This window comes from Leptolyngbya sp. AS-A5 (assembly GCF_039962495.1).
Lineage (GTDB): Bacteria > Cyanobacteriota > Cyanobacteriia > Leptolyngbyales > Leptolyngbyaceae > Leptolyngbya.
The window spans coordinates 57,672-115,342 of sequence record NZ_JAMPLL010000012.1 but is presented as its reverse complement, the minus strand read 5'-3'; the positions used below and the strand labels follow the sequence as shown (position 1 = coordinate 115,342).

At 49.6% G+C, this 57,671-nt stretch carries 46 protein-coding genes and 1 pseudogene (2 of these 47 cut by a window edge); 31 read left to right on the top strand and 16 right to left on the bottom strand.

Going from position 1 to position 57,671, the window contains the following annotated elements:
• Together crtO and NC980_RS15285 are read left to right on the top strand one after the other, a co-directional pair.
• On the top strand, positions 1 to 1,692 hold the 3' portion of the coding sequence (crtO, locus tag NC980_RS15290) for a beta-carotene ketolase CrtO (protein WP_190379467.1). The gene continues 6 nt to the left of window position 1, outside the view; 1,692 of the gene's 1,698 nt are visible here — the last part of the coding sequence; its start codon lies off the left edge, out of view; it ends in the stop codon at positions 1,690 to 1,692.
• A 407-nt stretch (positions 1,693 to 2,099) separates the two neighbouring features.
• Positions 2,100 to 3,293, top strand: a complete 1,194-nt coding sequence (locus tag NC980_RS15285; protein WP_190379466.1) for a SpoIID/LytB domain-containing protein — start codon at positions 2,100 to 2,102, stop codon at positions 3,291 to 3,293.
• A 19-nt stretch (positions 3,294 to 3,312) separates the two neighbouring features.
• Here the strand turns inward: NC980_RS15285 and NC980_RS15280 are convergent, their stop codons facing one another.
• Complete coding sequence (locus NC980_RS15280; protein ID WP_190379465.1) at positions 3,313 to 4,569, bottom strand: hypothetical protein; 1,257 nt, start codon at positions 4,567 to 4,569, stop codon at positions 3,313 to 3,315.
• A gap of 141 nt (positions 4,570 to 4,710) precedes the next feature.
• Here NC980_RS15280 and NC980_RS15275 point away from each other — a divergent pair, with 141 nt between their 5' ends.
• Together NC980_RS15275 and gatC are read left to right on the top strand one after the other, a co-directional pair.
• A complete protein-coding gene (locus NC980_RS15275) occupies positions 4,711 to 5,232 on the top strand; it encodes a photosystem I assembly protein Ycf3 (RefSeq protein WP_190379464.1) in 522 nt (173 codons plus the stop codon).
• A 21-nt stretch (positions 5,233 to 5,253) separates the two neighbouring features.
• The gene (gene gatC / locus NC980_RS15270) at positions 5,254 to 5,541 is read left to right on the top strand and encodes an Asp-tRNA(Asn)/Glu-tRNA(Gln) amidotransferase subunit GatC (RefSeq protein ID WP_190379463.1); all 288 of its coding nucleotides are present in this window, start codon (positions 5,254 to 5,256) and stop codon (positions 5,539 to 5,541) included.
• Here the strand turns inward: gatC and NC980_RS15265 are convergent.
• Positions 5,538 to 6,236, bottom strand: coding sequence for a DUF559 domain-containing protein (locus NC980_RS15265; protein WP_190379462.1), 699 nt, complete (start codon positions 6,234 to 6,236; stop codon positions 5,538 to 5,540). The genes gatC and NC980_RS15265 overlap by 4 nt on opposite strands.
• A gap of 41 nt (positions 6,237 to 6,277) precedes the next feature.
• Here NC980_RS15265 and uraH point away from each other — a divergent pair, with 41 nt between their 5' ends.
• The 7 genes from uraH (at position 6,278) to NC980_RS15230 (ending at position 12,319) form a co-directional block, all read left to right on the top strand.
• Positions 6,278 to 6,637, top strand: coding sequence for a hydroxyisourate hydrolase (uraH, locus tag NC980_RS15260; RefSeq protein ID WP_190379461.1), 360 nt, complete (start codon positions 6,278 to 6,280; stop codon positions 6,635 to 6,637).
• Between the two features lie 326 nt (positions 6,638 to 6,963).
• Positions 6,964 to 8,196: a glycoside hydrolase family 10 protein gene (locus NC980_RS15255; RefSeq protein ID WP_242027211.1), complete on the top strand. Its 1,233-nt coding sequence runs from the start codon at positions 6,964 to 6,966 to the stop codon at positions 8,194 to 8,196.
• A 60-nt stretch (positions 8,197 to 8,256) separates the two neighbouring features.
• Positions 8,257 to 9,174, top strand: a complete 918-nt coding sequence (locus NC980_RS15250) for a bifunctional riboflavin kinase/FAD synthetase (protein ID WP_190379460.1) — start codon at positions 8,257 to 8,259, stop codon at positions 9,172 to 9,174.
• A gap of 64 nt (positions 9,175 to 9,238) precedes the next feature.
• The gene (locus tag NC980_RS15245) at positions 9,239 to 10,147 is read left to right on the top strand and encodes a MoxR family ATPase (RefSeq protein WP_190379459.1); all 909 of its coding nucleotides are present in this window, start codon (positions 9,239 to 9,241) and stop codon (positions 10,145 to 10,147) included.
• 24 nt (positions 10,148 to 10,171) lie between these two features.
• A complete protein-coding gene (locus tag NC980_RS15240; RefSeq protein ID WP_242027210.1) occupies positions 10,172 to 10,390 on the top strand; it encodes a DUF2281 domain-containing protein in 219 nt (72 codons plus the stop codon).
• Between the two features lie 6 nt (positions 10,391 to 10,396).
• Positions 10,397 to 10,654 carry a type II toxin-antitoxin system RelE/ParE family toxin gene (locus NC980_RS15235; RefSeq protein WP_190379458.1) on the top strand — a complete coding sequence of 86 codons (258 nt, stop codon included), beginning with the start codon at positions 10,397 to 10,399 and terminating at the stop codon, positions 10,652 to 10,654.
• Positions 10,655 to 10,846: 192 nt separating this feature from the next.
• The gene (locus NC980_RS15230) at positions 10,847 to 12,319 is read left to right on the top strand and encodes a hypothetical protein (RefSeq protein WP_190379457.1); all 1,473 of its coding nucleotides are present in this window, start codon (positions 10,847 to 10,849) and stop codon (positions 12,317 to 12,319) included.
• Positions 12,320 to 12,385: 66 nt separating this feature from the next.
• Here the strand turns inward: NC980_RS15230 and NC980_RS15225 are convergent, their stop codons facing one another.
• The gene (locus NC980_RS15225; RefSeq protein ID WP_190379456.1) at positions 12,386 to 13,207 is read right to left on the bottom strand and encodes a phytoene/squalene synthase family protein; all 822 of its coding nucleotides are present in this window, start codon (positions 13,205 to 13,207) and stop codon (positions 12,386 to 12,388) included.
• Between the two features lie 162 nt (positions 13,208 to 13,369).
• Here NC980_RS15225 and NC980_RS15220 point away from each other — a divergent pair, with 162 nt between their 5' ends.
• Both NC980_RS15220 and typA read left to right on the top strand, forming a co-directional pair.
• A complete protein-coding gene (locus NC980_RS15220) occupies positions 13,370 to 13,849 on the top strand; it encodes an EVE domain-containing protein (RefSeq protein ID WP_190379517.1) in 480 nt (159 codons plus the stop codon).
• Between the two features lie 52 nt (positions 13,850 to 13,901).
• Positions 13,902 to 15,698 carry a translational GTPase TypA gene (typA, locus tag NC980_RS15215; RefSeq protein WP_190379455.1) on the top strand — a complete coding sequence of 599 codons (1,797 nt, stop codon included), beginning with the start codon at positions 13,902 to 13,904 and terminating at the stop codon, positions 15,696 to 15,698.
• A gap of 201 nt (positions 15,699 to 15,899) precedes the next feature.
• On the opposite strand, the gene NC980_RS15210 is transcribed toward typA, so the two are convergent.
• The 4 genes from NC980_RS15210 to NC980_RS15195 form a co-directional block, all read right to left on the bottom strand.
• Positions 15,900 to 17,081 carry an ATP phosphoribosyltransferase regulatory subunit gene (locus tag NC980_RS15210; RefSeq protein WP_190379454.1) on the bottom strand — a complete coding sequence of 394 codons (1,182 nt, stop codon included), beginning with the start codon at positions 17,079 to 17,081 and terminating at the stop codon, positions 15,900 to 15,902.
• 21 nt (positions 17,082 to 17,102) lie between these two features.
• Positions 17,103 to 18,014, bottom strand: coding sequence for a tetratricopeptide repeat protein (locus tag NC980_RS15205; RefSeq protein ID WP_190379453.1), 912 nt, complete (start codon positions 18,012 to 18,014; stop codon positions 17,103 to 17,105).
• A gap of 99 nt (positions 18,015 to 18,113) precedes the next feature.
• Positions 18,114 to 19,337: a glycosyltransferase family 2 protein gene (locus NC980_RS15200; protein ID WP_190379452.1), complete on the bottom strand. Its 1,224-nt coding sequence runs from the start codon at positions 19,335 to 19,337 to the stop codon at positions 18,114 to 18,116.
• Positions 19,338 to 19,364: 27 nt separating this feature from the next.
• On the bottom strand, positions 19,365 to 20,987 hold the full coding sequence (locus NC980_RS15195) for a glycosyltransferase family 39 protein (RefSeq protein ID WP_190379451.1): 1,623 nt from the start codon (positions 20,985 to 20,987) through the stop codon (positions 19,365 to 19,367).
• A gap of 104 nt (positions 20,988 to 21,091) precedes the next feature.
• On the opposite strand from NC980_RS15195, the gene hpsL reads away from it, so the two are divergent.
• The 5 genes from hpsL (at position 21,092) to hpsP (ending at position 27,926) form a co-directional block, all read left to right on the top strand.
• Positions 21,092 to 22,687: a hormogonium polysaccharide biosynthesis protein HpsL gene (gene hpsL / locus NC980_RS15190; RefSeq protein ID WP_190379450.1), complete on the top strand. Its 1,596-nt coding sequence runs from the start codon at positions 21,092 to 21,094 to the stop codon at positions 22,685 to 22,687.
• A gap of 294 nt (positions 22,688 to 22,981) precedes the next feature.
• On the top strand, positions 22,982 to 24,565 hold the full coding sequence (locus NC980_RS15185) for an ATP-binding protein (RefSeq protein WP_190379449.1): 1,584 nt from the start codon (positions 22,982 to 22,984) through the stop codon (positions 24,563 to 24,565).
• A 46-nt stretch (positions 24,566 to 24,611) separates the two neighbouring features.
• Complete coding sequence (gene hpsN, locus NC980_RS15180) at positions 24,612 to 25,589, top strand: hormogonium polysaccharide biosynthesis glycosyltransferase HpsN (protein ID WP_190379448.1); 978 nt, start codon at positions 24,612 to 24,614, stop codon at positions 25,587 to 25,589.
• On the top strand, positions 25,586 to 26,749 hold the full coding sequence (gene hpsO, locus NC980_RS15175; protein WP_190379447.1) for a hormogonium polysaccharide biosynthesis glycosyltransferase HpsO: 1,164 nt from the start codon (positions 25,586 to 25,588) through the stop codon (positions 26,747 to 26,749). The genes hpsN and hpsO overlap by 4 nt, the downstream gene beginning before the upstream one ends.
• 4 nt (positions 26,750 to 26,753) lie before the next feature.
• Entirely contained in the window at positions 26,754 to 27,926 is a 1,173-nt protein-coding gene (hpsP, locus tag NC980_RS15170) for a hormogonium polysaccharide biosynthesis glycosyltransferase HpsP (RefSeq protein WP_190379446.1), read from the top strand.
• Here hpsP and NC980_RS15165 read toward each other — a convergent pair.
• The 3 genes from NC980_RS15165 to hisD form a co-directional block, all read right to left on the bottom strand.
• Positions 27,890 to 28,234: a hypothetical protein gene (locus NC980_RS15165; protein ID WP_242027208.1), complete on the bottom strand. Its 345-nt coding sequence runs from the start codon at positions 28,232 to 28,234 to the stop codon at positions 27,890 to 27,892. The genes hpsP and NC980_RS15165 overlap by 37 nt on opposite strands.
• A 13-nt stretch (positions 28,235 to 28,247) precedes the next feature.
• A complete protein-coding gene (locus NC980_RS15160) occupies positions 28,248 to 28,904 on the bottom strand; it encodes a phosphoribosyltransferase family protein (RefSeq protein WP_190379445.1) in 657 nt (218 codons plus the stop codon).
• Positions 28,905 to 28,981: 77 nt separating this feature from the next.
• Positions 28,982 to 30,292 carry a histidinol dehydrogenase gene (hisD, locus tag NC980_RS15155; RefSeq protein ID WP_190379444.1) on the bottom strand — a complete coding sequence of 437 codons (1,311 nt, stop codon included), beginning with the start codon at positions 30,290 to 30,292 and terminating at the stop codon, positions 28,982 to 28,984.
• Positions 30,293 to 30,503: 211 nt separating this feature from the next.
• Here hisD and rpsT point away from each other — a divergent pair, with 211 nt between their 5' ends.
• From rpsT to folE, 9 genes and pseudogenes are all read left to right on the top strand, one after another.
• Positions 30,504 to 30,800, top strand: coding sequence for a 30S ribosomal protein S20 (rpsT, locus tag NC980_RS15150; protein ID WP_190379443.1), 297 nt, complete (start codon positions 30,504 to 30,506; stop codon positions 30,798 to 30,800).
• 18 nt (positions 30,801 to 30,818) lie between these two features.
• Positions 30,819 to 31,622 (top strand): TatD family hydrolase, encoded by an 804-nt coding sequence (locus tag NC980_RS15145; RefSeq protein WP_190379442.1) that lies wholly within the window; start codon positions 30,819 to 30,821, stop codon positions 31,620 to 31,622.
• A 383-nt stretch (positions 31,623 to 32,005) separates the two neighbouring features.
• On the top strand, positions 32,006 to 35,326 hold the full coding sequence (gene rpoB / locus NC980_RS15140; RefSeq protein WP_190379441.1) for a DNA-directed RNA polymerase subunit beta: 3,321 nt from the start codon (positions 32,006 to 32,008) through the stop codon (positions 35,324 to 35,326).
• Positions 35,327 to 35,399: 73 nt separating this feature from the next.
• A pseudogene (locus NC980_RS15135) lies at positions 35,400 to 41,312 on the top strand (DNA-directed RNA polymerase subunit beta').
• Positions 41,313 to 41,434: 122 nt separating this feature from the next.
• A complete protein-coding gene (locus NC980_RS15130; RefSeq protein ID WP_190379439.1) occupies positions 41,435 to 42,160 on the top strand; it encodes a glycosyltransferase family 2 protein in 726 nt (241 codons plus the stop codon).
• A 32-nt stretch (positions 42,161 to 42,192) separates the two neighbouring features.
• The gene (locus tag NC980_RS15125) at positions 42,193 to 44,055 is read left to right on the top strand and encodes a glycosyltransferase family 39 protein (RefSeq protein ID WP_190379438.1); all 1,863 of its coding nucleotides are present in this window, start codon (positions 42,193 to 42,195) and stop codon (positions 44,053 to 44,055) included.
• 177 nt (positions 44,056 to 44,232) lie between these two features.
• On the top strand, positions 44,233 to 45,228 hold the full coding sequence (locus NC980_RS15120; RefSeq protein WP_190379437.1) for an acetyl-CoA carboxylase carboxyltransferase subunit alpha: 996 nt from the start codon (positions 44,233 to 44,235) through the stop codon (positions 45,226 to 45,228).
• A 230-nt stretch (positions 45,229 to 45,458) separates the two neighbouring features.
• On the top strand, positions 45,459 to 46,181 hold the full coding sequence (locus NC980_RS15115; protein ID WP_190379436.1) for an SDR family oxidoreductase: 723 nt from the start codon (positions 45,459 to 45,461) through the stop codon (positions 46,179 to 46,181).
• A gap of 54 nt (positions 46,182 to 46,235) precedes the next feature.
• On the top strand, positions 46,236 to 46,916 hold the full coding sequence (gene folE, locus NC980_RS15110) for a GTP cyclohydrolase I FolE (protein WP_190379435.1): 681 nt from the start codon (positions 46,236 to 46,238) through the stop codon (positions 46,914 to 46,916).
• On the opposite strand, the gene NC980_RS15105 is transcribed toward folE, so the two are convergent.
• Positions 46,898 to 47,533, bottom strand: coding sequence for a phosphoribosylanthranilate isomerase (locus NC980_RS15105; protein ID WP_190379434.1), 636 nt, complete (start codon positions 47,531 to 47,533; stop codon positions 46,898 to 46,900). The two genes, folE and NC980_RS15105, sit on opposite strands and share 19 nt — an antisense overlap.
• Positions 47,534 to 47,768: 235 nt before the next feature.
• On the opposite strand from NC980_RS15105, the gene NC980_RS15100 reads away from it, so the two are divergent.
• Both NC980_RS15100 and NC980_RS15095 read left to right on the top strand, forming a co-directional pair.
• Positions 47,769 to 48,050, top strand: coding sequence for a hypothetical protein (locus tag NC980_RS15100; RefSeq protein WP_190379433.1), 282 nt, complete (start codon positions 47,769 to 47,771; stop codon positions 48,048 to 48,050).
• Entirely contained in the window at positions 48,023 to 48,475 is a 453-nt protein-coding gene (locus tag NC980_RS15095) for a type II toxin-antitoxin system VapC family toxin (protein WP_190379514.1), read from the top strand. Before NC980_RS15100 ends, NC980_RS15095 begins: the two co-directional genes overlap by 28 nt.
• Before the next feature lie 198 nt (positions 48,476 to 48,673).
• Here the strand turns inward: NC980_RS15095 and NC980_RS15090 are convergent, their stop codons facing one another.
• Genes NC980_RS15090 through pilM form a run of 4 tightly spaced genes read right to left on the bottom strand, consistent with a single transcriptional unit; the run spans position 48,674 to position 53,818 of the window.
• Positions 48,674 to 50,950: an AMIN domain-containing protein gene (locus NC980_RS15090; RefSeq protein WP_190379432.1), complete on the bottom strand. Its 2,277-nt coding sequence runs from the start codon at positions 50,948 to 50,950 to the stop codon at positions 48,674 to 48,676.
• Between the two features lie 37 nt (positions 50,951 to 50,987).
• Entirely contained in the window at positions 50,988 to 51,863 is an 876-nt protein-coding gene (locus NC980_RS15085; RefSeq protein WP_190379431.1) for a pilus assembly protein PilO, read from the bottom strand.
• Complete coding sequence (locus NC980_RS15080; RefSeq protein ID WP_190379430.1) at positions 51,860 to 52,729, bottom strand: PilN domain-containing protein; 870 nt, start codon at positions 52,727 to 52,729, stop codon at positions 51,860 to 51,862. Before NC980_RS15080 ends, NC980_RS15085 begins: the two co-directional genes overlap by 4 nt.
• Complete coding sequence (gene pilM / locus NC980_RS15075) at positions 52,730 to 53,818, bottom strand: type IV pilus assembly protein PilM (RefSeq protein ID WP_190379429.1); 1,089 nt, start codon at positions 53,816 to 53,818, stop codon at positions 52,730 to 52,732.
• Between the two features lie 528 nt (positions 53,819 to 54,346).
• Here pilM and NC980_RS15070 point away from each other — a divergent pair.
• Together NC980_RS15070 and NC980_RS15065 are read left to right on the top strand one after the other, a co-directional pair.
• A complete protein-coding gene (locus tag NC980_RS15070) occupies positions 54,347 to 55,855 on the top strand; it encodes an NAD(P)/FAD-dependent oxidoreductase (protein WP_190379428.1) in 1,509 nt (502 codons plus the stop codon).
• Between the two features lie 264 nt (positions 55,856 to 56,119).
• Positions 56,120 to 57,559 (top strand): PP2C family protein-serine/threonine phosphatase, encoded by a 1,440-nt coding sequence (locus NC980_RS15065; protein WP_190379427.1) that lies wholly within the window; start codon positions 56,120 to 56,122, stop codon positions 57,557 to 57,559.
• Positions 57,560 to 57,621: 62 nt separating this feature from the next.
• On the opposite strand, the gene NC980_RS15060 is transcribed toward NC980_RS15065, so the two are convergent.
• Positions 57,622 to 57,671: the 3' portion of a hypothetical protein gene (locus tag NC980_RS15060; protein WP_190379426.1), read on the bottom strand. Its footprint extends 547 nt past the window's final position; 50 of the gene's 597 nt are visible here — the last part of the coding sequence; its start codon lies beyond the right edge, outside the window — the gene reads right to left on this strand; it ends in the stop codon at positions 57,622 to 57,624.

Genomic DNA, 57,671 nt, shown 5'->3' with positions numbered 1-57,671 from the left:
ACGTATGACTTCATCCTGATTGGTGCAGGACACAATAGCTTGACCTGTGCTGCTTATCTCCTCAAAGCAGGCTATAAAGTCTTAATCCTCGAAAAAAACCCCATTCCGGGTGGAGCCGCAACGACCGAGCCATTCATGCCAGAGGTAGTATCTGGATTCAAGTTCAGCCCTTGCGCGATCGACCATCTTTTCATCCATTTAGGCCCAGTAGTGCGGGATTTAGAACTCGAAAAATATGGCTTAGAGTATCTTTTCTGCGATCACGTGGCGTTCTGTCCGCATCCTGACGGCAAGTATTTCTTTGCTCATCGATCGGTGGAAAAAACCTGTCAAGAAATCGCCCGCTACAGTCCTCGCGATGCTGAGAAATATGCTGAATTTAATGATTTCTGGCAGCGAGTGATCGGATTTTTGACTCCGATGTTTAACGCACCGCCAAAGTCGATCGTAGACATGGCAGGTAACTATGATCTTGAAAAGATTAAAGATCTCTTTTCATTGATAGGCGGAGGGGATCAAACACTCGACTTCATTCGATCGATGTTCACTAGCCCCATGGACATCATTGATGAGTATTTCGATTCAGAATTTCTCAAAGCTCCCCTAGCACGACTGGCAGCCGAACTGAGTACGCCACCTTCACAGAAAAATATGGCAGTCGGTTCGATTATGATGTCGCTGCGCCACAATCCTGGAATGGCACGTCCAAGAGGTGGAACCGGAGCCGTTACCGATGCACTGGTTCGCTGCGTCAACGATTTAGGTGGGGACATTCTCGTCGATCGACCCGTCAAATCCGTTCTGATCGGAAACAATCGCGCAGAAGGTGTGCGGTTAATGAATGGGCAAGAATACCGCGCAAACATTGGCGTTATCTCCAGTCTGGATGCCCAACGATTGTTCTTGAATTTAGTTGATCCAAGAGATGTGGATGCGGCTGATTCGAAGTTACGAGAGCGTGTAGCTCGAAGAATCACAAACCACAACGAGGCAATTCTAAAAATTGATTGCGCCTTGTCGGAAGCACCCAAATTTGTGAATCACAATCACCGTGATGAATATCTGATCGGATCAGTTCTGATTGCAGATTCAGTTGCTCAAGTTGAACTCGCACACACCGATCCGAACATTGGCAGAATTCCCCTTGAAGATCCTTCAATGTATGCCGTTGTTCCCAGTATGCGCGATCCATCTTTAGCGCCAGACGGCCAGCACGTTTTATGGATCGAATACTTTGTGCCCTATCAGATTGCGGGAGCCAACGGAACTGGACTTAAAGGCACAGGGTGGACAGAAGAACTAAAAAATCAAGTTGCCGATCGTGTTCTCGACAAACTGGCAGACTACGCACCAAACGTGAAATCCTCGATTTTGGCACGTCGAATCGAAAGCCCACCCGAACTCGAAGAACGCATCGGAGTGCTGAAAGGCAACTATTACCACTTGGATATGACCTTCGATCAAATGATGTTTTTCCGACCGCTGCCAGAATTAGCAAACTATAAAACACCGATCGACGGATTATTTCTCACCGGAGCTGGAACGCATCCCGGCGGCTCAATTTCAGGATTGCCAGGACGCAACTGTGCGCGAGTGATTCTGCAATCACAGCGATCGCTTTCTCAGACGCTCTCTGAAGTAGGCGACACCGTGAAATCAGCAGCACAATCCCTGTTTCGCGTAAATGAATGAGATCTCAATCTATTTAGCAATATTGCTGTTCTGTGAGCGACGAGTGATGGCTGGTCGCTCTTCTCTGTGTTGAGGGTTGCGATCGTCAATCGCTTGCGGAACTATTCTGAACCGAGAACCGACATCGAAAAGGATTCGCAATTTAATCCGAGTTCGACAGGAACAGTTCGCTTCGATGAATTTGGGTAACCCCCTAAATCACAGCGACACCCTCCTCAACTCAAGGGTTCATTCCCAGAAAACTATGTAAAGAACCTCCACAATGGTATTTAAAGATTTAGTGTCTTCTTAAAACTCAACGCTTTTCATCACAAAGTAACGAATGTTATAACTTCTGCAAATCGAGGCAAATTGATCCTGACCGCTTGGCATGACCGCTGTTCGTTATTAATGAAACCCCTGTTGCAATGGTTAATCAAATGAATGCTCGATCGCTCCTCTCGCTGTTCACCTTTTTCCCGAAATCCTTCGGCTTGGCGCTGTTGATTTGGGCAGCCACGATGATGCCTGTTCGCGCTCAGAAATCCGTCGAGTTGCGCGTTGCGATCGAAAAGGACGTACCCCAAGTCAATGTCGGTAGCTCGGTCAACGCTCAAGTTCTCGATGGCGCTCAGCGCGTGGTCGGTGAAATTCAAGGTATGAACGGCTTTGCCGCCCAAGTCAAAAACGGGGGAGTCGCGCTTGATCGTTGGCAGTCCGGTGCATTGTGGATTGTTCCCAAAGACAAAAACGGGGTTGTGTGGATTGGCAATCGCTGGTATCGCGGTCGAGTCTATCTCGTTCCAACAGGGAAAGGACTGACCGCCGTGAACTACGTAGACCTAGAGCAATATTTATTTAGCGTTCTGGGTGCAGAAATGAACGGCAACTGGCCCCAAGAAGCGTTGAAAGCTCAAGCCGTTGCAGCCCGCAGCTATGCCCTGCACGAACGCCAAAACGCCAGAAACGGCATTTTCGACCTTGGTGATACTCAGGGTTGGCAGGTCTACAACGGACTGCAATCCGAATCTACCGGAACCCAGCAAGCCGTTCTAGCGACAACTGGACAAGTTTTAACCCATAACAATCGGGTCATCAACGCGGTGTTCCATTCGTCAGCAGGAGGCTGCACCGAGAATGTTGAAGATGTCTGGGTGCAAGCGCTACCCTACCTGCGAACGGTGCGAAATAATTTTGATCAAGGCTCACCCGTGAATGAATGGTCGAAAACCTTCACTACGGCTGAGATTGGCACTCGATTCGGCGTAGGGAATTTGCAGCGTATGGAGCCTGTGAAAACGACTCCAGTTTGCGGACGAGTTCAATCGATGCGGATCGTTGGCGATCGCGGCTCAAAAGTTGTGGACGGCGATGCTGTGCGATCGGCGTTGGGCTTGAGAAGTACGCTCTTCACCGTCGCACCGCAGTTTCAACCTGTTGCCAGTAAAGGCGGACAAAAACAAGCCGTCGCTGGGTTTGTCATCAACGGTCGCGGTTTTGGTCACGGATTGGGCATGAGTCAGTGGGGAGCCTATAACATGGCACGCCAAAACTACAATTACCAGCAGATCTTGCAGCAGTATTATCTCAATACTGCACTGGCTCAAATTCAGGTGCAGTAACGGCACAGCGCCGAGTGGCTTACTGCTTGCCTTCTAAGCGGTGCTGCCACTCGGCATCGATTTGTGCTGAACGATCGATATCTTGTTCGATTAGGTCGCGATCGGTTGAGTAAATCAAATCGGATTGTTGAATCACCGTCTCAGCCGCAAATTGTTGAGCATAAGCGAGTTTGTGCTGAACGATCAGATCACTCTGCGCCAATTGCTTCGCCCGCAGTTCTCGGTTTCGGTTGCGGTCTAGAATTCTCTGATTACGTCCTTTAATCGAGAAGTAGCGAACCCCTGGAATCAGAAGATACGCCGCACTATAACCGAGTCCAATAAACGCAAGCACTCTCAAAGCAGCAATTCCAATTCCAGCCGTCATTCCCGTGAGAACGATCGCCAGAATCAACAGTGCAACTCCCAGACCTGCGGCTAAGGTAATTTGTCCAGAACTTGCTTGACTAAATTGGTAAAGTGATTCGCGCAAGAAGGCAGGGAGCCACTGCCGTTCCTGCTGAGACACGGTAGTTTGCAGTGAGGGGAAATGATAAACGAATTGCCCATCGGGGCTTACTTCGGGTCGTCCGTCAAATTTGGTCAAGACGGGGAGCATATACTGTTCAGATTCTTGCTCCGAAACTGTACCAACCGAGTCTAAAAACGGTGCAATTTGTTCTGCGATCACGGCTCCGCGATTGCTGCGGATCACGGCTGCAATCGATTGCCAGCGCCGCTCTTCTAGATCTGCATTAGGATTGCCATCTCCAAATAAAAACGAGTAAATCGACTCCAGAAAGTTCAGGTTGCTATGTTGGCGATCGACCCGACGGCGATCGTAATCGGGCGTAAAAATCCAGAAAAAGTCGGGACTAAACCAAACCGTCGGCATCGAGAAATCGCCACCGTGATCGTCATCGCGATTGGAACTCATGGCGATCGTCAGCGCCAGAATCGCTAGAAACGATGCCACGATTAGCAGCACCAGCACGACCCCAAACGACATCCGAATCAGGTAGAACAAAACGCGCCAAATTTTTTCCCAGGTTTCTTTCAGGCGGAGTCGAAAATCTTTATCGCGCAGAATGTCGCGAAAATTGCGCGGAAACTGATAAACAACTTCGCCAGATTCCGCCACCTGCAATTCTCCGTTTGCTTGGGAAGCGAGAGCAAGGAGTCCTTTTTCAGCAAAATTTACATTTAAGCCAGCTTGAGTAGCGACATCTCCGACCGTAGCGCGGTAGTTCAGAGATTCGATCGCTCTCAAAATGGCGGGATCAGGGGATGCGGTCATAAGAGGGTTCCTGAGCAGAATTTACTCTTTCTTTAGTTTAGCTTTCATGAAATTGTGTCGTCTTATGGATTGCCGAAGAAGCACGATCAATTGAGCGCTACACTAAAAAATGTCTTGCTGTATAACAAACACCTTTGCCTTATGTCTAGATCTCAACGCAACGACAACTTCATCGATAAAAGCTTCACCGTCATGGCGGATATCATTCTGAAAGTCTTTCCCGCCTCCCGTAAGGAAAAAGAAGCGTTTGCCTATTATCGTGATGGGATGTCGGCGCAAGCAGATGGTGAATACGCAGAAGCGCTCGAAAACTACGAAGAAGCGCTCAAACTTGAAGAAGACCCAAACGATCGCAGCTACGTTCTGTACAACATGGGTCTAATCTACGCCAGCAACGGCAATCACGAAAAAGCTTTGAGCTTGTATCATGAGGCGCTAGAAGAAAATCCCCGTCTGCCCCAAGCTTTGAATAACATCGCTGTGATCTATCACTATATGGGAGAAAGAGCGAAAGAAGACGGTAGGGAAGACGAAGGCGAAAAGCTATTTGATCAAGCAGCAGACTACTGGAAACAAGCGATTCTGCAAGCGCCGAACAACTACATTGAAGCGCAAAACTGGCTGAAAACGACGGGTCGATCGGACATCGATGTATACTTCTAAGCGGTTTTATTGGAGCGTCTCATGATCGATCGCGAACAAGTGCAAAAAGTGGCGCATCTTGCCCGACTGCAACTCACGCCTGAAGAAGAAGAAAAGTTCACCACGCAGTTGAACAATATTCTCGACTACTTTGAGCAGTTGAGCGAGTTAGATGTAAGTAATGTCCAACCCACAACACGGGCGATCGATGTCAGCAACGTCGTGCGCGTCGATCGACATCAACCTTATGAAAATCGAGAAGCGATTTTAGAAGGGGCACCCGATCGAGACGGCGAATTCTTCAAAGTGCCAAAGATCGTGACGGGCTAGAGTACAAATTTGTCGTACCCGCAATTCGCACATTTGATGTAGTGCCCCTGCCAGCGAACCAATTCGCCGCAGGTTGGGCAATGGAAGCTCAGATCGCCATTCATCAAGTTGGATTGTTGGGTACGTCGCTGTTTGAGCGATTCTTCTGCAGGTTGGTGCTGCAGTCGTTCCCGATAATTCTGTGCGGCGAGTTGTTGGGCTTGCTCTGCTGTCCAACGTCGATCGGGCTTCAGAGTCGGAACCTGGCGAAATGCAGACATAATTGAATTATCGTGACTTATTAGCGCGATCGTTGATGCAATAGCCTTACAGCAACTTGCAGGAGATTTGATCACTTGCGCTTCACTAAAGCGAATCACAATCCAACCGTGATCGGTGAAAAATTGATTGCGCGAGCGATCTTTCGGGCAGTCGAGAAAATGGATCGGCTGGCGCGTGTCGTATGTGTAAGGCTCGTCAACTTCAATATCAATGGCAAGAGCGCGATCGAGATAAGCAAAATCCGGCACATAAGGCTGCACTAATTCTGGGCGTTTGACTAATAAACCCGTGTGAATCTTGCCGGGAAAGTAGCGCCATAGATCGCGCTCAAATTGGCTTTCCGATCGTCCGCGTGGTGGCTTATGATGAGTTCCGACTGGTGGCAACGGAGCGCGATCGACTTCCGGGAATAGAACTATGGGCAACTTCTCCATGCTTCTATTGTGCCGCTGAAATTCAAGCGTGTGGAATTCACATGGGTAAGCTAACCACTCACGTTCTCGATACGGCTCACGGCTGTCCGGCTGCGAATTTAACGATTGAACTTTGGGCGATCGAGCCGCAAACAGAGCAGAAAACGCATCTCAAAACAGTGACAACAAACACTGACGGACGCACCGATAGCCCGATGTTGAATGAGTCAGAGATTAAAGTCGGAACCTATGAGTTAGTGTTTGTGATTGGAAACTACTTCGCAGCAAAATCCGTTAAAACCCCGGAACCCGCCTTTCTCGATCGTATTCCTATTCGGTTTGGAATTGCAGATGCGGACGCTCACTATCATGTGCCACTGCTGGCATCTCCTTGGTCATATAGCACCTACCGAGGCAGTTAACGCGACTTACTGCCGAATCTCCCACAAATTCAGCAAAACCTGACGAGGGAGAAGTGCCCCTATCCCCCAATGCCATGAATGATTTAGGACTGCGTCACACAACCTGACAATCTCCGAGGCAACCGGGAGTGATCGGGCACCTCAAAGAGAATATTACGTCAGCGATGATGTCGATCCAATTGCGTCGATATGTTAGTCCAATGTCCTTCGCTAGCGATAAAAAGTTTTGACGAGCCGATCGCGTCTACCCTGATGCGCTCCCGCAATGCTTGTAAACTATGGCTGGTGCATTGGGTTTGTCCGTTTTGATGTTGATAGAGTTTCTCATGGCTATTCAGTTTCGCACCTTGTTACAGCATTGGAGAAAAGCGGTTCTCATTCCGTTGTTTTTGGTGTCCTTGCTCGCAGTGATTCTGACTGAAACGCCTGGAATCGCTCAAACACCTGCAGTCTTGCCGATTGGAACACCAACAGTCCCGATCGTTCGTCCTGAAATTCGGGGCGTTTGGCTGACGCTGAACGATCTTGATGTGATGAAAGACCGCACAAAAGTTCAAGAGGCGATGAATCAACTGGGGCGCTTGAACTTCAATACTATTTACCCCGTGATTTGGAATTCTGGTTATGTGACCTATCCGAGTGCAGTCGCGCAGCGTCAAGGCATTCAGCCGTTTGTGTATCGGGGATCAGATGGTCATGACATTCTGGCGGATGTGGTCGATCGTGCTCACCGTCAAGGGCTGCTGGTTGTTCCCTGGTTTGAGTTTGGCTTTATGACTCCCCTAACTTCGGAACTGGCAGTCAATCACCCCGATTGGCTCACCGAACAGCGCAACGGCGTTCAAACTTCGATCAGTGGTGCAGGTGAAGTTGCTTGGCTCAATCCCTTTCATCCTGAAGTGCAACAGTTCATTACCTCGCTCGTGGTGGAGGTCATGACGCAGTACAACGTTGATGGGATTCAGTTTGACGACAATATGAGCCTACCGCGTGAGTTCGGCTACGATGCGTACACGCGATCGCTCTACAAGAAAGAAACCAAAAAAGACGTACCCGCAAATCCAGCCGATCAAGCTTGGATGCGCTGGAGAGCGAACAAAATTACAGCTTTCATGGCGCAATTGGAAAAAGCCGTCAAAGATCGCAAATCAAACGCGATCGTCTCGATTTCTCCGAACTACTATGACTTTGCCTATAAATTCCATCTGCAAGACTGGCTCGCTTGGGTACGACAAGGGATTGCAGACGAACTGATTGTGCAAGTGTATCGTCCGAATTTGCAGAGCTTTATCGAAAAGATTTCGCGTCCAGAAATTCAATTTGCCCAGCAGAGAATCCCGACTGGCGTAGGCGTGTTTACAGGACAGCGAACGAATCCCGTTTCGATCTACCAAATTCAGGAGCAGACGAGAGCGGCACGCGATCGCGGCTTAGGAGTAGCGTACTTCTATTACGAAAGCCTTTGGGACGTTGCACCGGAGCCGGCAAATTACCGTCAGGCTGGGTTTGAAGCGTTGTTTCCGGCTCCAGCTTATCGCTCAGGCGTTTCGATGAGGTAGTTCATTTTCTTCGCCCCATCGACTGAATCAATTCAGTCGATGTATGTCAAAATGTAAAGTGTGTGGATCACCTCTTCGCCGACTACTGCTTTAACTCCAACTGCCGTTGCTCTAGGAAATTTCGACGGCATTCATCTAGGGCATCGACAAGTAATTACGCCTGTCTTAAGTAACGATGGAATCTTGCATTCTACTGTTGTTACATTTAACCCTCATCCAAAAGAATTTTTTACCGGAGAGCGTCGATCTCTCCTCACGCCGCACGAAGAAAAGGTACTGACGCTTGAGGAAATGGGCGTAGAGCAGCTCGTTTTACTGCCGTTTAATCGAGAATTAGCAAGCTTGTCTCCGCAGCGGTTTGTTGAAGAAATTGTGGTTAATCAGCTTCAGGCGCGTCGGGTTAGCGTTGGGGCTGATTTTTGCTTTGGATATAAGCGATCGGGAACCGCAGCAGATTTGCAAGCGATCGCGGCAACTTTTGGAGTTGAAGTATCGATCGTGCCACTCCTGCGAACTCATGGAGCGCGAATTAGCAGTTCTGCCATTCGAGAAGCATTGCTGTCTGGAGACTTGCACAATGCAAACCGAATGTTGGGACGATCGTATCGCTTGACCGGACAAGTCGTAACCGGACAGCATCTTGGGCGAACGATCGGCTTTCCGACTGCGAATTTACAACTTCTACCGCACAAACTCGTACCACGACAAGGCGTTTATGCCGTCAGAGTTTTGGGTGTGGGTGCAACGGCAATCCTGGGCGTAATGAATATCGGCAATCGACCGACTGTAAACGGTATGAGTCAAACGATCGAGGTACATCTACTCGATTGGTCGGGCGATTTGTATGGCAAAACGCTGATTGTGAAACTCGAAGAATTCATCCGTTCAGAGCAGAAGTTTGCTTCGCTCGACGATCTCAAAGCGCAAATCAAAGCCGACTGCGACACTGCAAGAACCGCTCTCACAGCGATTCCCTAGAATTGTCGCCAGTCCTGGTAACCGTGGGTATGATCAACAGGACTTACCCGGTAGGAGTGCCCCAATGAGAGCGCGAATTGAGCAGTTAACGCAGCATTTGAGTTTAGCGATCGTCGGCAAGCAAGAAGCAATTCAATTGGTTCTCGTCGCGCTACTCTCTGGAGGTCACGCGCTATTAGAAGATGTTCCAGGTGTGGGCAAAACACTGCTGGCAAAATCATTAGCGCGATCAATTAACGGCAAGTTTCAGCGGCTTCAGTGCACACCGGACTTACTGCCAACCGATGTCACCGGGACAAATATTTGGAACCCCCGCACCGGCGAGTTTGAATTCATGGCGGGACCAATTTTCACCAATGTCCTCTTGGCTGATGAAATTAACCGCGCTACTCCAAGAACTCAATCGGCACTGCTTGAAGTGATGGAAGAACAGCAAGTGACGATCGACGGCGTTTCGCGCAAAGTTCCCACTCCGTTTTTCGTTATCGCCACTCAGAACCCGGCGGAATATCAAGGGACGTTTCCCCTTCCAGAAGCGCAGATGGATCGGTTTGCCTTATCGCTGTCGCTGGGATATCCGACCGAATCCGAAGAACTGCAAATGTTAGAGCGATTGCAGTCGGGTCAACGGGTGCAAGATCTGCCGCCTTGCATCAGTGTCGAAGAGATTCGCGAGTTACAAGTCCTGTGTTCTCAGGTTCGGGTGGAATCCTCGCTTCAGCACTACATTTTGAATTTAGTCCGATCGACCCGCCAAGACGAAGAGATTCTTTTAGGAGTCAGCCCACGCGGAACCGTGGCACTCCAAAAAACGGTACAAGCCTTCGCATTTCTCGAAGGTCGCGACTATGTGATCCCGGATGATGTTAAAGCGATCGCGCCCCACGTTCTCTCGCACCGAATCATTGCAGCCAGTGGTATTCGATCGCGAATCATTGTTGATCGATTGCTGTGGTCGATCGCGATTCCATAAAATAGCAGTATTGCTTTTGAACAGATGATGAATACAAAAGAACTGCTACTTCGAGAGATCGAACAAGCACCTGACCCAATCTTGGACGAAGTATTGGACTTTCTTAGATTTTTGAGGGCGAAACAGCAGCAAGAAGCACTAGAAAATCAGGAAGACCTAGAAGAGGCTCGTGCTGTACTTGAAGAAGTTGAGCGAGAAGGAACAGTTTCTTGGGAATCACTAAAGTCTGAACTTGGCTTGTAGATTAAAATGTCCTACCAAGTAGAGTTCTCGAAAAGAGCAGCAAAGCAATTCAAAGCCCTTTCTCTAGAAATACAGTTACGTCTCAGTCCTAAAATTGATGCACTTGCAGATGAACCCCGTCCTTCTGGCATGGTAAAGCTAACGGGGGAGAAAGACCTATACCGAATTCGAGTTGGAGACTACCGTGTGGTGTATCGGATTGAAGATGAAAACTTAATTGTGCTTATCATTAAGCTTGGACATCGCAGCGACATTTATCGTTAGTTGATTACCACTCAATTTCTGAAGCAAATGTTCGTTTTCTTCCAAGACTTGATAAGTTAAGTGGACGCATGACAGAAATTTAGAAGAAAACGTTCATTTTTTCACAACTGTCGCTATAACTGTATATCATTCAATGTTTCTCGTTGTAGAAACGCTGCTGTGCTGAGTTGATCACGTCTTGCAGGTTATCCCATGAGTGAAGCTGAAAACCAAAACCTCCCTTCTGATCCAGTCGAGAACCCATCCGAAACCGAAAAGGACTGGACGACCGTAAATTTTCCCAATGCGATCGATGTCGATACCATTCCAGAAGCCGAGCCAGAACCTTCACAGGTGGGTCTCCGCATCCGAGATTTAGAACAGCACAATCATCGATTGCGATCGCGGGTGTCGGAGTTAGAATTTGCCCTTGGAGAAGCCCACGCCACTTTGAGAGCCGAAACCAAACGGTTTGAGACGCAGATCAGCACTCAGCAAGCCGAAGCAGAACAGCGATCGACCCGCTTCACTCACCTGACTCAACAGCAAGCGACCATGATCGCAAAACAGCGTCAGGCGTTAAATGCGTCGCGTCAGAGATTGCAAGACCAAGAAGCGCAAATCGCGGAGCAGCTTCAAACCATTAAAACCGCTCAAACCGAAGTCAATCAACTGGCTCAGAGCTTAGAACAAGCTCATCAAGCTCAACAAAAGCAACAAATTCTGATCGAAACGCTAACCGCACAACTCGAAGCTAGCCAAACTCAGGTGGCCCAGTTAGAGCGCGATTGTGCCCTCACCCAGCAGCGCTACGACGATCAAATTCAGCAATTGCGCCAGTCTGAGAACGCTTGTCGGGACTTGCGATCGCGCCTCCATCGTCAGCAGCAATACACCTTGCAATTCAAAGCTGCACTGGAAAAATGCCTCGATGTTTCTGCGACTCAAAAAATTGAAGAGTCAGTTGATTACGCAATCTCACAGAGCGAGTCTCAGTGCGAATCAGTTAGCTTTATCAAGGCACAGCCTGTTCAGCCCTGGTCTACCACGCTCGATCAGCAAGCTTGGGAATCCGAAACGGTAAACACCTTTGTCCCACCTGAAAGCGCCTGGGCAGTGGCTCCCGATGATGACAGTCTCTTCGAGGAAGAACCCGAAATAACCGCGACTGAAGCCGTTGAGATTAACCACGAAACGATCGAGCACGAAGTGATTGAAATGGCAGAGCCAGAACTGATCGTCGTGCATCCGCCGCTCAGCTACACGATCGCGCGATCGACTTCCGAAGAAAAGCCCAGCGTTCATCACAATATTGATTTGTTCTTGCCCAACGCCAGTAAATCTCTAGTCGTTGAGCCTTCTCTAACGGTTGAGGCTTCTGAGGAGGATGAACCGACTGTTGTTCCAGAAATGCCTACGCTCGAATCGCTTCCGGTTGAGGAGCCGACGATCGAAGAGATCGCTGCAAATCCGTTTAGCTTAGGGCTGCCGCTGATTGATGAGCCGGCGATTTCCTCTGCTTCGCCGTTCATTACGCTCAGTGCTAGCGATCACACCCTTGAGCCGATCGATGTTTTGACTTCAGAAAGTAGCCCATCGCCGATTGTGTATCCACAGCGATCGCAGAAGAAGCGAGAGTCGCTTGCAGCGGTTGAACTACCGAGCTTTCCGAAGCCACATTCCTAAGTTGATGATGGAAAATCCCATAGGGAGAAGTAGCCTATGTTTCTCTCTACGGGATTTTCGATCGAATTAACTCACTTTTGTCGCTTGCTGAACCAATTCCAACACTTCCGATCGCGTTAACTTCTCGGCTCCATGCTGCATTGCATCCAGACTCGCATGAGCTAGCATTAAAATAATGCGGCAGAAATCCAAAGCCGGACTCGTTTCTGGAAGAGAGGCGACATACGCATTTGCAAGCTCAAGCTGACGACGAGAATAAGCCTGCATTTCAATATTTGTCCAACCCTCTGGGTAAAACGTCACGCCGCGAGTGGAGTCTTCGCTATGATTACGGAGAATATTCACCGACTGCAAGCCGCGCCCAAACCCGATCGCTTCAATTCGATCGGTCTTCGTGCCGTCATACCATGCCCACAAATCCGACAGCAGCAATCCCACCGATCCCGCAACGCTAAAGGTGTACTGGTCGAGTTCCGTTTGCGTGTGCACCTCCCAGTTGTAGTCTGCCCAGTGCGCCATGCGATCGGACATGGTTGAAATCGCTTCCCAAATTCGCGGGGCAATGTCCGAGGGCGCATAGGACAGCCACTCATCGATACGCAGGGTAACTTCTTCAAGGTAGGCTAATTCTGAAGCAAAAATCGGGCGAAAGTCTTCCGCCGTAAATCCGCGATCACCTGCCTGCAAAACTAAGCTAATCTGCCGCAGCATTCGTGCTTTCACCGCATTGTCCAGGGTCAAATGGTCTTCGATCTGGTCGATCGCTCTCATACAGAGATACGCCGAGGCAACTGCTTCTTGCAGTCCGGCAGGCAATCGACTGATTGGAATGTAAAAGGTACGGCTCGTTTCTTTTAACACATCCAAAGCGCTTTTATCTAAGTTCATGCGATGTTCACTCCTCTCTCGAAACTTTTATATCAGGTTGCGTTCTCGAAAAACTGTTTCTCCAGATTCGATGTAGCAAACTAGGGAGATTTGACATTTAGCAACACTTTCAGATCGATGACCGAGGGTGCGGTAGACTGCCCGCAGAATTGGGACGATGTGATGCAGTATTGGTTAATGAAATCAGAGCCAGCCGTTTATTCAATTACCGACTTAGAGCACGATCACGTCACCGTTTGGGATGGCGTTCGTAACTACCAAGCCCGCAATTATCTGAGATCGATGACATCGGGAGATGTCGCTTTTTTCTATCATTCCAATGCAAATCCTCCTGGGGTTGCAGGCTTAATGAAGATTGTGGAATCTAATATCGCAGATCCGACCCAGTTTGATCCCGATAGCAAATATTACGACGCGAAATCGTCGATCGAGTCTCCCCGGTGGCAGACCGTGCAAGTTGAGTTTATAAAGAAATTGCCGTTGATTTCGCTCGATCGCTTGCGTCAGACCTTCACGCCAGATGAACTCGCAGTCGTGCGCCAGGGCAATCGATTATCCGTGCTGCCTGTGGCGGATGAAATTGCTGATCGAATTTTGGCATTAGTTTCTGATCAAATTCCCAACTTAACGCGAAGCCGTTAGGATAGAATTGTTAAGCCTTTTTACGAATTCTTGCACCCTAACGGTCGTTTTTATGACTCTTCCCATTCGGAACGTTGCCATCATTGCTCACGTTGACCACGGTAAAACTACGCTTGTCGATGCTCTTCTTAAGCAAGCGGGAACGTTCCGCGAGGGAGAGGAAGTCCCAGACTGTGTAATGGACTCGAACGATCTCGAACGTGAGCGGGGCATTACGATTTTGTCGAAGAATACAGCAGTTCGCTACAAAGAAACGCTGATTAATATTGTCGATACGCCCGGGCACGCGGATTTCGGTGGTGAAGTTGAGCGCGTTCTCGGCATGGTTGATGGCTGTCTCTTGATTGTAGATGCCAACGAAGGCCCGATGCCGCAGACGCGATTCGTGCTGAAGAAAGCGCTAGAAAAAGGACTGCGCCCGATCGTCTTTGTCAACAAAATCGATCGTCCCCGCGCCAACCCGATGATTGCAGTCGATAAGGTGCTGGATCTATTCATCGAACTCGGCGCAGATGATGACCAGTGCGAGTTCCCGTACTTATTTGGTTCTGGTTTGACAGGATTTGCAAAAGATACGCTGGAAGAAGAGGCAAGCGATATGCAGGCACTCTTTAATGCGATTTTGCGCCACGTTCCACCGCCAGTCGGAGATGTAACCAAGCCCCTTCAGCTACAAGTCACCACGCTAGATTATTCCGATTACCTCGGTCGAATTGTGATCGGTAAGATTCACAATGGCTCGATCCGAATGGGTCAGCAAGCAGCGATCGTCACAGAAACCGGAGAAATCGTCAAGTCGAAGATCTCGAAGCTGATGGGCTTTGAGGGACTGAAGCGGATCGAAATTGAAGAAGCTACGGCTGGAAATCTTGTTGCCGTTGCCGGATTTGCTAATGCCAACATTGGGGAAACGATTACTGATCCCAACGATCCGCAGGCATTACCGTTGATTAAAGTTGATGAACCAACTTTGCAGATGACCTTTTCGGTAAACGACTCACCGTTTGCCGGTCAAGAAGGCAGTTTCGTTACGTCGCGGCAATTGCGCGATCGCTTGTACCGGGAACTCGAAACCAACGTAGCGCTCCGGATCGAAGATACCGATTCGCCGGATAAACTCTCGGTGTCTGGTCGAGGCGAGTTGCACTTAGGCATCCTAATCGAAACGATGCGTCGGGAAGGCTATGAGTTCCAAGTGTCTCAGCCGCAAGTGATTTTCCGTGAGATTAATGGTCAACCTTGTGAGCCGTTTGAAACCTTGATTCTAGATGTCCCAGAAGAATCAGTCGGTGGCTGTATTGAGCGCCTTGGACAGCGTAAGGGCGAAATGCAGGATATGCAGGTCGGAACCAACGGACGCACGAATCTAGAATTTGTAATTCCGGCGCGGGGTCTGATTGGTTTCCGGGGTGAGTGTATGCGACTGACACGCGGCGCGGGCATCGTTAACCACAGTTTCTTAGAGTATCGTCCGATCAGTGGCGCGATCGAAGCGCGTCGTAACGGTGTTCTGATCTCGTTTGAAGAAGGAGTTGCAACCTTCTACGCAATGCAGAACACTGAAGATCGCGGTGTGTTCTTTATTCGTCCGGGTACAAAGGTCTACAAGGGCATGATTTTGGGTGAACACAATCGACCCCAAGATCTCGAACTCAATGTCTGTAAAACGAAGCAATTGACCAACCACCGCGCATCGGGGGGTGAAGAATTGGTGCAGTTGAAAGAGCCGATCGACATGAGCCTAGAACGCGCTCTGGAGTACATCGGGCCGGATGAACTGCTAGAAGTCACCCCTGAATCGATTCGATTGCGGAAAGTGGCGAAAGCGAAGAAGTTAGCAAAGAAGTAATGGAGTCCCTCGCTTCGGTTTAAGCGGGTTGTGCCCCCTAAATCCTCCATTGTAGGCAGAGATTTAGGGGGCATCTCTTTAAATCTCCCACGAGTGGGGAATATGGGGGCTTCCCGGAGTCGTAATCGAAGCAGGCCTCTATCAAACTAGGGTTTACACAATAGAAAAGGAGCGATCGAACTTTTATCGATCGCTCCTTTTCTATTTTTCTAAGACAACCTCTCCATCTGCCTGAACCCAAGCGATCTGAGAAATTCGTCGTTGTTCTGCGTAGGCTCGAATCTCCTCGCGAGTTGCAGAACTCAAATCCACTTCAACTTGATCGCCGGATTGCCGCAACTTCTGAGCATGAGCAAACGCTAGCTGCGGCACCTCTGACACGACCAGCCAATCACACGCTGGCGTTTGTTTCGGTAGCTGTCCGGTGGTCAGCAACAATTGATGCAGATTTTCAAGCTGAAGCGAAAAGCCGATCCCCGGAATCGATTCGCCTTGCGGGTGAAACTGTCCGAGCAAGCGATCGTATCTTCCGCCCTGTCCGAGTACCACTTGCCCCGATTGCGCTACCACTTCAAACACAAGGCCGGTATAGTAATCAAACGTGCGAATCAAGCTTAAATCCAGCACCAAATGAACTTCTACGCTGACTTGTAGAAGTTCGATTAGAGATTTGAGATCACTGACGATCGACCGTTCTGTCTCATTCAGGTTCAAACTACTGACTTTCTGGAGAACATCCGTAGGTTTTCCACGCAGATCCAACAGCAGCAACGCTCGCTCGCGTAGCTCATCCGATAACGGTAAGGCTTCCAATCCAAGTCGATCGAGATGGGCAATGGCGTGACGTACCTTAGAGCGGATTGCTTCAGGAAAAGCAGAGAGCAGCGATCGCGTTAATCCCGCCTCACCTAAAATCAACTGTCCAGGAAGATCGAGACTCTTTAAACAGTCCATTAATAGTAAGAGAATCTCGGCATCCGATCGCAGACCGCCACCGCCCAGCAATTCGACTCCCGCTTGATAAAACTCTTGCTGACAGCTATGACTGCCTTCTTCAGCACGACGAAACACATTAGCGTTGTAATAAAGCCGTTGGGGAAACGTACTATTTGATAGCCGAGTGGCAACCGTGCGGGCGATCGAAGCGGTCAATTCCGGGCGCAAACCGAGGGGATCTTCCTCAAGCTGATGTAATTGAATCACCGTTGATCGCTCGATCGCGCCGCCTGCCATGAGCGTATCTAGGCGTTCCAGCGTCGAGGTAATAATCCGGTGATAGCCCCAACCGTGAAACACTTGCTGGAGCCGATCTTCAATCCAACGTTTTTGCGCGACATCGAGAGGCAGGAGATCGCGTGCGCCTGCGGGGGGCTGGTAAACCATTGAGTCTTTATGAGATAAGCGTTACTTTTTCTTGCCAAAAAGACCGCCAAACAGACTACCGCTAGATTTTGCTGTGGGCTTAGCTGCGGGTTTACTCTCTGGCAGTTTTGCTGCTGGAGGTTCGAGCTTTTGTTTGCCCTCAAGCGCGATCGGGTCTTGCGGATTGATGGAGAGCGCTTTGTTGAAATGAATTCTCGCCATCGTCGGTTGATTTTGCCGCAAATACACCACACCCATTAAACTGTGACAGCGGCTACTGTTTGGCTCAATTTTTAGGGCATCTCGCAATTCTATCGTTGCTTGGACATAATTTCCCTTTGCCATGAATCCTTCTGCGCGACGGTAATACTGATCGTTGAGCGATTCGATCGGAGTAGGAGCGGCTTGAGTGGGCGCTTTTGTTGACGTAGAAGTCGTGGTGTAGATTTGACTTCTGGGTGTGCTGCCCTCGGAAGCGCCTTCTCTCATCACCAGATACGCCAAATTCAGTTCGCTAATTTGGGCGGTGAGTTCGATCGCTTGGTCTAGCTGCTCGTATTGTCGATCGGACAAGTCCTTCAGGGCAGTGCGGTAGAAATAGTCAGCGTTGCTAGAAGACAAAAGCTGCCGTGCAAGACTACTACCAAAGTCGAGTTCGTGACGTTTGCGGGCGGCTCCTTGGCCTTTCATCTTCAGCACCAGCAGATGGTCGGTGCGGTTTTTTTCTTGAGAAAGATTCTGCCAAGCTGGATTGACCAATTTGGATAACAGTTGTTCGGCAAGCTGTTTATCACACCCAAGCTCTGCAACACAGCTATCTGGATGCAGGCGGCGGGCAATCTTCAGGTATTGTTTGCGGATTTCTTTAACCTCTGCCTCGATCGAAACTCCTAAAATCGCGTGAAAATCGGAGAAGTCCAGCAGAAACAGTCCGCGATCAATCTGAAAGCTCATGGGTTAACCTGTGATGTCGAGGAACAAAAACAGCGAACAGTGCGTTCGCCGTCTTTATAGTTCCTTTAAATCGGCAAAGCGCGACATCGACAGGTCAACCTATTTGCGCCGCACATCCGTCACGCGCCAACTGAGCTTGAGGTTAATCCAGAAATTCCAGAAGGTGACAAGCACGATCGCGATCGGTTTAGCAATAAATTCATTGATGCCAAAGACATCGTGAAACAGACTCACAATCAGCGCTTGCAGAATGATTCCCATCAAACAAATCATGTTGAATTTGAGGAAGCGCTTAAATCGCTGGCGTTTTCCAGGCTGCCCCCGCGAAATATCCCCAAATGTCCACAAGTCATTCCAGAGGAAGTTATTCACAACCGCCAGTTCAGCCGAGAGGATCGTACTGCGAGCGATCCCCAAGCCGAAATGCACTCTGAGCAGATAGAACGCTGCCATATCGACGAACACGCCAGTGAATCCCACCAAGCCAAACCGTAAGAAGCGCCCGAACTGGAACTTCTCGCGCAGCCGTCCGATTCTGCCTCGCGATCGCAGCTTTCCAAGGTGCATCAAGTATTCAACATACTGCCGCCAAGTGACCTTACTTTCACCTTCCTGTCGCTCTTGGAACACATAGCCGACCTCGGTAACGCGATCAACTTGTCCCCGACCGAGAACTTCTAACAGAATTTTGTAACCGAGCGGACTCATCAGACATTCCGCGATCGCGCTGCGTCTCACCATAAAATAGCCGCTCATTGGATCAGATACCCGCCCGACCACGTTCGGCAAGATCATCAAGCCGAGTAACTGCGCTCCCCGCGACAACATTCGACGAATAAAGCCCCAGTCGCTCGTGCCCCCACCTTCGATGTGACGACTCGCAACCGCGAGATCGGCACCATTTTTCACTGCCTGAATCAGTTTCAGCAAAACTTCTGGCGGATGCTGCAAATCTCCATCGATCACCCCCAACAGTTGACCCTGCGCAGCCTGCCAACCCCGAATCACGGCGGTTGATAAACCGCGCTCGTCCTGTCGCCGCATCACCCGTAAATTCGGATACTCTGCGGTCATCTGCTGCGCGATTTCCCAGGTGCGATCAGGGCTATCGTCGTCCACGATGATTAATTCGTAATCATTCGGGAGCGCATGATCAAGCAATCCCGATAACACTCGTACCACCTGTTCGATATTCCGCCCTTCGTTGTAAGTCGGAACCACCAGCGAAAAGTAGATCGGCTTGGCGGGTCGTTCGGTTTCTGGAGCATACGGAATCTTTAACTCACCAGAGGGCGGCAACAAAAGTGAAGGAGGCACAATCATGACGTAGTTAGGATAAAACGACAGAGATTATCGGGCAGTTTGATATAGTTTGAGTTCAAACTGATCGAGACTCATGGTTCCCGTAAGGGATCGAGTCTGGGAGAGCGAAAATCGTTCCTCTAAAACCTGTTGAATCTGTTGACGTTCTTGAACGGTTGCAGGTGACGACCAGACTGGATCACCACTTTCAAGCCAAATCACCCGACGATAATCAGAATTTTTAAGTGTGGCTTTTAGGCTGGTACTGAGTTGACTGGCAGGCTGAGCTAGTAAATCCACAGGACTGGTGGGCGGAATGTAATACGCCAAGCGATTGACGTGCCCCCAAGCTTGGGAATCCATTGCAATCAGCGTCGGAGCCGAGTCGAGTTGAACCATCTCTGCCACTTGATGAAACACCGATCGGGGTCTTAAAGTCAAATCCCCAGCATCGATCCCCAAGTACAGCAGTAGTACCAGGAGCGCGGCGATCCCTTGCTGTGCTTTGAGTTGTCGAATTGCGATCGTCATCAGCAATAAGCATCCTGGCAGCACAAAGATCAGCGCTCGTCCCCATCCAAACCCCAGCGTATATTTTTGCGTCGTCATATCGACACAAAATGCTAGGAGCAGAGGGAATAAACTCATCCCCAACCCTATCGTCAAGCTTAATTTTTGCCTAGCCTTCCAAAGATAGATTGTCGCCAGTCCAAGTACCACAGCTGCAATCAGCCCAGAGATTAAGGTCGGCTGCACCGATAAGGTCGTTGCCCAATCGCCCACAATTAAGTGCGCCCCTATCGTTTGGCAGAGATCTTGAAGGTGCAATAAGGCAGGGTTGCCGTCTCGCACTCCGAAGCGATCGAGGTCGGCGTTTCGTAACTGCTTCAAAGTTCCCGAAATCACCCACGGCAGAGTGAGCAGTCCCGCGACCGTCATTCTGATGCCATGTTGCAGCCAGTGCTTGCGATCAAGAACCAGCGCCAACGCTGCCAAAACAACAACCCAGTAGGCAAATAAGTAAAAGGTGAGCAGACCGAGCGCGATCGACGCGATAAACCCAACTTGCCACTTCCAGCGAGGGCGCGAAATCAATTCCAGCAGCGCCCAAACGCTGAGAATTGCCCACAGTACCAAGGGCGTGTACATTCGGACATTCAGCGAGTGGAACAGATAAAAGGGATTCGTCGCCAGCAGTGCCGCAAACAGTAAGCCGCTACGATGATCGAGTAATTTCCGTCCCAATCCGTAAGCAGCCGCGATCGCGCCCAAGCTCCACAAGACGGGCAAACTCCGCATCGCAATCTCGCTATTGCCAAAGAGACGCAACCAGAGATGTTGAGCGAAGAAGAAAACAGGGGGATGAGGTTCCCCTTTGTAAAGTCCTCGCACTAGGCCTTGTAGGGTTTTGGCGATCGCACCCAAAGAATTGTCAGGCGGCAAACTTAATAAAGCCGTGAATCGGGCAAGCGCGATCGGCGTATCGTCGGGCAGTGAGTATTGCAGCCTTTGACCCGTCGAGAGCAGCAGCGACAAAACTTCGTCGTACCAGAATTCGCGGGTTCCAAGATTGAGAATGCGGAAACAGATCCCAATGACGATCGCGCTGCCTAACAACATCTCTAGGGTTAAGGCTTTTCGCCCGTAGCGCAGGGCATTTCGAGTGAGCATGATTCAATTTGCTGGAGGGCTGCAATTAGTCTTCCCGTTCTTGCAATCTCGGCTATGATTCAGGTGCTTAATTTGACCGCAGCTTTCCGTGTTCTCCGGCTCTTATGGCAAAAAAGCAGAAAAGCAAGTCCTCGATCGACACAGACGCAACGCTGACCCTGAAGGAACGTTTAGCCGAAAAGCGCCAAGCAATTCAGGCTCGCAAAGCAGCAATGAACTTTATTTCCATGTCCACGATGATCTCGATCGTGGTTGGAATGGCGCTGTTTGCGATCGGGGGGATCAAAGGCGGAGCAGGAGGATTTGCGGGAGTTCTTACGCTGATGCTGTCGTTTAAGTTCCCTTGGCAAGCGCTTCACGCCTTTTTGATTTATATGCCATTTGGCGGCACAATCACCTATGCCACGGTGGGAAATAATCCCCTGATGCAATTGGCAAAAGATGGAATGTACATTCCTGCTCTGATTGCGATTTATCAAGGCTGTAAGCGGCAGAAGCTCTCGATGATGATTCCACCATCGTTGAAGACTCCCTTGCTGTTGCTGTTGGTTTACTGCATTTTGGTGCTGTTGTTTGTCAACGGGGCGCAGCAATTTACAGGTAAGCCCTCTGAGAAGCCCTTTTTGATGGGCATTTTGGGCTTGAAAGTGCTCTTGGGATACGCACCGCTGATTCCTTGTGCCTACTATTTGATCAAGAAGAAGCAGGATGTCTACAACCTGATGCGAATTACGGTCGTGGTTGTGATTGTCTGCTGTGGACTAGCATTTGTGCAGTATATGCTGCTCAAAACTGGGCGCTGTAAAGGAACCGTCGGAGAAGGTGCAGACTTGTTTAAAGCTTCTCTAGATGCGCGTTGCTTTGTCGGGGGATCGCTGCTGTATACGCCAGAACAAGGAGTGATTCGATTACCTGGAACCTTTGTAGCTCCGTGGCAGTGGGGCTGGTATCTAATTTCGAGCGCATTTACAACGTTTGCTGTGACGTTCTTCGATCGCAATCTCCTCTGGAAAATCATCGGCGGGATTGGGATGCTGGGGACGATTATTATGGCGGTGATTTGCGGACAGCGGATTGCACTGATGCTAGTGCCGACGATGATCGTGATTCAGCTTGTTACCACGGGTCAGATTGCGAACTTGAAGCGATTTTTGCCGATCGGGATTGGGCTAGTAGGTGCGATCGTCGTGGCGATGGCATCGAATCCAGCAGTAGTGCAAGAGCGAGTAGATAGCGCTGTGAGCCGCTGGAATGCGTCACCACCAGATGCGTTTATCAAAGAACAGTTTAATACGGTAGTACGGGGAGCCAGTTTACTGGGGAAAGGATTAGGACGGGCGACAAATTCGGCGCGGGCGATGGGAGAAACGGAATTGATTGAAACGTACTATCCCAAGGTGATGTATGAAATTGGACCAATTGGAGTCATTCTGTTTCTAGTGCTGGTGACGGGGTTAACGATCGCCTGTTTCAAAGCGTATCACTCTGTAAAAGACAAAAATCTCCGGGGCTATGGCGCAGTATTTTGGACGTTCGTTTTAGTGATTAGCTACAACACTTATTACTATCCGCTGGATGTCGATCCGGTTGCAGTGTATTACTGGTTTTTCGCGGGTGTAGCCCTGAAATTGCCGGAACTTGATCGATTAGAGCCAATTCCAGTCGAAGATCCGAAGAAAAAGAAGAAGAGAAAGCGCTAAAATCGCGTCTGTTTTAACAAAATGCGCGATCGTTTTGATGAGCATCGCGCTTGTCGCGACAACGGGCAGCATTTTTGAATAAAAATCACGATTTTTGTAGATTGCATCATCATTTCTTCAAAAAAATTGCGATATTCTAGCAAGAATCATCACTCTTTCACTAAATTCATTTTTCTAAACAAAGTACTGAGAAGAATTAAATCACCTTCATCTCTTTCTACAAACTTAAAGATAGCCTGCGGGAAACCTACCGGGTAAGTTTGCAGAGTATTCACTGTCACTTTCCTCTGTTTAATGCTCGAACATCTTCCCAAGTCTCAACTTCTAAAGCGGTGGCAAACTGTATTGCTCAAGCAGCCCTCGCATACGATCGTGCTTGCCGTCTTGTTAACGATCGGATTATTTGCACCGCAAGTAGCGATGAATTGGCAAATTTATGGGGATCTTAGTCGAATTCGTCAGCAGGAACAGCGATTACAACACTTGAACGATCGAGCCACCTATCTCGATGAAGTGCTCACCATGTCTGCCCTGATGAATGCGGCAACGGGCGATCGATCCTGGGAGAAACGTTATGACGAATTTGTTCCTCAACTCGATGAGGTGATTAAAGAGTCCATCCATCTTGTGCCCGATGTTTACTCCAGTGACGATGCAAAGCAGGTTGATGCTGCGAATCAAGCTCTAATTGCTTTGGAATTAAAGTCTTTCCAGCTAGTGCAGCAAAATCAGCAGCAGGAAGCGCTACAACTTCTAACCAGTGCAAATTACAAAGCGCAGAAAAAGATTTACGCGGCAGGAGTGGCTCAACGCGATACCAGAATTCAGCAGCAGCTTCAAATCTATTCTCACAATTACCAGACTGCTTTGATGTGGTCTTTGGTGATTATGACAACGAGTATCTTGCTTTTAGTGCCAACCTGGTTGGCTGTGCTGCAAATGCTGCGATCGTATTTGCACGATCGACGAGTTGCAGAATCGGCACTTCATCAGAAGAATCAAGATTTAACAGAAGCCTTGGAGCAACTCCACCAAGCACAGCATCTTATTCAGCAACAAACTCAGCATTTTATACAAACCGAAAAACTATCTAGCTTGGGTCAACTGGTTGCAGGCGTTGCCCATGAAATTAATAATCCAAACAACTTTATTAAAGGAAATCTATTTCATATTGAGCAATATTCTCAGGAGTTATTGAAGTTAATTGGGCTATTTCAACAAAACGTTTCTTATCTTCCGGCTGAGATTCAAGCTGAAGTTGAGGAACTTGATTTGGCATTTATCGCCGATGATTTGCCAAAAATTCTGCGCTCGATCGAGCTTGGAACTCTACGAATTGAAGAAGTGGTCACAGGGCTAAAAACCTTTTCTCACCTGGATGAGTCAGAACGTAAAACAATCGAGCTACATTCCAACCTTGAGAGCACGATTTCGTTATTACGACATCGCTTACATAAGACACTGCGTTACACAGAGATCCAATTAATCAGAGAGTATGGTGATCTGCCGAAAGTTGAGTGCTGTCCGAGCCAATTGAATCAGGTGTTTTACAGCATTTTATCAAATGCGATCGAGGCAATAGAGCAAGCAAAACCGCAGCGTCCAGTTATTCGGATCGAGACAAAACTCATTAATGAAAATAATGGAAAGTGGGTGAAAATTTCGATTTCAGATAACGGTGACGGAATTGACTCAGAGATTCAAGCAAAGATATTTGATCCCTTTTTCACCACAAAGCCGATCGGTCAAGGCAAAGGGTTAGGACTTTCGATCAGTCATCAAATTGTCACCAAATATCATCACGGCAAGCTTTATTACACTTCAACCCAAGCAGGAACAAAGTTTTTTATTGAAATTCCACTTCCGTCTGAGGTCTAAAGTCTAACCCCCTGGGAACACTAACGGCGATGTTTCCTCTGGCATTATGACTCAGCCTCTTATCTCAGTCATCATCCCAACCTATGGGCGTGAAGAACCACTACGAGAAACCCTGATCGATGTTCTAAAGCAAGATTACCCTCATTACGAGGTGTTAGTGGTCGATCAAACGCCCGTGCATGAACCGGGTACACAGCAGTTTCTAGAAGAGTTGGCGCAGGTCGGCAAGATTCGCTGGTTTCGCCTGAATTGGGCAAGTTTGCCGGGAGCAAGAAACTATGCAGTCCGGCGATCGAGCGGGGAAATTCTCGTGTTTATCGATGATGATGTGCAGCTAGAACCGAGCTATTTGACGGCACACGCGAAGAATTATCAGCGATCAGAGGTTGGAGCCGTTGCGGGACGGGTGTTCGATCGAATGAAGCTAGCCGATTTTGCACCAGGGTTAGAGATTCAAGACCTGCCACCGGAGGCGCATGATCCAGGAATTGCTTGGTATCACTTGAATCTGGTGCATACGGTGAAGCCGCAGCGCGTGCTGAGTGCGCGGGGTTGCAATATGTCTTATCGGCGCGAGATTTTCCAGCAGCATGGAATTTGGTTTGATGAACGATTTCGGGGAAGTGCCGTTCGAGAAGAATCCGATTTTTGCCTCAGACTTCGTAAGACGGGATTGATGATTTGGTATGACCCTGAAGCATCACTGGTGCATTTAGGCGAGGAAACGGGGGGCTGTCACGATATCAGCACGAAATCGCTGAAATATCAGATGACTTTTTATCACAATCACTTTTTGATGGGTTTGAACAATCTAAGCATTTCACAAGCCACGAGATTCTTTTTACGGCTGTTTGATTGCCACGTTTTAGGTCGTCCACCCTGCCATAAAAGCGGTTCTCCAATCAAAATTTTGATGCGACTTGGCTTTTATTTAGCTGGATTTATCAGCGCGATCGTCACTGTCATTCGCTCCCTTTGGAACAAGGGACAAATCTATACGCAACAAGATGAGGTAAGACCATGAAGATTCTCGTTGCAAGCCATTCGTACATTGTTGATTTGAATTGTGAAAAATTTCGCACTCTAGCGAAGTTAGAACCGGGAATTGAAGTGACGATCGTTGTGCCGAAGCGATGGAAACCGGGCGGCGTGATGAAAGATACGATCGAGACGCGCTATCAAGAAGAAGGCTCATTTCGAGTCGTTCCTATTTCTAACTTCAGCCAAAATAATCAAGGATTGCTGACCTTCGGAGCCGATTTAATCTCTTTACTTAAAGAGTTTCGTCCCGACATTATTCAAGTTGAGCAAGGCGCAAAATCGTTGGCTTATGCTCAATTGATTACACTAAATCATCTACTTAGACTGAAGGCAAAAAATCTCTTTTTCACCTGGTGGAATTTGCCGTATGAACTGAAGTTTCCGATTTCACTCCTCGAAGCATATAACTTGAAACACACGAGCGGAATCATTGCTGGAAATCAAGCTGGAGCCGAAATTTTGCGCGATCGTGGTTATCAAGGCAAACTTCAAATTATGCCGCAATTAGGTGTAGATGATTCTTTGTTTTGTCCGCAATCTCAACCGGAACTTACGACACAACTAGGAATTAATTCAGGTGATTTTATAATTGGATTTGTAGGACGATTCGTACCCGAAAAAGGAATTCTCACCCTGATCAAAGCATTGGATAATTTGCGAGATCGCACTTGGAAATTACTGTTATTAGGGCGCGGCGAACTCAAAGCAGAAATACAGCAACAGGCGAAAAGCTTAGGATTTAGCGATCGCTTAATTTGGATCGAAAGTGTTCCTCATGCTGAAGTTTACCGCTACATCAATTTGATGAATACTTTGGTCTTACCGTCCGAAACAACTTACCAATTTAAGACACTAACTTCGGTTGGATGGAAAGAACAATTTGGTCATGTGTTAATCGAAGCGATGGCGTGTCAGGTTCCGGTGATTGGATCAGATTCCGGTGAAATTCCGAACGTAATTGATCAAGCGGGATTGGTATTTCCAGAAGGAAACGTAGGAGAGTTAAGTGATCGACTCGCGCAATTGATGGATAACCGAAGTTTTGCGGAAGAGTTAGGGCAGCGCGGGTATGAGCGTGTGATTGCGAAATATACAAATCGGGCGTTGGCGAAGGAGTTACTGGAATTTTATCGATCGCTCTAAAACAATGAAAATCTTACAAATCATCCCGTCAATCTCCCTCATCTACGGCGGCCCCAGCCAAATGGTATTAGGACTATCGAGCACCTTAGCAGAAGCAGGAATCGAAGTGACGATCGCTACCACCAACTCAAACGGCGATGTCGGACAAGCTCCGCTCGATGTTCCTCTCGATATTCCAATTGCTCAAAACGGCTACGAAATTCGCTACTTTCGATGCTCCCCGTTTCGTCGCTACAAATTCTCGATCGACCTCCTTCATTGGCTTGCAAACAACGCTCAAAACTACGATTTAGCCCATATTCACGCGCTCTTTTCTCCGGTCAGTTCTTGTTCTGCGGCAATTGCTCGATCGCGCCAACTCCCTTACATTCTTCGCCCACTTGGAACGCTCGACCCTGCTGACCTTCAGAAGAAACGACACCTCAAACGCCTCTACGCTGCGGCACTTGAACGTCCAAATCTCGCGGGAGCCGCTGCCGTTCATTTCACCAGCGACCAAGAAGCCAAAACCTCAGAGCGATTTAATACAGTGACTCGTGATTTAGTGATTCCGCTCGGTGTCAGTTTGCCGCCTTCTGAATCGAGTTCAATTCATGAGAAGTATGGAATTCCTGACGATCAACCGATTCTGCTTTTCATGTCACGCATCGATCCAAAAAAAGGCTTAGATCTGCTGATCCCCGCCCTTGAGCAACTGGATCAAAACTTTCATTTCGTTCTTGCGGGTGGAAATTCTCAAGATCCAAGCTACGAAGCAGCCATCCGCAATCGCATCCAAACTTCCCAACTTAAAGACAAAACCTCGATCGTCGGCTTCGTCACCGGAGCCGAAAAAACCGCTTTACTCAAAGCTGCTGATCTATTTGTCTTGCCTTCATACTACGAAAACTTTGGAATCGCAGTTGCAGAAGCGATGAGCGTCGGAACTCCGGTTGTCATCTCCGATCAAGTCCACATCTGGCAAGAAATCGAGCGATCGCAATCCGGCTGGATTTGTACTTGCGATGTCGAGAGCCTAACTCAAACGCTAAAAGCAGCCCTGCACGATCGCGCCGAACAACTGCGATGCGGCAAGAACGCTCAGAATTATGCTCAAACTTATTACAGTTGGAACGCGATCGCTCAACAGACGATCGCTGCCTACCGCGAAATTCTCAGAAAATCGGCAAACCCGTAAAGGCTGATCAACAGCAACAGCGTTGCCATGACCTGAGTTGGGCGCGGACGAATCGCTGGAATCAATGCTTCACGTACCAAAATCGACGCACAAGCTCCGACTGTCAGCACCAAGCCCAGCAGTAAATAAGCCGATGCCGACTGCGCCGACTCTGACTGTATCAGCCAGACACTAAACAGCACCATCGACAGCGCTAACATTAGCGTCTCAATCAACTGGGGAGGATTCTCCTGGCTCATAAACTCGATCGTGTGCCAAAAACTCCGCCACTGCCGCATAACCCTTCCCCGCGCCAAGAAACTTGTCATCCTTCTACCTTTATCAGGTTTGCAAAGTTTTTTTCAAGTCTGCGATCGCGCTTTCGAGTTCCACTTGCGGGAACGATCGATAAAATCGACTCACGCTGAAGAAAGGCTCCGGAGTCGCCAGCACTAAGACGCGATCGCCATACTCATATAATCGTTTAATTAATTCGGCGGGGGCAACAGGTGCACAAATCCAAATTTCTTGCGGTTGCTGTTCGCGCAGGGCTTTCGCCGCTACTGAAATCGTCATACCTGTCGCAATTCCATCGTCAACGAGAATGGCAATTCTACCGGATGCTGTCACATCCGGACGATCTCGAAATTGCTCCAGTTGTTCTTTCGCTTTAGTTTGGGCACGTTCTAGCGCCTCTTGCCAACCTGAAAGCCTGGCATTGAGCGATCGCAAAACCTGCCCGTCTGCAGTCACGGCTCCGATCGCCAGTTCTGGATCTTGAGGACGAGTAATTTTCTTAGCCACTAGAATATCAAGCGGACAGTGAAGCGCTTCGGCGATCGCGGCTCCAATTCCGACTCCTCCACGCGGCAGCGCATAAACGATGTAAGAGGCATCGAGAGATTGGGCTTCCTTCAGAGCTAATTGAGCGAGTTGGCGACCTGCATCAGCGCGATCGTCAAATAAGATGGCATCCGGAGACAATTGTGGCGAAAACATCGTTCCTCCTGCCAAATCTAAAAACTACTTTCAGCTTAGATCAAGCTTCTTGTTCCGGACAGAGACATCTTAAAAGCTTACGCCTCGCCTTTTAGATCTTTCATCCGAACTCGCACAGAATTCGCGTGAGAATGCAACCCTTCTGCGGTCGCCAGGCTGTCTACCGCACTCGCAACTTTCTGAAGTGCGATCGGTGAATATTGGATCAAGCTGGAGTGCTTCAAAAAGGTTTCTACACCCAGCGGTGACGCATATCGAGCCGATCCAGAAGTCGGCAGGGTATGATTCGGCCCAGCTAAATAATCACCAACCGCTTCAGGCGTTGAATCGCCTAAGAAAATCGCGCCTGCGTGTCGGATGTTTTGCAGCAATTCCCAAGGTTCAGCCACTTCGAGTTCTAAATGCTCTGGAGCAAACTCGTTTGACAATTCTGCGGCGGCGGCTAGAGAATCCACGACGATGACGATGCCGTAATGAGCGATCGCCTTTTCCGTCAAAATCCGACGCGGATGATCGATCAGCTGCTGTTCCACTTCATCCACAACCTTACGAGCCAAAATCGAATCGGTCGTAATCAGAATTGAGGCTGCCATCGCATCGTGTTCGGCTTGTGCCAGCATATCAGCGGCAACGTGAGTCGGGTTTGCCGTGTGGTCGGCAATGACCAGCACTTCTGAAGGCCCTGCCAGCGAATCAATTCCGACCGTGCCGTAAACGAGCTTTTTCGCCAGCGTCACGTAAATGTTACCCGGCCCGGTAATCACATCAACCTTTGGAACGGTTTCTGTTCCATACGCTAATGCCCCGATCGCTTGCGCTCCCCCAACTCGATAAATTTCGGTCACACCCGCTTCCTGAGCCGCCACGAGAACGGCTGGACTAATTGCTTTATCTTTTCCGGGCGGTGTCACCATCACGACACGCGGCACCTGAGCGACGATCGCCGGAACCGCATTCATCAGCACCGTACTCGGATAGCAAGCCTTGCCGCCCGGAACGTACAAGCCCGCACGATCAACCGGAGTATACCGTTTCCCCAGCACAATCTCATCCTCGCCAAAATGCACCCAGCTTTTTGGGACGCGCTGACGATGAAAGGCTTCAATTTGCTGACGAGCTAACCGGATCGCGTCGAGCAGTTCTCCTGAAACTTGGTGGTACGCAGCTTCAAGCTCACGCGCACTCACTTTGAGTTCTTCAGGCTTTAAGTCTTGTTGATCAAACTCTAGGGTGTACGCGAGTAAGGCGCGATCGCCTTGGCGTTTTACAGCTTGCAGTACCTCCCGGACTGTCGCTTCTTTATGTACAACTTGCTCATCATGAGTACGATCGCAAATGCGTCGCAGTTCAGATCTTGCCTCAGCCCACTGAGTAATAATTCGCAGCATGGAGTTATGTCAGTCGTGAAAGAACCCGTCCGAGAGAAATGCAGGGTTTGAATGATTCTAACGATCTCGCGCCCAAAATGGGGAGCTTCTATGTCTTTTTATCTAGCTTAACCTGGATTTTAGAGATTCAGACACGATCGTTGGTCAACGATGCTATAGTATTTTATCTGACTATTTTTCTGTCCATTCTAGAAGCTCTCCAAGACTCACCGTGGCAAATATCAAATCTGCTAAGAAGCGCGTTCAGACCGCAGAACGCAACCGTCTGCGAAATAAATCCTATAAGTCAGCGATCAAAACGCTGATGAAGAAGTACTTTACGGCTGTGGATCAGCTTGCGGCAAATCCGTCAGATGAAGCAAAACAAGCAGTTGACGAAGCAATGTCTGCGGCTTACAGCAAGATCGACAAGGCTGTAAAGCGGGGCGTTTTGCACCGCAATACTGGCGCTCGTCGCAAAGCTCGTCTCGGTCGCGCCCTGCAAAAGCAAACCGTAGCAGCTTCATAGTTTGCACTTTTACAAAGAATGCAGCTGATCGATACTCATGTGCATATCAATTTCGACGCATTCAAGCCAGATTTGGATGAGATCGCGTCGCGCTGGCGTGAAGCGGGTGTCGTTCGACTCGTTCATTCCTGCGTAGAGCCGTCAGAATTCGATCAAATTCGAGCCTTAGCCGATCGCTTTCCAGAATTATTCTTTGCAGTGGGACTTCACCCGCTGGATGTCGAGGAAAAGTGGTTAACGGATTCGACTTCAGAGATTCTGACCTTAGCGCAGTCCGATCAGCGAGTTGTGGCAATTGGCGAAATGGGCTTGGATTTTTTCAAGGCAGAGAATCGAGACCAGCAGATCGAAGCGTTTCGGGCGCAGCTTGCGATCGCGCAACAGCTCGATTTGCCTGTGATCATTCACTGTCGAGATGCGGCTGAAACGATGGCGCAGGTTGTGCAGCAGTTTTGGCAAGAACAAGGACAAGTCAAGGGTGTGATGCACTGCTGGGGCGGAACTCCGGAGGAAACGCAATGGTTTCTCGATCTGGGGTTCTACATCAGCTTTAGTGGAACGGTGACGTTTAAGAACGCCAAGCAAATTCACGCATCCGCGCAAATGGTTCCAAGCGATCGCATCTTAATCGAAACCGATTGTCCGTTTCTTGCTCCAGTTCCCAAGCGCGGCGAGCGACGAAATGAGCCTTCCTACGTTCAATACGTTGCTCGTCAGGTTGCCGCTTTACGCGATACGCCGATAGAGCAGTTTGCCGCGCAAACGACTCAGAACGCTTGTCAACTCTTTGGCTTAACGGTTCCTGAACTGGCAGTGATCTGAATCGAAAATGGATCACACAAATTCGCGAGATCGTCAAGACACAAAATGAAAAACTTGCGTCATAATGAGAAGAGTGCGAAAATTGCTAGGCAAAATTTTGATCGACCTGTTGACTCCCCAACCTCTCAGTTCTGAGAAGTTGACGTTTCGAGCGTCCTGTGCTTTGCAAATTCCCAAAAGCTAAAGGCTTCGCGGCTCATCTTTTCGTTCCAATTTTCATTTGGAAACTTTGGAGGCTCAACTGGATACTACCCCGTTCCACCAATTAAATATCTCGTTGTTTTGGGATTCTTAAGAAACCCAAACTTTTTGCATTGTCATATTTTTGCAATTACCGTAAATCTCGGATTCGCGATCGATTCGCGACCCTTCAGAGGAGACGCATGACTGAGCAGCTTACCTACACCACCCCCGCTTTCGTATTGCCGGACTTGGTTGAGATTCAGCGGGCAAGCTTCCGCTGGTTCCTAGAAGAAGGCTTGATCGAAGAACTCGATAGTTTTTCGCCTATTACTGACTATACCGGGAAGTTAGAGCTTCATTTTATCGGGAAGAACTTCAAGCTGAAGCGTCCGAAGTACGATGTCGATGAAGCAAAACGTCGCGATAGCACTTACGCCGTTCAGATGTATGTCCCCACGCGCCTCATCAACAAAGAGACTGGGGAAATCAAAGAGCAGGAAGTGTTTATCGGTGACTTGCCGCTGATGACCGATCGAGGGACGTTCATTATCAACGGCGCAGAACGAGTGATTGTGAATCAGATCGTTCGTAGCCCTGGCGTGTACTACAAATCAGAAACTGATAAGAACGGTCGTCGGACTTACAACGCGAGTTTGATTCCGAACCGAGGTGCTTGGCTGAAATTTGAAACCGACAAGAATGACCTGGTTTGGGTACGGATTGATAAAACTCGGAAGCTGTCGGCTCAAGTGCTATTAAAAGCATTGGGGCTAAGCGATAACGAGATTTTTGATTCGTTGCGCCATCCGGAGTATTTCCAGAAAACGATCGAAAAAGAAGGTCAGTACGGCGAAGAAGAAGCGCTGATGGAGCTTTACCGGAAATTACGTCCGGGTGAACCTCCGACGGTTTCAGGTGGGGCACAGCTTTTAGAGTCTCGATTCTTTGATCCCAAACGCTACGACTTGGGCAAAGTCGGACGCTACAAGCTGAACAAGAAGCTTCGCCTCAACGTCCCGGAAACGACTCGCGTTCTGACTCCGCAGGATATTTTGAGCGCGATCGACTATCTGATTAACCTTGAGTTTGATATCGGCATGGTCGACGATATTGATCACTTGGGTAATCGCCGCGTTCGTTCTGTGGGTGAACTGCTGCAAAACCAAGTCCGCGTTGGCTTGAACCGTTTAGAAAGAATTATTCGGGAGCGGATGACGGTTTCTGATGCGGATTCACTGACTCCGGCATCGCTTGTTAACCCGAAACCGTTGGTGGCGGCGATCAAGGAATTCTTCGGTTCATCGCAGTTGTCGCAGTTCATGGATCAAACCAATCCATTGGCTGAGTTGACCCACAAGCGCCGGATCAGTGCCTTAGGCCCCGGTGGTTTAACTCGTGAACGGGCAGGGTTTGCGGTTCGTGACATTCACCCGTCGCACTACGGGCGGATTTGTCCGATCGAAACTCCTGAAGGCCCGAATGCTGGTTTGATTGGCTCACTAGCGACTCACGCCCGTGTCAATCCATATGGATTTATCGCGACCCCTTACTATAAAGTCGAAAACGGTCGCGTTCGTAAGGACTTGCCTGCGATCTACATGACTGCAGACGAAGAAGACGATTTGCGGGTGGCAGCGGGTGACATCAACACCGATGACGACAACAACATCATCGGGGAATCGATCGCTGTTCGCTACCGTCAGGACTTTACGACCGCAACGCCTGAAGAAGTCGATTATGTCGCCGTTTCTCCGGTGCAGATTATTTCGGTTGCAACTTCGCTGATTCCGTTCCTCGAACACGATGACGCGAACCGAGCACTGATGGGATCAAACATGCAGCGTCAAGCTGTGCCGCTCTTGCGTCCAGAGCGTCCTTTAGTTGGAACTGGACTCGAAGCACAAGCAGCGCGTGACTCTGGGATGGTAATCGTCAGCCGGACTGATGGTGAAGTGAGCTACGTGGATGCGAACTCGATCAAAGTGCGAGACGCACAAACCAACAAAGAGATCGAATACCAGGTTCAGAAATATCAGCGATCGAACCAAGATACCTGTTTGAACCAGCGTCCGATCGTCTTTGTCGGCGACAAGGTGGTCGCAGGTGAAATCCTTGCGGATGGTTCTGCAACAGAGCGCGGCGAACTGGCGCTCGGTCAGAATATTCTCGTGGCGTATATGCCGTGGGAAGGCTACAACTACGAGGACGCGATTCTAATCAGCGAACGTCTGGTATACGACGACGTTTACACCTCGATCCACATTGAGAAATACGAGATCGAAGCGCGTCAGACCAAGCTAGGGCCTGAAGAAATCACTCGCGAAATCCCGAACGTTGGGGAAGATTCCCTGCGCCAGTTGGATGAAAACGGCATTATCCGCATCGGTGCATATGTTGAAGCGGGCGATATTCTCGTCGGTAAAGTCACGCCGAAAGGCGAATCAGATCAGCCACCCGAAGAAAAACTCTTGAGAGCGATTTTCGGTGAAAAGGCGCGGGATGTGCGCGATAACTCGCTGCGCGTTCCGAACGGTGAGAAAGGTCGGATCGTTGACGTGCGGGTATTCACTCGCGAACAAGGCGACGAACTTCCTCCGGGTGCAAATATGGTTGTCCGGGTGTATGTCGCTCAGAAACGGAAGATCCAAGTCGGCGACAAAATGGCGGGACGACACGGAAACAAAGGAATTATCTCGCGGATTCTACCGATCGAAGATATGCCCTATCTTCCTGATGGCACTCCGGTTGACATCGTCTTGAACCCGCTGGGTGTACCGAGCCGGATGAACGTCGGTCAGGTGTACGAATGTCTCTTAGGCTGGGCGGCGGAATGCTTGGATGCTCGATTCAAAATCGTGCCATTCGATGAAATGCACGGCGACGAGAAATCGCGTGAATCGGTGCATGGCAAGCTGCAAGAAGCCCAAGAAACGCGGATTAAAGCGAGTGCCGATGGCTACTGGCTCTACAACCCAGACGATCCGGGCAAGATTCAGGTCTACGACGGTCGCACCGGTGAAGCCTTTGATCGACCGATCACGATCGGTAAAGCCTACATGCTGAAGCTGGTTCACTTGGTAGACGACAAGATCCACGCACGATCGACCGGCCCTTACTCGCTCGTCACTCAGCAACCGCTGGGTGGAAAAGCACAGCAAGGCGGACAGCGATTCGGAGAAATGGAAGTGTGGGCGCTCGAAGCATTCGGAGCCGCCTATACTCTCCAAGAATTGCTGACTGTGAAATCCGACGATATGCAGGGACGAAATGAAGCGCTGAACGCGATCGTCAAAGGTAAAGCGATTCCGCGACCGGGAACACCCGAATCATTCAAGGTGTTGATGCGCGAGTTGCAGTCGCTTTGTCTGGATGTCGCCGTTCACAAAGTCGAAACCAAAGACGATGGCAGCAGCCGCGATATGGAAGTCGATTTGATGGCGGATGTAAACAGCCGTCGCGCTCCGTCTCGTCCGACCTACGAATCGATTTCGCGTGAATCGCTCGAAGACGACGAAGACTAAATTCAAGCCAGAGCGATGAACCGCTTTCAAGTTCATCGCTCATCCTTCTTTCTCTACACTCAAGGACAACACGATGCCAAAGCTAGAACAGCGATTTGACTATGTAAAAATCGGTCTGGCATCTCCGGAACGCATTCGCCAATGGGGAGAGCGGACTTTACCGAATGGGCAAGTCGTTGGAGAAGTCACCAAGCCAGAAACGATTAACTACCGCACCCTCAAGCCGGAAATGGATGGCTTGTTTTGTGAGCGGATTTTTGGACCTGCAAAGGATTGGGAATGCCACTGCGGCAAGTACAAGCGGGTACGTCACCGGGGAATTGTGTGTGAACGCTGCGGCGTGGAAGTGACCGAATCGCGAGTGCGCCGTCACCGCATGGGATACATCAAACTCGCAGCTCCGGTAGCCCACGTTTGGTATCTCAAAGGGATTCCGAGCTACATGGCAATCTTACTCGATATGCCATTGCGGGATGTCGAGCAAATTGTTTACTTCAACGCTTATGTCGTTCTCAATCCTGGAAACGCTGAGAATCTGACCTACAAGCAATTGCTCACAGAAGATCAGTGGATTGAAATCGAAGACGAACTCTACAGCGAAGACTCGCAACTGACAGGCGTAGAAGTGGGCATCGGTGCGGAAGCATTGAAGCAGCTTTTACAAGACATCAATCTGGATGAAGAAGCCGAGAGGCTGCGCGAAGAAATTGCGGTTTCTAAAGGACAAAAACGCGCCAAGCTGATCAAACGTCTGCGGGTGTTGGATAACTTCATCGCGACAGGTTCGCTACCGGATTGGATGGTGTTGGATGTTATCCCCGTGATTCCGCCGGATTTGCGTCCGATGGTGCAGTTGGATGGTGGACGATTTGCGACTTCTGACTTGAATGATCTATATCGTCGCGTAATCAACCGCAACAACCGTCTCGCCCGTCTGCAAGAAATTCTCGCACCAGAAATCATTGTGCGAAATGAAAAGCGGATGCTGCAAGAAGCGGTCGATGCCTTGATCGATAACGGTCGTCGTGGTCGAACGGTCGTCGGTGCAAATAACCGTCCGTTGAAATCGCTCTCCGACATTATCGAAGGGAAGCAGGGTCGATTCCGTCAAAACCTTCTGGGTAAGCGGGTCGATTACTCTGGACGATCGGTCATCGTCGTCGGACCCAAACTGAAAATCCATCAGTGTGGACTGCCGCGAGAAATGGCGATCGAGCTATTCCAGCCGTTCGTGATTCACCGCTTGATTCGTCAAGGCTTGGTAAACAACATCAAAGCCGCGAAGAAACTGATTCAGCGCAATGATCCGACAATCTGGGACGTGCTCGAAGAGGTGATTGAAGGACACCCTGTATTCCTCAACCGCGCCCCGACGCTGCACCGCCTAGGGATTCAGGCGTTTGAACCGATTCTGGTAGACGGCCGTGCAATTCAACTGCACCCGCTCGTTTGTCCGGCGTTTAACGCCGACTTTGACGGAGACCAAATGGCGGTTCACGTTCCCCTGTCTCTCGAAGCTCAAGCCGAAGCGCGATTGTTAATGCTGGCATCGAACAATATTCTTTCGCCTGCAACGGGTCGCCCGATCATCACGCCGAGCCAAGATATGGTTTTGGGCTGCTACTACCTGACCGCAGACAATCCGGATGCAAGCCAGGTCGAAGGCCGCTACTTCTCTAGTTTGGACGATGCAATTACAGCATACGAGCAGAAGCAAGTCGATTTGCACTCCTATGTTTGGGTGCGATTCGATGGCGAAGTGGAAGGCGGCTTGGGCGACTTGATCGAACAACAAGAGACAGAAGGCATTGTCACCAAAATCTATGATTCTTGTCGGCGACGGGAAGATGCAGACGGTAACTTGATTTCTCAATACATCAAGACGACACCAGGGCGGATTATTTACAACAAGACGGTGATTGATGCGTTAGCGGGCTAATGGGACAGGAACAAGAGCGATCGATTGCTCTTGTTCCGAACTCCTAACACACAACTCATGGCACAAATGGGGCACAGCATGGCAGAGCAGAACTCAGAAAAGCAAGTTTTTCGGAATCAAGTTATCAACAAAAAAGAACTGACCAACTTGATCGCGTGGGCATTCACCCATTACGGCACTGCCCGCACCGCACAAATGGCAGACTTGCTGAAAGATCTTGGATTCCGATATGCAACACGTGCAGGAGTCTCGATTAGCGTCGATGACCTGCAAATTCCACCGACTAAAAGAGCGCTTCTCGATGCCGCGACCGAGACGATTCGCGATACCGAAGAAAAATACACACGCGGCGAAATTACTGAAGTGGAACGGTTCCAAAAGGTCATTGATACCTGGAACGGAACTAGCGAAGAACTCAAAGACGAAGTGGTGCGGCACTTTCGATCGAATAACCCGCTCAACTCGGTCTACATGATGGCGTTCTCCGGGGCACGGGGAAACATCTCACAAGTCCGTCAGCTAGTCGGGATGCGTGGTCTGATGGCAAACCCGCAAGGGGAAATTATCGACTTGCCGATTAAAACCAACTTCCGAGAAGGATTAACCGTTACCGAATACATCATTTCGTCCTACGGTGCGCGGAAAGGTCTAGTTGATACGGCGCTCAGAACGGCGGACTCTGGATACTTGACTCGGCGATTGGTTGATGTTTCGCAAGATGTGATTATTCGCGAACTCGATTGTGGAACAGAACGGGGGATTCCTGTGCGACCCATGACCGATGGCGATCGCGTCCTCATTCCACTCAAAAATCGGCTTCTCGGTCGTGTTGTCGCTCAAGATGTGATTGATCCTGCAACCGGAGAAGTGATCATTGCACGGAATGGAGCCATCTCCAATGATATTGCCCAAGTAATTGGCAAAAAGAAAGTCGAAGAAGTCGTTGTACGATCGCCGCTGACCTGCGAATCGGCTCGATCGGTTTGTCAGCACTGCTACGGCTGGAGCTTGGCACACGCTCACATGGTTGATATCGGCGAAGCGGTCGGAATTATCGCGGCTCAATCGATCGGAGAACCAGGAACCCAGCTCACGATGCGGACTTTCCACACGGGAGGGGTCTTCACCGGAGAAATGGCGCGACAAGAAAAGGCGAACTTTGCTGGCACCGTTCGTCTACCGAAGCGCCTCAGAACTCGTCCTTACCGCACCCGCCACGGAGAAGATGCGCTAATTGTGGAATCGGCTGGCTCGGATATCAAGATTGAGATCGAAGGAGCCGATGGACAGAAGCAACCCTTTACTGTGTCTCAAGGAACAACCTTGCTGATCAAAGACGGGATGAAGGTGAAAGCCGGACAAATTCTGGCGGAAGTGCCTTTAACCGGACGCGGACGCAAGACGACCGAAAAGGCATCGAAAGACGTGGCTTCTGACCTTGCGGGAGAAGTTCGGTTCGCGGATGTTGTCCCCGAAGAAAAGAAAGACCGTCAAGGAAACACCACTCGCACCGCCCAAAGAGGCGGCTTGATGTGGGTGCTGTCTGGGGAAGTTTACAACCTACCGCCAGGGGCAGAACCGATCGTGAAAAACGGCGATCATGTCGAAACGGGTGGAACGATCGCAGAAACCAAGCTAGTCACTGAAAATGGCGGTACTGTCCGGCTTCCAGAGTCCTCGGAAAACAGCAAAGGCGGACGCGAGATTCAAATCATTACGGCATCCGTGATGCTGGATCAAGCGCGAGTCCGGGCAGAAACTCACCAAGGGCGCGACCAGTACATCCTTGAAACTACGAACAGCCAGACCTTCTTGCTGAAAGCGACCCCCGGAACTCAAGTAACGAACGGACAAGTCGTAGCGGAACTGAGAGACGATCGCTATCACACCCAAACCGGAGGCATCATCAAATACTCTGGGGTGGAAGTCGGCAAAAAAGGCAAAGCGAAGCTTGGTTACGAAGTGATCAAGGGCGGTACGCTGCTTTGGATTCCCGAAGAAGCGCACGAAGTCAACAAAGACATCTCGCTGCTGATGGTCGAAGATGGTCAGTATGTCGAAGCAGGTACAGAAGTGGTGAAAGACATCTTCTGTCAAAGCAACGGGGTAATCGAAGTCACTCAGAAAAATGACATTCTGCGCGAAGTCGTGATCAAACCCGGCGATCTGCACATGATCGATAGCTTGGACGATGTAATTACGCGGGAAGCCGTCTTGGTCAATCCGGGACAACAAGTGATGCCAGGATTAACCGTTGACGAACTGCGGTACGCCGAGTATGTTGAAACCCCTGAAGGCCCCGCAATTCTGCTGCGTCCGGTGACGGAATTTAATGTTCCCGATGAGCCATCTGTGCCGAGTCAAGATTCGACCAAAGAAGATTCTGGACGGGCAATTCGACTCAGAGCCGTACAGCGTTTACCTTACAAAGATGGTGAGCGCGTCAAGTCGGTCGAGGGTCTGGAACTGCTGCGGACTCAGCTTGTTCTCGAAGTCGATCAAGACGCTCAGCTTGCGGCTGACATTGAACTGATTCCCGATGAAACCGATGCAGAGGTCATGCGCTTACAGCTTGTGATTCTCGAATCGCTGGTGATTCGGCGCGACATTGCCGCAGACGTAACTCAGGGTAGAACCCAAACTGAAGTCATGGTTAAAGATGGCGATCAGATTGGGGCGGGTGCAGTGGTCGCTCGCACGAAGATTCAATGTAAAGAAGCCGGCGAAGTCCAAGGGATTCGACAAGGAGCGGAGTCGATTCGACGCATTCTTGTTGTGCGGGAAGTGGATACGTTGACGATCACTGCTAATAATCCCACCGTCAAAGCAGGCGATCTGCTGATTGCAGGAACCAGTATCGCCTCAGGCGTAACGCTGGAAGATTCCGGACAAGTCCTCAGTGTGGATGGTAATCAGGTGACGATGCGAGTCGCTCGTCCGTACCGTGTCTCTCCGGGAGCGGTGCTGCACGTCGACGATGGGGATTTGGTACAACGGGGTGACAATCTCGTGCTGCTGATTTTCGAGCGCACCAAGACCGGAGACATTATTCAAGGTCTACCGAGAATCGAAGAGCTGCTCGAAGCGCGTAAACCGAAAGAAGCGTGTATCCTGGCTCGTCGGGCGGGAACGGCTCAAGTCGTTTACGGAGAGGATGATTCAGTTGAAGTCAAGATTGTCGATCGAGAAGGGTTAATCACCGAATACCCGATCGGCCCTGGACAAAACGTAATCATTTCAGATGGTCAAGAAGTTGCCGCTGGAGAACGGCTAACTGATGGCCCTGCGAATCCCCACGAGCTGCTTGAAGTCATGTTCAAAGCAAAGCTAGAAGAGGGTAGCCTGCACGATGCGTCACTCTTCAGCTTACGGGAAGTGCAAACCTTCCTGGTGAACGAAGTGCAATCAGTGTATCAATCTCAAGGGATTGATATTTCCGACAAGCATATCGAAGTCGTCGTACGTCAGATGACCTCAAAAGCGCGGGTCGAAGACGGTGGGGATACGACAATGCTGCCAGGTGAGCTAGTCGAGATCTACCAGATCGAGCAGGTGAATGATGCCATGTCGATTACGGGCGGTGCGCCGGCTCAATATGAGCCTGTACTGCTGGGGATTACCAAGGCATCCTTGAACACCGATAGCTTTATCTCAGCCGCAAGTTTCCAAGAAACGACGCGGGTACTGACAGAAGCTGCGATCGAAGGAAAATCTGACTGGTTGCGCGGTCTGAAAGAAAACGTGATTATTGGTCGTCTGATTCCGGCGGGAACAGGCTTCAATGCTTACGAAGAAGTCGGTAGCCCTGACATTGATCCGGTGTACGATCCGACGATCTTTGATGAGGATACGGATTTCTCGGATGTCGTGCTTGACGATCGCACTGCGCGTTCTTATGGCTTAGAGACATTGGAGGAGCGTCCAAGCTTTAGCTTTGAGAGCTTTGGCAGTAGCGATGATGGTGATGCGGATGCGATTTACTCACCGATTCTGGACGATGATGATGACTTAATTTCAGATGATGTCGAGGATGACGATGATCTGTAAGCTGAGTTAGCAATAATTGAGAACCTCTCAGAGCAATCTGGGAGGTTTTTATTTGCTAATTATTCAAAGGCAATGCGATATACTGTCGCTGTCCGAAAACTTCTACCTTTACTGCCTGACAGATGCAAGCCATTGAAGAAACTAGGTTGTCCAATGTCAAGTTATCGGTTGTGATTCCCTGCTACAACGAGCTGGGGACGATCGAAACAGTAATTCGGACGGTAAAAGCCGCTCCGGTTCCGAACCTAGAAATCATCGTGGTTGATGATTGCTCGACCGATGGCACGACCGAACTCTTACGATCGAGGCTCGAACCGCAAGTCGATCAGGTACTTTATCATTCGACCAACCGCGGCAAGGGAGCCGCCTTGCGAACTGGGTTTGCAGCAATTACCGGCGATATTGCGATCGTGCAAGATGCCGATTTAGAGTACGACCCACAAGAGTTTCCGTTGCTGATTAAGCCGATCGCAGAGGGTCGAGCTGATGTTGTGTTTGGGTCTCGCTTCGTCGGCAATCAGCCCCATCGCGTCGTGTACTACTGGCATATGGTCGGCAACAAATTTCTGACTACCCTGTCCAACATGCTGACGAATATCAATCTAACGGACATGGAGACGTGCTACAAAGCGTTTCGACGTGAAGTGATTCAGTCGGTGCGAATTGAAGAAAACCGATTTGGGTTTGAGCCAGAGATTACCGCCAAAGTTGCCAGGATGGGATGCCGCATTTACGAGGTGGGAATTTCCTATTATGGTCGGACGTACAAAGAAGGCAAGAAAATTGGCTGGAGAGATGGATTTCGGGCAATTTATTGCATCTTGAAATACAACCTCTTGTCATCCTGAGTCGATCGCACTTGTTAATTTTGCTGTGAAGTATGAACATCTCTTCTATCCATCTGTTTAATCGATTCAAATCTCTACTGAATCAAAAGGGAGCGATCGAGAGTTGGGTGATCTTCTTCAGTTGTGCAGTGACTTATTTTGCCAGTGGTCAAAATATCACTTCAGGAGACTCCATTCCGAATTCGCTCTTGGCGTTTAATTGGCTATTCAACGGCAGGCTCGATTTTGATAACTTTAGAAACGGCATCTTTTATGCAGGGGATGCTGCGACCGCAGTGCGTCCATTACCTCACTTCTTTAATGAAAGTTCTAGTGGTTATCTCAATTCTGTGTATCCGATCGGGTCTGCGATCGTTAGCTTCCCTATTTACTTTTGCTTTTATTTGTTGCTGCTGATATTTCATCCACAGGGGAGCGCAATAGACATTACCAGCGCCAGTTTTGGGGGGTTGCGAATCTTATCTGAGCGAATTGCAGCCGCACTTCTCGCCTCGCTATCTGTCGTGCTGTTTTATCGGCTCAGTCGGCTGAAGGTTGAGAGATCGATCGCGCTGATTTCAACGTTTATTTTTGCTTTTGCCACCGAAACTTGGGCGATTAGCTCCCAATCCCTGTGGCAGCATGGCGTTTCTAATTTATTACTGATAGGATGCATTCTTTGTTTGTGGCAGGCTAATCGTGCTCACGATCGTACGAAAAATCTTTTAATTCTCAATGCAGGACTGCTCTGCGGATTGTCCCTAACAGTTCGCCCGACAAATATTATCTTTGTGCTGATGATTGCGATTTATTCGCTATTCGCATATCGGCGGCGCGTCATCTTTCTTGTTCTTGGACTGCCCACTGCATTGATTAGTCTGGCTTGGAACCTCTATTATTTTCGAGTTCCAGGCGGGGGTTATCAAATGGTGGGACCTGGCCTCTACGACTACAGCCTGAACCAATTTATCACTTCATTTGTTGGGTTACTGTTTAGCCCCAGTCGTGGCTTGTTCGTCTACACGCCAATTGTGGTGATGTGCATTCCGGGATTTATTCAAATTGTGCAGCGCTGGAAACAGAAAGACGAAAAATTAATCATTTTGCTGTTCCTAAGCTGTTGCGTGACCTTTGTGCAGTACTGCTTTTTTAGGGTTTGGTGGGCTGGATGGAGCTATGGTCCGCGTTTTATGACGGACTTCATGCCCGTTCTGTGCCTGATGTTGAACTATACGATCGCGCAATATGTCAGGCAATCCGCTCAACTGGGTCGCAGTCTTGTTCACTGGAAGTCCGCTATTTTTGCCGCACTGGTGGCATTTTCTGTGTTTGCCCAGGTTGTCGGGGTATTTGCTGAGCCGTATTGGGATGCAATTCCAATTTCGGTCGATGTGCAGTCAAATGCTCTCGGCTCAACCTCGCGCTTGTGGCAGCTTCAAGACACTCAGATCGAGCGAAGCTTCCAGAATATTATCTATCGTTTGACTCGCCCAACCCAGGGACCTGGCTATGCAGCGGGCTTTTCTGGCAAGGTGCTACAGGTTCGCGACCAAGACCAGCGGGTGCTTCCTGCACAATTGACAGTTCCAGCCGGAACAACGACGCAGCTAACCGCGACAGTGCAAAATACAGGCACGTCGCCGTGGTTTAGCTATGAAACGGGTGCCGTCAATACTGGAGCAGCACAGGTTTTGGTGACGATGTTTGATGATAACAACCAGCAAGTTCGCCAGCAGCAGTTATATGTATCGGGGCAGCCGCTCCCTGGTAAGACAGCGACTGCGATCGGGGTGATCAATTTCCCTGAGCGAGCGGGGACTTACCGGATTACTTTCTCGCTGTTTGCCAAAAACGTCACTGCACCAGATTTTGCTTCTGTCCTTACCGTTGAAGCCAGGATTGTGCCACGTTCTTAGACGGCAGCGGATCAATTGCGGCGTTTTTGCCGGACTTGAGAACGAGAAGAACGATCGCCGCCTTTAATCGTCAAAGTCATTCCGTAGTTTTTCGCCGATCGCTAGTGGTTAAGGACAGCAATCCGCTAATCTAGAACAGGGAAAATCACATCTCCTCAATTTTAGGAGTGGTGCTCGATGCCAAATTCCGCTGATCGTCGTCCAATTCTGCTCGATTTTGAAAAACCTCTCGCTGAACTCGAAGCCCGCATTACTCAAGTTCGAGAACTCGCTGAGGAAAACGAAGTCGATTTATCTGATCAGATCGCGCTGCTTGAAGAACGTGCGATTGAGCTTCGTAAAGAAATTTTTAGCGGGTTGACTCCCGGACAGCGGCTGCAGGTTGCGCGCCACCCTCGCAGACCCAGTACGCTTGATTACATTCAAGCCATTAGCGATGAATGGATGGAGTTACATGGAGATCGAGGCGGACATGATGATCCGGCAGTGGTAGGCGGAGTCGGGCGGATTGAAGGTCGTCCGGTTGTCATGCTCGGTCAGCAAAAAGGGCGAAATACTAAAGACAATATTCAGCGCAACTTTGGGCAGGCATCGCCGAGTGGATACCGTAAAGCCATTCGGCTGATGGAACACGCCGATCGCTTCGGAATGCCGATTCTCACGTTTATCGATACGCCTGCGGCGTGGGCAGGACTCGAAGCGGAACAGTTCGGGCAGGGAGAAGCGATCGCCTACAATCTGCGCGAAATGTTTGGGTTTGAAGTGCCGATCATTTGCAGCGTCATCGGTGAAGGTGGATCAGGAGGCGCTTTGGCGATCGGAGTTGGAGAACGGCTCTTAATGTTTGAACACGCCGTCTACAGCGTTGCCCCCCCGGAAACCTGTGCAACGATCTTATGGCGGGATGCGTCGAAAGCTGCACAAGCCGCAGAAGCCTTGAAGATTACTGCCCCTGACTTAAAGGAAATGGGAATTGCGGATGAGGTCTTGCTTGAGCCGATCGGCGGCGCACACAACGATCCATTAGAAGCCGCAGAAACATTAAAAGCAGCAATTCTACGAAATCTCAACGAGCTAGATCAATTCACGCCAACTCAGCGGCGAGAGCTACGTTATCAGAAGTTTCGTAATATTGGCGTATTTACCGAAGCGGGATTGCCGACTCATGTGTAGAAATCAGCGGTGCGGGTCACTCAAATTCGCGCCGCTGCACGATATAATGAGTAAGAACGTAACGAATTGTAAAATCTTGCTCATCTGATACCTTGCTGACTCAAGTTTCCCTCGGTTCTTCGCTCCAGCACATGATCGCCGTTTTGCACCGCTACGCTCAATCGTGACTGACCGAAGGTAGCCGTATTTTTCGATTTTTCAACCCTATTAAGTTTTTTGACTGAGGATTCATGACCTCCTCCCTCGATCGACGCGCCTTGATTACCGGGGCAAGCAGTGGAATCGGACAAGCCACCGCCCTTGCTTTTGCAAAAGCAGGCATCAACCTTGTCCTGGTAAGCCGTTCTCAATCTAAATTAGATGCTGTCGCGCAAGAAGCTCGATCGCTCGGTGTCGATGCCAAAACTTATGCGTTGGATTTAGCGAATGTCAGTGCAGTGCGACCTGCAATCGAAGCCCTAGTTTCTCAGGTCGGCATCGACATTCTAGTTAACAGCGCAGGCATGGCATACACGGGCGGACTCGCAGAGATGCCGCTAGACGATTGGCAGCGCGTGATTGACCTCAATCTCACCAGTGTTTTTCAGTGCATTCAAGCGGTTCTACCCGGAATGCGAAGCCAAAAACGCGGCACGATTATCAACATTGCCTCGATCGCCGCACATCAAGCCTTTCCCGATTGGGGCGCGTACTGCGTCAGCAAGTTTGGGATATTAGCACTCTCGAAAACTCTGGCGGCTGAGGAGCGCTCACACGGAATTCGAGTAGTAACCCTGTCACCGGGGTCGGTCAATACCGGCATTTGGGATACCGAAACGGTGAACGCAGACTTCGATCGCTCGGCAATGTTAACTCCAGACATTGTGGCAGACGCGATTTTGCAGGCTGCAACCATGAACGATCGCGCAGTGGTAGAAGAGATGATTCTCATGCCAAATGCCGGAACGTTCTAAGACAAGTTTGCTGGTTGAACGCTTTTTTTATTGCACACTTATTTTGCAACAATCATGACTATTGCCCCTCCGAATGGATTTAGCGCCAAGAATTTAGAATCGAGACCCGATCGCAACACGCAGAACGGGCAAGAAGTGAAGGTGACACCGCCGAGCGATGAGAGAACCCATGAGGAGATGATGGAGGCGGTGCGGACGATGCTGATCGGGGTGGGCGAAGACCCCGAGCGCGAAGGCTTGCTGAAAACTCCGAAGCGGGTTGCCGACGCGATGCGGTTCTTAACCAGTGGCTATAACCAATCGCTTGAGGATCTGGTCAACGGTGCAATCTTTGATGAAGGGCACAATGAAATGGTGTTGGTGCGTGACATCAACTTCTTCAGCTTGTGCGAACATCATATGCTGCCATTTATGGGACGGGCGCACGTTGCCTATATTCCAAATGAGAAGGTTGTGGGCTTGAGTAAGCTGGCGCGGATTGTGGAAATGTATTCGCGACGGTTACAGGTGCAAGAGCGTCTCACTCGTCAGGTTGCAGAGGCACTCCAAGAAGTGCTTCAACCGCGTGGTGTGGCAGTCGTGATGGAAGCTTCGCATATGTGCATGGTGATGCGTGGGGTGCAGAAGCCTGGATCTTGGACGGTGACAAGTGCGATGGTAGGTGTGTTTCAGGATGATCAGAAGACTCGCGAGGAGTATCTGAACTTGATTCGTCATCAGCCTTCGTTCTGGTAAGTCTTTAGTTGGTTGAATAGCAGTTGAACGCGCTCCAGGTTTTTATCGCCTGGGGCGTTTTCTAATCCGCTCGATAAGTCAATGCCATCAGGTGAGACTAAGCTGAGAGCTTCGGAGACATTGTGCGGATTCAGTCCGCCTGCTAACCACCAATCACAGGTGGGGCGAAATGCTTTCAGCATTGTCCAATCGATCGTTAATCCTGTTCCGCCTGCTTGGGTGGGGTGATACGCATCGAGTAGTAGCACATCGACATGAGATTGATAGTCGATCGATTGTTCTAAGTCTGCTTGCGATCGAATCCGTAATGCTTTGATCAGTTTGACATTGAGCGATCGGACTTTTTGACAAAATTCCGGGGTTTCTTTGCCGTGGAGTTGTACTACATTCAAGTTTGCAACTTTGATAGTTTCTTGAATGGTGTCGATCGCAGCATCTAAAAACACTCCCACTCGATCAACAGATAGATAGTTAGTAATGACTTGAATGTTAGTGGCTTCAATGTAGCGAGGAGTTCCTGGAACGCAGATAAAGCCGATCGCGGTTGCTCCGGATTGTTCGATTGCGATCGCTTGGTCTGCTTTAGTAATGCCGCAAATTTTGACTTGTAAGCCCATCGTTAGAATTGTTGTGTTTCCTCAAACGATAGCGTATCAAGAAGTGGAAGCCGCTAGAGTAAGTCCATCTGAATTAGAAAGCTTTGTATGGTTGCCAATCCTCTTACAGTCAAGGGGATGAGATTGAGCTAACGAGTGTGGATTTGACTTTCTCGATCGCGTTGCTCTATGAGGATATCAATCTGAGTGCGGATGAGCGATCGCATACGATGAAGAAACAGAGTTCTACAAAGCCATGCTGAAAGAAAAAGTCAAACAAGAAATCGACAAGCTAAACGAAGAGCAGTTAAAGCAAGTTGAGCGCTTCATTGCTTTAATCAAGATTAAGGTTGTGACACCGCAAGCAGTCCTGCAATCTTGGGATGCGGTTACTCCGGAGGAATGGACGAAAAGCTTTCGGGAATGGGCTGCACAGCTTCCGAAAACTGGGGTAATTTTACCAGATGAGGCCTATGATCGCGAAAGCATTTATGGAGATCGGGGACTCGACTGCGGCGAACGACTCGAGATTTATTAGATACAAACATAGCCCTGCGACTGTCTAATCCGCTCGATCCTCAGCACACTCTCACAGTTAATGCAATTTCCAACTTAGCGTTGCAAGGAAATCAACCCGTTCTTACTGCACAAGTTCTTATCGAGTTTTGGGTAGTGGCAACTCGTCCTGTGAGCGTGAATGGATTGGGGTGGAGTGCTGACCAAACATACAGTCAGATTGTTCAGCTACTCAATGGCTTCACTCTACTTGAAGATCGACCGGAAATTTTTCCAATCTGGTTGCAGCTAATCGGTGACAACAAGATTCAAGGCAAGAGGGCGCATGATATTCGCCTTATTGCTGTCATGTTGGCACACAGCGTTGATCATCTGCTTACACTGAATCCGCGTGAGTTTGCGATCGTCCCTCACATCACTGTGATTGATCCTCGAACAGTGGTATGAAATAAGCCAGTATTCAGAGAAACTCTATTGAAATTGGCAGGAATATCTCCGGCATATTCGATCTCAAGGGTATCGCAATAATTTCTCTCCCAGATTCGCGATCGCAGCGCTCATCACGATCGTTTATCCCAACAGTTGCAATAAAAAAGCCAGAATTCATCAAGAACTCTGGCAGTGTAGATTCGGATTGGGTTTGCGTTAGCGATTCTCTTGCTGCTGCAAGAATTGGCGAGTTTCACGACCAGGAACATAGCCGTAACCGAATGTTGATTGATCGCTGTCATCCATAATTTGAGGAGTCACGAGAACGATCACTTCGCGACGTTGGTTCGATCTGTCTGTTCTGCGAAACAACGCCCCCAACAAAGGAATGTCACCTAGAATCGGAACTTTAGTTGTACTAACACGATCCTGATCCTGGATGATTCCAGATAAGACAAGCGTTTGTCCATCTCTCAAGCGAATTTGTCCTGAATCTAACCTCCGCTCTGACAGCAAGATAATTGAATTTGTTGAGCCGTTGATGTTGATGACCTGGGCACCATCTGGTTGAGAGATGCTTGGCGCAATAGAGAGGGAGATGAAACCATTATCATCAATCCGATCAACCTTGACTGGCAGGATTAAACCTGCGGGTTTCTTTTCAACCGTGATGGTAGATTGAGACGCGCCTGTGCCAAACGTAGTTTGCTGAGTGAAATTCGTGACAACCTCTTGAATCAGGTTGACCGTTGCTGTTTGTCCCTCTTGAACTACGAGCGTTGGATCAGTCAAAATTTTGGCGTTGCCATTGGAAACTGCTCCTTGAAGTTGAGCTAAAAAGTTCCGGGCAAAGTTAACGACAGGAATACCATTCGTTATCGGTGCAATTCCAGTTCCGACGTTGCCTTGACCTGGGGTAGAAAATAGTCCAAACGCCTCTCCAGGGGTGCGCGTACCAAAGTTGAATACCGCAATCCCGTTACTATTGACAAATTGATTATTTCCAAGCCCAAAAGAGAAGCTTGTTCCAATTTGGCTAAGTCCGGCTAGGTTCACATCAACCACTCTGACATTGACGGCAACCATGCGACGACGCACATCAGCGAGAACAAGTTGATTTACTGCTAAATCAACTTGTTTTGGCGTTCCAATCAATGTGATGGTATTTGTTCGCTCATCCCCTAACGCCTGTAAACCACGAAGCAATGGTACCGAATCCTGAAACTCAATCCGCTGCGCTTTTAGCTCGGTATCGCTCACCGTTGAATTATTATTCTGCTGGGTGTTCTGCTGATTGCTGTTTTGGCTTCCAATTTGTGCCGCAGAACTTACGCTGGTAACTCGTTGCGTCGGGTTGTTTGCGCTTTCAGCACCTAAACCAACCAAGACATTCAGAGCAGTTGCAACAGGAGCTTGATTGAGCCTCACACTTCTCACAATAATTCCTCTTGCTGCATTGGGAAGCCTTGTACCCACAAAGATGGTTTTCCCTGACCGCGTTGCTTCCAAACTTGCACACTGAGCGCTACCACTGCTGCTACTGCTACTGGTAGTAGCAGAAATCGGAACACAAGTTACTCTTAGAACATAGTTGAATACATCTTGCACAGACTCATTTTCAATGTCTAGCGAAATGGTTGGGCCGTTCGGCTTTGCTTCTGGAGTTGATCCTTGTGACTGTTGACCGTCTGATGCTTCGCTGTAAGCTAGATTTAGTCTTGCTGCTCTTGCTAACAGCGATAGAACCTCTCTCACCGGGGCGTTTCTTAACACTAAGCGGGGAATTCGTTCATTCGTGCCGAGGTCGATCGTAGAAGGTGACGCATCGGACTGAGAAACTGAAATGTCACCAACGGGAGGCGCAACGGCTCGACGCTGCAAGGGAGGCACCGGAGCCACTGGAACCGTCGGCTGTCCCTGGTTCGGCACTTGAGCGCTCGGTACAAACGGAGCGATCGGAGTCGTCGAGTTCGGCATCGCTTGAGCTACCGGAGTCGTCGGCAGAGGAGCTGAAGGAGTCGCTTGGGCTGGAACCGCTTGAGCCATCTTGCTCCCAGCAGGCGGAACATTCACCGGAACGGCGGCATTTGGCGTACCACCACCTGCGCCCGCGACGTTGAAAATTACACCCTGAGCATTGCGGCTAGCAATCTGTCCGATCGGCGCTGCATTCGTGCCCACTACTGACACCTGCACTCCGTTTGCACCCGATGGCGTGACCGAGACTTGAGCAATGCCCGGTGCCGGATTGTTCTGACGGTATGGCTGTGCGATCTGAGCGTTGAACACATACGCATTCCAGGTATTGCCGCGATTGACATTAAACACCTGGGGAGGCTTCTCGCCCTGAGTTTGCAGCACCACATCAAAGCCAGAACCATTCGGGTTGACCATGACATTCGTAACCTGAGTAGGATTTGCCGAAGCGGGCGGATGGCTGACTAGCGCTAGGGTCGCAGCAGTCGCTAAGCTGAGAAATCGAAGCTCTTTCACGGGATACACTCCTCCTTGGGGGAATCAGGAACTATGGCTATGGTTTCGGGGGTTGCGCGGCAGCTTGTGCTGCTTTGCGTTCGACTTCAGTTAGTGGCATCAGCGCATCCATCTGAAACGTCGTGGTGATTTGATTGTCCGGTTGGCAGTTCGTCAGATAGCGAATCGTGCCGTCGGGCTGAATCTCGTACAAGCCTTCAGACACCTTGTTATCTGCCACTTTGACCGATAGGTTTCGCACCAGCAGCAAAGGTTGCAGACGCTCAATCGTTCTAAAAATCGACTGCGTTTGGTTGAAATTGCCGCGAATTTCAACATCGATCGTTTGGCGCTTCAGCTTGTTATCGATCGGGGCACCCAGTGAACTATCGCTGATCACCGCCGCTCCCTTCTCGTCAGGCTTAAAGCGCCGTAGCTTTGCTTCTGCCACCAGTTGCCCAAAGCGGTCTTGGAATTCTTGGGCACCCCCAGGCGTTGAAAATAACTGCTGCACATAAACCGGACAAGCATTGAGCTTGGTGTTTCTTGCCGCCAATAAGCCTGCATTGTTGCGCTCAATCAGTTGGTTGAGGTCAAACAACAGCGTGTTTAGCGTCTTTTCGCTCGCAAACAGGCTATAGACCTGATCGCGCTTTTGTTTTGCTTGCTCTAGCTGGTTTTTAGCCTCTTGAATTTGCTTGCGAATCTCTCCTTGTTGCTGAAGCTGCTGGGTTTTTTCTTTTACCTTGGCATCCAAGGCTTGATTGGCTTCCCAAGCAGGCATCACGAGATAAGAGACGATCGTACCTGCGCCGAGCAGACCCATCACCCCCAGCACAACCCCGCTGATCATGGGCGTAAAGGTAATGCCAAACGCAGTGGGATAAGTCGGGGTACTCTCAAAGTCTGAATCAGGAATAAAGTCAGCCGTCATGGTTTTTTCGCTCCGTCCGTTTGAGTTGCTGCGGGAGTCGGTGAGGCAGGCTTCGCTGAAGTAGCCGAAATCACGCCGCGCTGCTTTAAGGCTTCGATCCGCGTCACCAGACCCACTGCACCTTTACGATCGAGTTCCCGGATCAGTTCCGAAGCAGGCACATCGTTGATGGCTGTCGCGATCGTGAAAGATACTTTGCGCGGTAGGCGAGGCGGCTTGAATTCACCCATTTCTCGCTTGACTCCCGGAAATTCAGGGATTTGCAGCGCTTTCTCTTCTCCTAGCTCTGCACTAACCACTTTGGTTTGATCGGCTCTTAAGAAGTTCGACTGCTGAAGCGTCAGCATAAAATCGTTGACATCATTGAATGAATTGGCAATGCCTTTGATTTCAATGCGGGACGAAACGGGTGGAGTTGCGCCTGCTGCGGGAGTCGGTGCAGCGCCTTGTGCGGGAGCGATCTGGGCAACCGAGGCAATCTGAACGCTCTTCGGTAAGCGATCGCGAATATCCTGCGTCATCGCTGACCACGGCTTAATTTGGTTAAACACCGTCGCCAGGGCTTGTGCTTCTTCGGTCGCTTGCTTTGTCTCTTCCCTGACCTTGGATAGATTCTTCTTCTCGGCTTCGAGGGTGCCAAGCTGCACATCGAGATCGGCTTGCTGCCGCTCTAGATCGCCATTTCGCAGAGTGAGAATCCCGAAAAGCGATCCTGCCAGCACCGGGAAAAAGACCATCGCTGCAACGCCTAAGAGTAAGGGGCGACGATCGTCGGCTGAGACGGTCGCTTGGGGCCGATTGCCTCGCCCCTTATCGGGCTTACTCTCTGATCGATCGTTGAGGAAATTAATATCTAAACTGTACATTTACCAGGCCTCCCGCAACCCTAAACCGAGTACAACACCCAAACCGGGTCGCAAATTTGCTGGAATGTCTTCTGCACCCAGCGACAAGGCAGACACCGGATCAACTAAGCTGCAAGGCAGGCTCAACCGTTGAGTAAAAAACTCGTCTAACTGCCCGATCGCGGCTCCGGGACCTGCCAGCATCACTTGAGCCACTTCCAGGTTTTCACCTTGATTCAGGTAGAAGTCCACCGATCGCCGCAGTTCGTCGCTCAGTTCTCCCAGTACCCGCAACATTGCGGTTGCCCCTGGATTGCCACCGGAACGATTCGACTCCGTTACAGGAATCGTCATGCCTTGCAATAAGTCGATATTGCGCGACGGTGGCAGGTTCATCGCTCTAGAAAGAGCTGACTGAATCTGATAGGTTCCAATCGGAACCGTGCGCGAAAACTGAGGAACACCATCAACGGTGATCGAAATTTCGGTATTTTCAAATTGAATATCAACGAGTGCCACAGCTTCTTGCGGTGCGAACTGTCTGAGCTGCTCTCGAATCGTCCGAATCAGAGAAAAACTGCTGACTTCTAGAATGTCCACCTTCAATCCCGCCTGCTGAAAGGTATCGAGGTAGGTATTGGTGACTTCCTTGCGGGTAGCAACTAGAAGAACCTGCACTTTCTCAATGCCATCCTCATCCACAAACAGACCCAGCTTTTGATAATCAACATCGGCTTCCTCACGCGGAAACGGCAGATACAATCCGGCTTCTTGATTCAGTACCATTTCGCGCAGTTCGCGATCGTCGAGTTCTGCCGGAACCGGGATGATCCGGGTCACTGTGTCTCGTCCGCCAGGAACCGCCGTTGCGACTTGTTTAACTTTAATTTTGTGTTCGGCTAACGCAGATTGAATAATCTCTGCCATCGCGGGCGGATCGGTAATTTGCCCTTCGTGAAACACACCTTCAGGAACGGGAACCGTGGCATAAGTGCTGAGCCGATAGCCTTGACCCTGTTTGCGGAGTACCGCAAGATTGAGGCGATCGGCGGCTAACTCAATGCCAACCCCCCTTGATTTTTTTGAGAATAAACTCTTGACGTTAACCACTGTTCGTTAGCCTGCTATGAATGAATGAGTGACAGGTTTTCTGCAATCGGAAATTGCAGTCTTGCTTGGGTTGAGAGAGCCTAGTAATCACACGTAAAGCAGCAGAGAAAACAGCTACTTTGATCAAAATTGAGAGAATCAATCTCTGGTGTAACGAACTTAGACTGCCCAGTTTTTTTGCAAGAATACACAACTTGATTCAAAAAAGTTAAGAAAATCCTGAAGCCCCTGCCATAGAGCAATTTCAGAAATTAAAAATTGAGCGAATCTAAATAGAAATCACTCTGGATTGCTTTATTTGATTTAATTATTTCGACTACAATTCCAATCTTTTAGAGGCAATTTGTTTCATTCGGTCGCGCTATAGCAGCGCGCTCGATGTAAGAAATAGCACATCTATTTCTGCATACTACACGCGATTTTAAAAATGGCACGACTAATTTTGTGGGGAGTGGAGAGTAGATTTTCTTGTTTGGCTTTTGCCGTCGATCGTGAGAAGAAGAGAGTTGTGGAATAGCAGAGAGCACGATGATTGATGTGGTTGTGATTGGTAGCGGGATTGGTGGTTTAAGCTGTGCAGCGATTTTGGCGCGGTATGGATTCAAAGTTTTGGTGTGTGAAAGTCACGCGATCGCAGGGGGAGCGGCACAGAGTTTTGAGCGCAAGGGGTTTAAATTTGATTCGGGGCCTTCGCTGTATTCGGGAATGTCTTACAGTCCGTCTCCGAATCCTTTGCGGCAAGTTCTCGACGCGATCGGCGAAGACGTTGAATGGCTCAACTACGAGACTTGGGGCTGTTGTTTGCCGGAAGGTACTTTTGATACGCAAGTCGGAGCTTCCCAATTCTGCGACGTATTGCAGCGATTACGCGGAGAAAGCGCCGTTGCTGAATGGAGACGATTACAAGAGATTATGGCTCCTTTGTCGAAAGCAGCGATCGCGCTTCCGCCTGCTGCGGTACGCTACGATTTGGGCGCAGTTTTGAGCGTCGGGCAGTTTTTACCGTCGATGCTGGGAAAGGCGATCAGCTTATCTAAACTTACGGGAGCATTTGCGCCTGTGATGAATCAAGTCATCACTGATCCATTCATTCGCAATTGGTTAGATCTCTTGTGCTTTCTATTGTCAGGATTGCCTGCTGATAGCACGAATGCGGCTGAAGTGGCGTTTATGTTTGCCGATTGGTATCACCCGGACGCGAAATTAGACTATCCAAAAGGCGGAAGTGGCGCGATCGTCGATGCACTCGTTCGCGGCTTAGAAAAACAGGGTGGGCAACTCAGACTAAATGCTCATGTCGAAAAAGTATTAGTTGAAAATCAAAAAGCCATCGGAGTGCGATTGCGAAACGGGGAAGAACTGCGATCGCGCTATGTCGTTTCTAACGCTTCGATCTGGGACACGCTCAAACTGGTTGATAACTTTCCGAAACGATTCCAGGCTGAACGGCAAGCGACTCCGACCTGTGAGAGTTTTATGCACCTGCATTTGGGAATTGATGCCCAAGGATTAGACGTGATCGCCTGTCATCATATTGTGGTGAATGATTGGAACTTAGGCATTACTGCACCTCAGAATGTAGTGCTGATTTCGATTCCGTCACTGCTTGATCCGTCACTTGCACCGCCTGGAAAACACGCGATTCACGTTTATACTCCCGGCAATGAGCCTTACGCCATTTGGCAGCAGTGCGACGATTACGAGCAACTGAAACAACAGCGTTCAGCAGTGATGTGGAACGCTTTAGAACGAGTAATACCGGATATTCAATCGCGCACTGAACTCACCCTAATCGGAACCCCGCTCACCCACGAGCGCTATCTGCGGCGACATCGCGGAACGTATGGAGCCGCCATTCGCGCAACGGACGGATTATTTCCGGGTGCAGTGACCCCAATTTCAAGATTGCTTTGCTGTGGAGATTCAACGTTTCCGGGCATTGGATTGCCTGCGGTGGCGGCGAGTGGCATGATTGCGGCGAATACGATCGCGCCCCTTGGCAAGCACTTGGAGTTGCTAAAACAGATTCGAGCATAGAGGCATTATTCACAGCAAACCGCAGAATAGACGAAAGTTCTAGAAACCATTCATACGCTAAATCGAGGAACTGTGTATAATCAGTCCCAACCGTTCGGATTCAGTTCGATCACGTTCATGAACCAGGGCTACAATCCCAGCAGTTTGAGATCGATCAAACTCCGATCGACTGCTGCGACTTGCGACAATCTTCGCTAACATTAGTTCTCACTCTCAGTTTTCTCTCCCACGCTCTGCTCTATCTCTCTTACTAAAATCGCCCGAATGACCGCTGTGCCCCTTCCTCGTCCCTCTTCTCAACCGCCTGAGCGCAACAACTCAGGCTCCCCTGACATGACCCCAGTGTTTGCCCTGAAGGAACTGGTGGCACGTCTGAATCGGGAGCAGCATAAAATTCAGGATTTACTGAGTTCGCTCGGTTTCGCACTCCGTAGCTTCAGCAATCTCAATCAATTTCTGGAACTGATTCCGCTGATGGCAAGTCGGGTTACAGATGCCGACGGTGGAGCGCTCATTTTGTTCCGCCCCAATGGGCAGGTGAAATTAGAGCGCCTGCACTGTCAGGATGCCATGTGGGGTCAGGAATTACGCAAAGGATTAGAGATTGCAACGCGGCAGATGACGGCTTCGCTAACCGGATTACCCGCGAATGAGGCAGTTTCTCGATCGTCGCAAATGGTGGCAATGCTCGATCACCAGATCGCCCGCAACTTAGGTGGGAATATTCAAATCTTTGGTACCGGGATTCTGGTAAGAAACAATGAACGCGGTCGACTCTATGTCTTTAGTCGAGAGCAAGATTACGCTTGGACAGAAACGCGGCAAAAATTAGTCCGACTCGTGGCGGATCAAACCGCAGTGGCGATCGAGAATGATGAACTCACGGTCGAACTGAAGAAAAAAGAACGCCTCGATCGCGAACTCGAAATTGGAGCCGATATTCAGCTTCGCTTGCTGCCGCGTCAATGCCCGGCGATCGATGGCATTGAACTCGCAGCGCTGTGTAAAACTGCCAATCGCGTCGGGGGCGATTATTACGACTTTATCCCGGCGGATTATGGGCAGACGCGCCAAGCGAACCTGAGTAATTCGGGCGGAAAATGGAGTGTGACGATCGGCGATGTGATGGGGAAGGGGGTTCCCGCCGGGCTGATCATGACAATGACACGTGGGATGCTACGAGCTGAGGTGCTAAACGGTCACTCTCCCGCACGGATTTTGCAGCATCTGAATCAGGTGATGTATGCCGATTTGGAAAACTCAAATCGGTTTGTGACGCTGTTTTACTCGGAGTACGAGCCGAAGACTCGCTTATTGTCGTACAGCAATGCCGCGCATAATCCGCCGCTTCTGTGGCAAGCAGCAACGAGTACGATTAAGCGCCTCGATACACATGGAATGCTGATCGGCTTAGATGCTGAAACCCAGTACCAGGATGCCCAAATGCAACTAGAGCCGGGAGATACGATTATTTATTACACCGATGGCTTTACCGATGCGGCAAATCAGTACGGGCAGCGATTCGAGGAAGACAATCTGGTGAGCGCGTTTCGTTGGGCGTGTCAGCATTATGACGATCCGCAGCAGATTTTGAAGTATTTGTTTGATTGTGTGCAGCAGTTTATCGGCATAGGCAATCCGAATTCGGATGATATGACATTAGTGGTGATGCGGGTGAAGGTTGTGGAAGAGGGACGACCGTAACGGTCAACAAATTGAAAGCCCACGGCTAGAAACCGTGGGCTTTCAATTTGTTGACCGGAATTTTATTGACCGGAATTGTTGGATTCTGAACTATTTGAATTGGGGCTGGCTT

What these genes read in the sequence shown, in the direction of transcription:
- NC980_RS15285 (WP_190379466.1), top strand. Translation starts at nt 2,100, where the DNA reads ATGGTTAATCAAATGAATGCTCGATCGCTCCTCTCGCTGTTCACCTTT.
- NC980_RS15280 (WP_190379465.1), bottom strand. Translation starts at nt 4,569, where the DNA reads ATGACCGCATCCCCTGATCCCGCCATTTTGAGAGCGATCGAATCTCTG.
- NC980_RS15275 (WP_190379464.1), top strand. Translation starts at nt 4,711, where the DNA reads ATGTCTAGATCTCAACGCAACGACAACTTCATCGATAAAAGCTTCACC.
- gatC (WP_190379463.1), top strand. Translation starts at nt 5,254, where the DNA reads ATGATCGATCGCGAACAAGTGCAAAAAGTGGCGCATCTTGCCCGACTG.
- NC980_RS15265 (WP_190379462.1), bottom strand. Translation starts at nt 6,236, where the DNA reads ATGGAGAAGTTGCCCATAGTTCTATTCCCGGAAGTCGATCGCGCTCCG.
- uraH (WP_190379461.1), top strand. Translation starts at nt 6,278, where the DNA reads ATGGGTAAGCTAACCACTCACGTTCTCGATACGGCTCACGGCTGTCCG.
- NC980_RS15255 (WP_242027211.1), top strand. Translation starts at nt 6,964, where the DNA reads ATGGCTATTCAGTTTCGCACCTTGTTACAGCATTGGAGAAAAGCGGTT.
- NC980_RS15245 (WP_190379459.1), top strand. Translation starts at nt 9,239, where the DNA reads ATGAGAGCGCGAATTGAGCAGTTAACGCAGCATTTGAGTTTAGCGATC.
- NC980_RS15240 (WP_242027210.1), top strand. Translation starts at nt 10,172, where the DNA reads ATGATGAATACAAAAGAACTGCTACTTCGAGAGATCGAACAAGCACCT.
- NC980_RS15235 (WP_190379458.1), top strand. Translation starts at nt 10,397, where the DNA reads ATGTCCTACCAAGTAGAGTTCTCGAAAAGAGCAGCAAAGCAATTCAAA.
- NC980_RS15230 (WP_190379457.1), top strand. Translation starts at nt 10,847, where the DNA reads ATGAGTGAAGCTGAAAACCAAAACCTCCCTTCTGATCCAGTCGAGAAC.
- NC980_RS15225 (WP_190379456.1), bottom strand. Translation starts at nt 13,207, where the DNA reads ATGAACTTAGATAAAAGCGCTTTGGATGTGTTAAAAGAAACGAGCCGT.
- NC980_RS15220 (WP_190379517.1), top strand. Translation starts at nt 13,370, where the DNA reads ATGCAGTATTGGTTAATGAAATCAGAGCCAGCCGTTTATTCAATTACC.
- typA (WP_190379455.1), top strand. Translation starts at nt 13,902, where the DNA reads ATGACTCTTCCCATTCGGAACGTTGCCATCATTGCTCACGTTGACCAC.
- NC980_RS15210 (WP_190379454.1), bottom strand. Translation starts at nt 17,081, where the DNA reads ATGGTTTACCAGCCCCCCGCAGGCGCACGCGATCTCCTGCCTCTCGAT.
- NC980_RS15205 (WP_190379453.1), bottom strand. Translation starts at nt 18,014, where the DNA reads ATGAGCTTTCAGATTGATCGCGGACTGTTTCTGCTGGACTTCTCCGAT.
- NC980_RS15200 (WP_190379452.1), bottom strand. Translation starts at nt 19,337, where the DNA reads ATGATTGTGCCTCCTTCACTTTTGTTGCCGCCCTCTGGTGAGTTAAAG.
- NC980_RS15195 (WP_190379451.1), bottom strand. Translation starts at nt 20,987, where the DNA reads ATGCTCACTCGAAATGCCCTGCGCTACGGGCGAAAAGCCTTAACCCTA.
- hpsL (WP_190379450.1), top strand. Translation starts at nt 21,092, where the DNA reads ATGGCAAAAAAGCAGAAAAGCAAGTCCTCGATCGACACAGACGCAACG.
- NC980_RS15185 (WP_190379449.1), top strand. Translation starts at nt 22,982, where the DNA reads ATGCTCGAACATCTTCCCAAGTCTCAACTTCTAAAGCGGTGGCAAACT.
- hpsN (WP_190379448.1), top strand. Translation starts at nt 24,612, where the DNA reads ATGACTCAGCCTCTTATCTCAGTCATCATCCCAACCTATGGGCGTGAA.
- hpsO (WP_190379447.1), top strand. Translation starts at nt 25,586, where the DNA reads ATGAAGATTCTCGTTGCAAGCCATTCGTACATTGTTGATTTGAATTGT.
- hpsP (WP_190379446.1), top strand. Translation starts at nt 26,754, where the DNA reads ATGAAAATCTTACAAATCATCCCGTCAATCTCCCTCATCTACGGCGGC.
- NC980_RS15165 (WP_242027208.1), bottom strand. Translation starts at nt 28,234, where the DNA reads ATGACAAGTTTCTTGGCGCGGGGAAGGGTTATGCGGCAGTGGCGGAGT.
- NC980_RS15160 (WP_190379445.1), bottom strand. Translation starts at nt 28,904, where the DNA reads ATGTTTTCGCCACAATTGTCTCCGGATGCCATCTTATTTGACGATCGC.
- hisD (WP_190379444.1), bottom strand. Translation starts at nt 30,292, where the DNA reads ATGCTGCGAATTATTACTCAGTGGGCTGAGGCAAGATCTGAACTGCGA.
- NC980_RS15145 (WP_190379442.1), top strand. Translation starts at nt 30,819, where the DNA reads ATGCAGCTGATCGATACTCATGTGCATATCAATTTCGACGCATTCAAG.
- rpoB (WP_190379441.1), top strand. Translation starts at nt 32,006, where the DNA reads ATGACTGAGCAGCTTACCTACACCACCCCCGCTTTCGTATTGCCGGAC.
- NC980_RS15130 (WP_190379439.1), top strand. Translation starts at nt 41,435, where the DNA reads ATGCAAGCCATTGAAGAAACTAGGTTGTCCAATGTCAAGTTATCGGTT.
- NC980_RS15125 (WP_190379438.1), top strand. Translation starts at nt 42,193, where the DNA reads ATGAACATCTCTTCTATCCATCTGTTTAATCGATTCAAATCTCTACTG.
- NC980_RS15120 (WP_190379437.1), top strand. Translation starts at nt 44,233, where the DNA reads ATGCCAAATTCCGCTGATCGTCGTCCAATTCTGCTCGATTTTGAAAAA.
- NC980_RS15115 (WP_190379436.1), top strand. Translation starts at nt 45,459, where the DNA reads ATGACCTCCTCCCTCGATCGACGCGCCTTGATTACCGGGGCAAGCAGT.
- folE (WP_190379435.1), top strand. Translation starts at nt 46,236, where the DNA reads ATGACTATTGCCCCTCCGAATGGATTTAGCGCCAAGAATTTAGAATCG.
- NC980_RS15105 (WP_190379434.1), bottom strand. Translation starts at nt 47,533, where the DNA reads ATGGGCTTACAAGTCAAAATTTGCGGCATTACTAAAGCAGACCAAGCG.
- NC980_RS15100 (WP_190379433.1), top strand. Translation starts at nt 47,769, where the DNA reads ATGCTGAAAGAAAAAGTCAAACAAGAAATCGACAAGCTAAACGAAGAG.
- NC980_RS15085 (WP_190379431.1), bottom strand. Translation starts at nt 51,863, where the DNA reads ATGACGGCTGACTTTATTCCTGATTCAGACTTTGAGAGTACCCCGACT.
- NC980_RS15080 (WP_190379430.1), bottom strand. Translation starts at nt 52,729, where the DNA reads ATGTACAGTTTAGATATTAATTTCCTCAACGATCGATCAGAGAGTAAG.
- NC980_RS15070 (WP_190379428.1), top strand. Translation starts at nt 54,347, where the DNA reads ATGATTGATGTGGTTGTGATTGGTAGCGGGATTGGTGGTTTAAGCTGT.
- NC980_RS15065 (WP_190379427.1), top strand. Translation starts at nt 56,120, where the DNA reads ATGACCGCTGTGCCCCTTCCTCGTCCCTCTTCTCAACCGCCTGAGCGC.